We start from the raw sequence: 48,318 nt of genomic DNA, 5'->3' as shown, positions 1-48,318 counted from the left end.
GCCGACGGCACTCCTGGTGCAATCTTTCAGCTCCTGACGTCTTTGAAGCCGAGAATTCAGCTACACTGACTAGAGCAGCATAGCTAACCCCCGACGTGTCCACTTTCCGGGGGTCAGGCCCTGTCTAAGATCAGGTATTTTTAGATTCTGACCTGTAGGGTTTCGCAGGATATATGCTTCGCGGGCGTATATCTGAGCTTCAGATGCGAAATCCACGATGCGGTAGCCAACCCGTGGTAATAGGCGGTGGTCTGGTGGCCCAATGCCAAAGGATCGACCACGTTGCCACTGCGGCGGCGATACCAAATGCAAAGGAACTACCCGAAGGCGGTGTAAGGCCTGCGGAGTTTCAGTCAATAAAAGCCGACCAGATGTCACCAAAGCTGCCGCATTGAGCCAGTTCATCGAACATTGCATCTCCACAACTTCACTGGAAGCTTTGGCTACACAAAATGGTGTCAGTGCTTCAACAACGAAACGACGCTTTAGCTGGTGCTGGCTTGTAGATGTTCCCGACCTCATCGTCGGTCATACCGGGCGGATCTATGACCAAGTCTTTATCGACGGCACCTACACCGCCAGCAGATGCTTAATCGTGGCCGGCACCCTAGACCACGTCATTGCCTGCCACTGGTCCAAGCGCGAAACCACCCATGCCTACATACAGTTATTGGAACGAATATCAGCGCCTTCAATCGCCGTCATTGACGGCGAGCAAGGAGCTGCTAGCGCCATCAAACAGTGCTGGCCTACCACTGTCATCCAACGCTGCCTGGTGCATGCTCAGCGTGTGATACGCCGCTATACCACCTCACGTCCACGTACTGATGCTGGGTGCCCCATCTACCAACTGGCACCCAAACTCACACGCATTACCACTATCGACCAAGCCAGCCAATGGGGCGCACAACTGAATGGATTCGCCTCGGTCTACCGCACCTGGTTAGAGGAAAAGACCCTCGTCAAAGACCCCAAACAGTCCATTGAACGCATACGTTGGCCCATGCAAACGTGCGCAAGGCCTACAACAGCCTGGCGTAGCGACCTGCTGCTTGTCTACCTCACCCCGCCTGAAGGAGTCGTTGATACTCACGAATATAAGCCACCACCAATAGTCTCGAAGGCGGAATCAACCCCCAGTTGAAATTACTAGCGAGAACAAACCGCGGACGACGCGGAGAACGCCAACGCCGAATGCTCGAGTGGTGGCTCTATCTAAAAGCAGAACTGCCCGACGAGCCACTACGCATCGCCAAGCAGTCCCACTGGGGCCAAGACCAACTCGCCAAAGTATCCATCCTGACCCACACCGAGAACCAAGCCGACCACGAAACAGGACGACCAGCCCTCTACGACAACGGTATCGACACCGAGTACACCCACTCAATCGGCATCCAAAAAGGCCAAATCCAATCCCAGCGACACGCCGAGCCAGACACACATTTTGACCCTTAAGCCAAGTTCTCCTCAAAACATCTCGTATCCCACAGGAAATTTTTATCTGGTACGCACGCTACAAGGCGAAACGGCGGAACTCGTGGTGCTATTACTGCTCCATCAATTTGATGGCTATGACCGCAAATAAAATCGGACTAGTCGCGTAGAACCATACCCGTGTCCACTCAATCAGATGTGGCAAGAGGCGACCCCCGTAGGGCCATTCAGATTCATACCAATTCAATATAGCGAGACCATGATTGTACTGCGATCTTCAACTCTAGCTGTCGGCCTTTAGTTATAAGGACACTGTTCAAACAACCAACTCTAGTAAATGAACTACTGCGCTACCACGCGTTCATCACGTTCAGAACTTGAGGTTTAGAGCGATTAAGCTGATAACCAAATTGTTCCCAGTTGTGCAGGCCTTGGGCTGGGTAGCTTACAGTCGGATTTAGACCTTGCAGCCGCGCAGCACCTTCCCACACGTGAGTAGTCACGTTAGACCCGACCTCTAAGGCTGCCCCAGCGGCTTGATGCTCTGGCAGATAATGGCTGTCCCCAGGACCAGGAATACCAGAGGCCGAAGAAATATATAGATTAGTGTTACGCAATTGAGGGATCAGCAACAGCGGATCGTTTTGGAAACGCTTCGGATTAAACAGCGATCCGTACATTGCATTGATATTGAAGCCACCAGCATCCAACATAGCCAGACGCATGAACGTCTGTGCCCCCGGAACAGTGGTAGTCAAGAAACCGGAAAAAGACAGCGCTTGCCGGAATTGATTCGGGTGCTTCGCTGCCAGGGTTAGCGCGGCACCAGCGCCCATCGACAAACCCGCAATAGAGTTATTGTTACGTGCAACGCCGAAGTTTCGCTCCAGATAGCCTGGGAGTTCGCTGGTCAGAAACGTCTCCCATTTATAATTAACGGGGTTTGATAGATCGTAGGTCGCAGGCCCCTGCCAATCAGCATAGAAGGAAGCGGCACCGCCAACCGGCATAGCCAAGGTAATGTTGTGCGGCTCGTAGGTCCTTGCAGCATTGACGTCGTTTACCCACGCGTTGGTGCGATCGGTGGCACGGAGACCATCAAGCAAATAGAGGGCAGCATTGCCGCCGCGCTTTGCGGGCTGGATCTGTACCGGGATGGTGCGGCCCATGGCCTGGGACCAAACGTCACAGCGCTGGACCCACCAGGCAACCTTGTCCCACTCGCACGTACCAGTGGCGTCACGGCGCAGCCAGTCGCGGTTGGCTGCTTCTGCCGGCTGGGACCCCGCCACGACGGCTAGGCCCAAAGCTACGGCAACTGCCATGATGACTGATAGGACGCGACCCTTGATGGAAGCAGTCATCTTTCTCCTCCAAACTACTCGGTGATTGTCACTAAGCTCTATCGTCCGAACCCTGTATATCGTTAACGTCACGGATCGATAACAATGTCACAGGTTAGTGTAACTTAGGTTGGCCCTAAAGTCTGCATTTGAAGGAATTAGTGCAGGTAGTCCGAGGGATCCGAGGAGAAGGCTAGGGTCCGCCCGTCTGTCAGGGAGAATTTAATATTTTTCCAGAAACGGTCCCAAGTTAAAGGATCCCTGTAGGTAGCGAAGAGTTTCTGAAAATCGGCGTCGTCAAGAGCGGCGCGAGCCTTGGCAACCTCGTACTTATCAATCCACGCCGGAACGTCGTCAATATCGACGGCAGAGTCTGCCACCTGCCATGACATGTCCAAGCTCTTGTCGTGCCCAATGCGCCCACCCTCGATGCGTGGCTGGCGCGCCGCCAAAGGATTGCTGAGTCCAATATTGTCCAGCACGCGAATATCCAGCGGTGCATTCATGGAAGAAAGGCCCAAATTGAGCAGGTAAACGGTGGGTGGGTCGGTGCGCGAGGGATCTGCGGGGGCGGCCATCCACGAAAACCTATCTTCACCCTTGATATAGCGGAAGGTCATGGCGTCGCCGGCCTCCAGCTCGTCGATACCTTCCTGGTAGTCCTCCATAAACTTGGCACCGAGGAATTCTTCGGCTCGCCTGGGAGGATTCTCACGCTGGGTCGCGTAGGTCCAGAAATCGCGCTCATCCACGATGGAGATCTCGCCCTCGTAGATGCTGCGGTCCACCGGATGTCCGCGCAGAACGATAACTAGCGCCCATACCGCACAGAAAACGGAGGCTATCCATACTCGAACGCTGACCACAAAAATGGGAAGCAGTGCCGCAAAAAGTGGGAGCAAAAGCATGCGGCCGTGCATGAAATCTCCTCCCACGCGCAGCACGTAGAGCGTGTGAATGAGCGCAGTGCCTTCAAAGAGATAAATAGCGGTGGCAGTAGAACGCACCGCGGTGGGGCGCAGATTTGCCTTCCATAGACCTGCCACGGCGAGCACGATAAGCGGCAGGAAGAGCCAGTATGGGCCGACAAAATCCGCCAGGTAGGTAAACCCCTTGCCCCATTCGGCCCCAGCCGCAGACTTAGCCACGGCCGTGTGCGGGGTTAGTAGACCGTAGTAGCCCATGCGGAAAATCTCATAGGCCAACGGCAGCGGCACCGCGGCGGCAAGAATCTTCCACGAGCGGTGGGATACAAGAAGCACGATTCCCACCAGACCGCCGTATAAAGCGAGCTCTGGGCGCACCAGCCAGGACAATCCGGCCCAGAAGGCGAGCCAATAGGCATCGCTATTGCTCCCAGAGTGGCGGCGCGGGCGCGTCCAACGCAGCAAAAGCCGCCACAGCATAGCGAGATAGAAGATGCACAAGCCCCATTCCAGGCCAGAGGTAAAAAAGTCTCGGGCCGGCGGCAGGGCCAGATACACTAGCGCGCCGGCCGGAAGAACGGCGCCAGTGCGCATGCTTGCCGCAGCGCCCGTACCGACTACCATTGCCGCGACCGCCAGAATGAGCCCCAAGTAAATGGCGATGCCTTCTAGGTTTGCGTGGGTCACCCAGCGCACCAGGAAAATGAGGTACTGCCACAGCGTGGAGGTATTGGCCTCTACGCGTTCGCCCATATTGAACACGGGCCCATTTCCGGCTTCGAGGTTGCGCACGGTGCGCAGGACAATGAGTCCGTCATCGGAAATCCAGCGGCGCGCAAAACCGCCCCACAAAGATAAAACACCGATCACAAGAACGACCGCCGGGGTACTCCAGCGGGCGATACTCTTGTGGTCGGTGTTAAGCACGGGAAGAAAGTTTATCAGCCCCGCGGAAAATTTCTATATCGATTCAGCTGTGTCTAGAACAACGGCATGATATACACCGCCATGGCGATGCAAGCGAGCCAAGCCAAAGCGAGAACCTGCAAAGTGCGGTCCTCCAGTGCAATCTCATCCGGAGCGCCACCCTGGCCGCGGTCCACATCGGCCGCATAGCGCAAGATGGCGATGGTAAACGGCACCATGGAGACTTGGTACCACACGCCACCGGTCTGGGCATCGTTAGCAAGCTCGAAGCCCCAGAGGGTGTAGCAGATAACCACCGCGGTGGCGGCTAGCGTCCACACGAAGCGCAGGTAGGTAGGCGTATAACCTTCCAGGGACTTGCGGATTTTCGCGCCGGTTTGCTCCACAAGAAGGATCTCCGAGTAGCGCTTGCCTGAGGCCATAAATAGCGAGCCAAAGGCCGCCACCAGCAGGAACCACTGCGAAAGCTCGATGCCTGCAGCCACGCCACCGGCCATGGTGCGCAGCATGAAGCCGGAGGAAACCAGGGCGATATCAATCACCGGCATGTGCTTCCAACCGAAGCAATAGCCCAATTGCAACGCGATATAAATCGCCATCACAATTGCCAGCTGCGGGCCAGCGGTAGCAAGGAAGGATAGCCCGATGGACAAGCAGATGAGCACCACGGCCATGACATAGGCGAGCTTGATGGGCAGCACGCCGGAGGCAATCGGGCGGAAGCGTTTGGTCGGATGCTCCTGATCCTCGCGCCAGTCCTTCGCATCATTGATCAGGTAGATGGAGGAAGCGCCGAGGCAGAAGACGACGAAGGCCAAGAGGACATCGACAAACACGCGGCCGTGAAATAGGGCATCGGCGCCGGCCGCGGCGGGGGCCGCCAGCACGAGGACGTTTTTGACCCACTGCTTGGGACGCAGGGCCTTAATCATGCCATCGACAAGATTCTTCGGCGGCTTGCGCTTGCGGCCGGTATCTACGCCAGAGGTGTGCGGTTCCGAATGGAAAAAGTGCTGGTTTCCATCATCACTCATGCTTCATTCCTTTCATCACGACCTCTGCGGTAGCAGCGCCGATGGCCGCACCCACTGCCGTATCTGTTGGGTAGTGCACTCCGAGGACCATACGCGATGCCATCATGACTGGCACGCCGAGAAGCGGCGCCTTGCAGCCGGTAAGGCGGCTCGCCGCCACCAGGAATGCAGTAGTCGAGGTCGCGTGCGAACTGGGAAAAGATAGCTTGGAGGGAGTCTTTACCCCCACGCGCACGTACGGATAATCGGGGCGCTTGCGGCGCACGATGCGCTTGAGCACCACGCTAGCGGCGTGCGCGAGAAAAGCAGCAGCGCCCACCCGGATCCAGCCCTCGCGGCGGCGCTTGTCGACGCCCGCCCCTACCGCAGCGCTGCCCATCCAGCCCAGGGCATGCTCGCCCCAGTGGCTCAGCCCGCGGGCGGTAGGAAGCACGCCGGGCACGTCAAAGGCCGCACCCTGGATGGATTCGAGGACGCGCGATTCTGCTACGGAAAGTTTATTGGGCATCAAAGACCTTCTTCCAGGACTCGCGCGAGGTCAGTTCCGGCTGCGCCGCACGGTATTCAGCGCGCAGGTCATCGAAGTTTTCCTCGATCTCCTTCAGTAGCTCGCGGGTCTGCGATACGAGGTCTTTGGCCAAGTCGCGGTCGCGCTTACGGAAGGCCACACCGGTGCCACCTGCGGTAGAGACGGTGGCAGAGTCCACGCGGGAAAGGGTAAACCACCGGGCCTCGTCCGGAGTGAGGTTAAGCTGAGGCGCCTCGTGGTGCGCAGCGTCTTCCTTGCTCACGAGGTGCTTGAGGCCCTTGATGGCCCACGGGATCTTCTTAATCTTGGCTAGGCGGCCGCCGATATTGCGCGTAGGCACACCCGGCGCGCCGGTGGGAGAGGGCAGCTCATCTGCGGATTCCAAAATAACAGCATCGGAATAGTTCTTGCGGATTTCCGCGATGCGCGGCAGCGAGGACTCCAGGATGTCAAAGAGATGGTCCGGCCCCGCTAGGAAGTCGCGCATAGCTTCAATCTGGATGGCCATGGTGGAGTATTCCATGCACATGGTGTGCTTGAGGGTGGACTTAAAGATGGACTTGGTAATGCCCTTGGCCGGTCCCTCGTGGTACATCGCGGCCACGATGAGGCGGTTGCGTAGGTGGAAGTAGGCCTGCCAGTCAATGGCATCGTCCTTATCAGCCCAGGCCATGTGCCAGATGGCGGCACCCGGCCAGGTCACCGTGGGGAATCCGTTGCGCGCTGCCCGCAGGGAGTACTCGGTATCGTCCCACTTGATAAACAGTGGCAACGGCTGGCCGTTGGTTTCGGCCACGATGCGCGGGAAGAGGCACATCCACCAGCCGTTGTATTCCACGTCAACGCGGCGGTGCAGCGCGCGGGAATCGTACTTCTTGGGATCCAGGTGAGTCTCGCGGGTGCCGATGGCGCGCAGCGGGTACTTGGCAAAGTCGTGATCGTAGACGGCGTGCGGCGCCGCGCCCCACATGAAATCGGCACGGTTAACCTGCTCGCCGGTAGTGCGCAGCTGGGAGCGCTCCTGCAGGTTGAGCATCTGGCCACCGACGATAATGGGCTTGGCGGCGTAACGGGCCGCCTGAACCGCACGCAGCACGGAGTCCGGTTCGATGGCGATGTCATCGTCCATATAAAGGATGAAGGGCGAATCGGTATTTTCCAGCGCCTCGTACATAATGCGGGAGTAGCCACCGGAGCCGCCTAGGTTGCCCTGGCGGAACTCGCGGAAGCGCTCGCCAAAGTGAGCGACTGCCTCGTCATAGCCTGGCTCATCGGCAGGGTGCTGGTTTCCTTGGTCCGGCATGAGGACGAAGTCGATGATTTCATCGACTACTGGGTCCTCGGCCAATGCCTTAAGGGCTGCTACGGCATCGGTCGGGCGGTTGAAAGTGGGAATGCCTACCGCCACGCGCTTGTCTTGGGCCGGCTGCTCGGAGCCGTCCGGCAGCACCTGCGGGCCGGGGGCGTGGGGGGAGCACCAGGCGGCGTCGGCAAGCGTGGTGTCCTGCTCGGCGGTGATATCGAACCACAGCCAGCCGCCGTCCTCGAAGTTTTTGAGTGGCAGCTCGAACTCATGGTGGCCGGTGCCTACCAGGTGGTTGGCCACGGAAATGCGCTGGCCATCCTGCTTGGAGCGGTAGAGGGAAATATTTGCCTGCCCCTCAATGTCCAGGCTGAGGATCACGGAGCGCAGCTGGGACCAGCGGCGCCAGTAGGAGGCTGGGAAGGCGTTGAAGTATGTTTCAAAAGATGCTTCCTCGCCGGCCGGAATGGTGACGGAGGTGCGGTTAAACCAGCTGAGGCGTTCGCGGTTTTGCTCGGCCTCGATGAGGTAGAGCATCCGCACATCAAAGGGCTCGCCGCGCTTAGGCAGCAGGATGCGCTGCAGGGGCTCATGGGCCTGAGTGTTGTTGGCAGTCACGATAGCTTCGATTCTCCAAACGGTATAAACAGTAGTCAGCGATTTAGCGTAGTTGCTTTTGCATAAGTACTACGGTTTACACGCGGAGCCCGTAAGATGGAACATCATGAGATGGGTTCCTTGCGCGGCAGCAGTAGGTCTTCTCGCTGTAGCCAGCGCGCCCGCCGCTATCGCAGAGGAAAAGCCCGCGGTGGAGTTTCTGGACCACGCCCAAATCCTCAGCAATTCGGACGAAGATGCCATCAAATCGCAAGCGCAGTCCATACATTTTCCGGATTCCGTGCACGAGGTCGTCTACGCTACGTATCCGAACTCGGGCGAAGAATTTTCCCGGACTCTGTCCCATGACTTGGCCCGCGAGCATCCACATTTCATTAGCGGAAGTGGGTTACAGAAAAATGTGCTCGTCATCGCGGTAGGTTTTGAGCCCAATAGTATGGCTGTGCACTGCGGCACAGAGGTGTGCCAGGACATCAAGATTTATGACGAGGGCCGCGTGGATGGCATCTTGGACCAGATGCGGCCGGCGCTGGCGGACGATGACTATACCGTCGGCATGATCCTGGCGACGCGCGCCGCCGCGGATACCACCGTGCGCCGGCAATATACGCAGGATGTGCCCACGTGGTCCGTGTTCATCGCAGCCACTATGGTGCTCGTGGTTCTGGGCGCGGCCGGCCTCATTACCTACTTGTTCATCCGCCGCGCCCGCGTGCGCAAGCGCTTCGATTATATTAAGGGCGCTCGCGACGGGGCTGAGGAACTCATCAAGCGCACGGAGGCACGGATTGACGCCCTGCATTCCCCCTTGGCGGGCGACTACCTGAAGGTACAGTGGCGCTCTCTGGTCAATCAGTACACTGATGCGCGACCGACGCTCAAGGCGCTGGAGAACATCCAAGACTATTCCCTGCACGCTGTCTCCATTAAGGAGGCATACAAAGCGCTCAAGCAAATCAATACGGCCGCAGCGCAGATAGATTCCTTGGAAAATTTCTGCGCCGGCGATACTGCAGTGCGCGCGGGCGAGGTGCAATGGCTGCTTGGCGACGCCCAAGCGGCCCTCTCTCGCCAGCCCGACAACGCCAGCTTGCGCCAGATAACGCAGCGCATTAATGAGCTGTCCCAGGATTTGTCGCGGGAAGACTTCGACTCCGCCTTCGCTCGCGTCCTCGAGGATTACCACCCCATGGTGGGCGCGCTGCCAGAAAGGCTATATCCGCAGCGCGACCGTAAAACTCCCCCGCTTTTGGGCACGCCGGAATGGCGCCCCGGCATGGGCACGCATTACATGCCCTATAGGTTTGCGGGCTTCTGGGTGGCCAATAATAACGTCTCCTCCCAGCTGCCCGACCCATATCGCTTCTAGGCGTTGACCGGTTCGGCTACCGGATCAATGCCCAGCTTATTGAGCATGTAGAGTACGCGGGCTTCGAGGTCATCAGCCAATTCGCGCGCCTCCTCCACGGTATCCGCGGCAGGAATATCCCAAATTTTGATGTCCTTGCCTGCCTCATCGCGTTCTACCTCGCGGCCCAAGAACACGATGTAATCCGGCATCGCTACCGTGCGCACCTCATCGAGGTACTTATTCGGGGCCTCGCCCATGCCGCGCTCGTTCATGACGTGGGCAAGGTGGCCTTCCGCTTCGTTTTCTGGGTGAGCAACGGCGGTATCTACAAAGAGGGCTTCGCCGGCGTGCTTGCGGGTCAGTTCCGCCGCGGCTTGGGCCAGCGCATTATTAGTACCGGCTGCAAAGCGAACGTGCAGGCGGTGAGCACCGAAGTAGTCGCGCACCTCACGCTCCACCAAAAGCGGCACGAATTCATCGAGCTCCGCCTTTTTGGTGTGCTTGGCAATAACCTCATCGAGCTTGGCATCGATTTCCGCGGCCGTGTACTCGTGGCCGTAGTTCTCGTGCAGATCTTGGCGCAGGGTTTCAAACTGGTTCATTGTTATCCCCTTTCTCGGATTATTGTCCCGTTTGCTAACTGTTAACCTGGCGTTAACTTTAATAGTTAACGATGGGTTAAGTCAAACGGTTGGGAATAACCCAATAGTTTTCTGCACCAAGAAAGCGGAAAGGCCCGCCGGGAGTTCCGGCAGGCCTTCTTGGACTGTTCCTTCTTTTTATCGGGAATGCGCGCTGCGCGGCTACGCAATTTCAGGTGCTCCTGCAGCCGTTCCGGCGACATTTTCCACATGCGGCGGTCAGCCATGCCGTCACCTCCTTTCTTCAGAGGTGATCAAGCATAGCGCTTAGTGGCCACGCTCCTGCTCTATAGCCTTGCCTTCGTTCCAGAAGGGCGCGAGCTTATTATCAAACATGGACAGCGCTGAACCGATAGCCATGTGCATATCCAGGTACTGGTAGGTACCCAGGCGGCCACCGAAGAGAACTTTATTATCCTTCGACTCCTGGGCGGCGAGCTTACGGTAGGCCTCCAGCTTGGTGCGATCCTCTGGGGTATTGATTGGGTAGTACGGCTCATCGCCCTTATCGGCAAAGCGCGAATACTCCTTCATGATGACCGTCTTATCCTTCGGGTACTTATCCTTACGCTCCGGGTGGAAGTGGCGGAACTCATGGATGCGGGTGTAGTCCACGTCCGCATCGTTGTAGTTCATCACCGGGGTGCCTTGGAAGTCGCCGGTATCCAGCACCTCCAAGTCAAAGTCGAGGGTGCGCCACCCCAGCTCGCCCTCGGCAAAATCAAAGTAGCGATCCAATGGGCCGGTGTAGACCACGGGCGCATCTGGGGACTCGGCACGCAACTCATCGCGCACCTCGAACCAATCGGTATCCAGGCGGACCTCAATATTGTCGTGGTCAGCCATGTTTTCTAGCCATGCCGCGTAGCCGTCGACCGGCAGGCCCTCATAGGTGTCGTTGAAGTAGCGATTGTTGAAGGTATAGCGCACCGGCAAGCGAGTGATATTCGCGGCCGGCAGCTCCTTCGGGTCGGTCTGCCACTGCTTCGCGGTGTAATCGCGGATAAAGGCCTCATATAGCGGGCGGCCGATGAGCGAGATGGCCTTCTCCTCCAGGTTTTGCGCTTCTTCCGGGGAGAATTCGCCGGCCTGATCTTTGATGAGCTGGCGGGCCTCATCTGGGGAGTAGTAGCGGCCGAAGAACTGGTTGATAAGACCCAGACCCATCGGGAATTGGTAGGCGGTGCCATCGTGCATGGCAAAGACGCGGTGCTGGTAGTCGGTGAAATCGGTGAACTTATTGCAGTAATCCCACACGCGCTTATTAGAGGTGTGGAAGAGGTGCGCGCCGTACTTGTGCACCTCGATTCCGGTGGTGGGTTCGGCCTCGGAGTAGGCATTGCCGCCGAGGTGATTGCGGCGCTCCACAATGAGCACCTTCTTATCCAGCTGGCTAGCGGCGCGCTCGGCAACCGTTAGACCAAAAAATCCAGAGCCAACAACGATGAGGTCATAAGAAGTCATGGCCTCCACTTTATTGCACTACGGCAGCTGACACGGCGCATCGGCGTGTCGCAACAGATTTCACAGAAGCCACAAACGTACCATCACTATCAACTCTTAACTTTTGGCAACCGTTTTTACAGCTGCACAACCCTAGGGAGATAACAGTGCAACAACGACGTCGACTAGTACCCACCAGGTCAAAATGGTCCACCCCCGTCATCGCGGCGGTCACCTCCATCGCACTCGCCGTGACGGCCGCATTCGGCGGACAGCAAGTTCTCAAGACCCAAGACTCCGCCAACGGCGGTCCCATTGAGGTCAAAAATTCCTCCTCTAGCTTCAGTGACGGCGAATCCATCGTCGTCGATGACCCAGCCGTAGCCGCTCAGGGCGACGGCGAAAGCCGCCGCGCGGTCAAGCAGTTCCACCGCGACGAAACCTTCAACATGTTCGCCGTCACCTGGGAGGGCAAGCGAGATATCAACTCCTTCGTCCGCTCCAAGCAGCAGGACGGTTCCTGGAGCGAGTGGCTGCCCATGGATGCAATGAATTACACCGAGGGCAAGAACGGCACCGAACTCATCTTCGTGGGCGATACCAACGATGTGCAGGTTTCCATGGCCAACGTTGACCTCGTGACCGGTTCCAACCTCGACAAGAAGGAAGACTCCCTCCTGGACAAGGCCGCCAAGGGCGCTGATGCCAACCGCCCCGCGCCGCTTGCGTACAACGTCGGCGATATCTCCCCCGTGGCCGATGAGCGCACCCAGGTAGCGGATCTCGACGCCGTGTTTATCGACGGCAACGCCCAAGAAGGCGAAGCCATCGAGCCCACCGCAGAAACCGCGGGCATGCCTAAGGTAGTCACCCGCGCCGGCTGGGGAGCAGACGAATCTAAGCGCTGCCAGGAGCCAACCTACGACAATGACCTCAAGGCCATGACCCTGCACCACACCGCGGGTACCAATAACTACACCCGCGCACAGGCAGCGGCACAGGTACGCGGTGCCTACGACTACCATGCGCAGACCCTGGGTTGGTGCGATATCGGCTATAACGTGCTGGTGGATAAATTCGGCACCATCTACGAAGGCCGCTACGGCGGCTTGGACAAGGCCGTACAGGGTGCCCACGTGGGTGGCTTCAACTCTAATAACTGGGGCATTTCCATGATTGGCAACTACGAGGAAACCGAGCCTTCCCGCGAGATGCTCAACTCCGTGGCGGAGATTGCCGGCTGGAAAGCCGCTATTTCTGGCATCGATCCAATGGGCAAGGCCAGCTTGTACTCCGGCGGATTCAACGGCTCCAAGTTCCCTGCAGGAACCACGGCCACCGTGCCGGCCTTCGCGGGCCACAACGATTTCCACTACACGGCTTGCCCGGGCCAGTACACCACGCGCCACTGGGACGAGATTCGAAAGAATACCAAGCGCAAGGCGGATGCCATCAAGTCCGGCAAGAACAGCACGGACCTGAACTGGCAAGAGTCTCCACAGCCAAATACCCCCAAGACCCCGCAACCAAATACCCCCAAGACCCCGCAACAGGTGGGCGGAGAAATCATGTCCTCGCTTGGCGAGGTCGAGGTACCGGTCTCCACTATCTCCGCCCTTGCCGGCATCGCTGCCGCCGTCTTCGGCGTGCTCATCGCCAATGAGCGCCTGCAGAAGCCTGATACCGATCAGAAGGTGGCGGGCAACCTGACCACCGGCGATATCCCGGAGATTGTCAATAAGGTTGTCCAGGTCTCCAACAACGAGGGATTGAAGGAATCCTGGACCTCCGTCCTCAACGCTTTCGGTCCGGTCCTAGGCCTGGCAGTCGGCGGCCCGGATACTACCGACGGCGGCAAGATCCTCTACCAGCTCTTCCAAAATGGCGTGGTGCTCTCCTCCAAGGAATCCGGCACCAAGGCGTTGACGGGTGAGATTGCCAAGAAGTGGTCCGAGGGCGATAATGCCTCCAAGCTCGGCCTGCCTACCTCCAACGAGGAAAAGAATGGCAAGGAAATCCGTGTGAAGTTCCAGGGTGGCGAGATTGTCTACAACACCGAAACGGAAAAGGTAGACATCTTCACCGACTAGAACCAGCGCTCTAGCACCTTTGCGACGCCCGCCTGGTGGTTAGCCACGGTGACCGTATCCGCGGCCGCCTTAACCTCCGGGTGGGCGTTTTCCATAGCCACACCACAGCCTGCCCACTGCAGCATTTCTATATCGTTGGGCATATCCCCAAAGGCGATGACCCCGGCCTGATCCACGCCTGCATGATCTGCGAGCCATTCCACGCCGCGACGCTTGGTAACCTTCGGTGCGGCAACTTCCAACATGCCTTCATTAATCGAGTAGGTCACATGGGCCAATTCTGGATCAATGTGCGGGGAAATAAGGTCGTAGAGTTCCGGCGCGGAATAATCGGTATTGCGGATAAGAAACTTCACCGCCGGCTGCCCCACAAGCTCGCCCATGCTGACCACCCCGAAGCCCTCAAAGAGGGCGTTTTCGGAGTAGTGCCGCTCGACTACGAAGAGGTCCTCGACGGCGTCGGCAAGCGAGCCCCCTGCCCGCTCCGCGCCGAAGCCCACGGTGCCCAACACCGTCTGGGCCACATCCACCACTTCTGCCAACGCTGCGGGTGAAAGCTCGTGGGCGGACATCACGCGGTCCTCCGCGGAATCATAGAGCACCGCCCCATTCGAAGTCACACACACCGGGCGGACGGGAAGCTGCTCCAACACGGGAGCTATCCACCGGAACGGCCGGCCAGTGGAAAGCGCAAAATAGGCACCCTGTTGGACCGCCCGCGCCACGGCGTCACGGTTGCGACGCGGGACACGGTGGTTGCGGTCCAGCAGGGTGCCATCAATATCGCTCGCGATGAGGCGAGGAGCGCGGGCAGGGAAATTCTCCATACCCGCGAGTTTACTTCAGGACTTAGAAGTCCAGATCCTCTTCCTTATCATCCTCCCAGTCCAAGGAACGCTTAATAGCGCGCTTCCAGTCGCGGTAGAGAGCCTCTACCTCTTCCTTCTCGCGCTTCGGCTTAAACACCTTCATGTCTCCTGTCTGGCTACCCAAAACGCTCAGGTCATCCCAGAAGCCATGGTCCAAACCTGCCGCGAAGGCCGCGCCGGTCGCGGTGGTCTCGATATTCTTCGGACGGTGTACCTCCACGCCGAGCATGTCCGCTTGGAACTGCATCAGCAGTTCATTCATGGTCATGCCACCATCCACGCGCAGCTCGGTGATCTCCACGCCGGAGTCCGCCACCATCGCATCAGCCACGTCGCGGGTCTGGTAGGCGGTGGACTCGAGCACGGCGCGGGCCAAGTGCTTGCGGTTGGCAAAGCGGGTCAGACCCACGATGACGCCACGAGCATCCGCGCGCCAATACGGGGCGAAGAGGCCAGAGAAGGCAGGCACAATGTAGACGCCGCCGTTGTCTTTAACCTCGCGAGCTAGGTTCTCGATGGAGGCAGCATTCGGGATGATCTGCAGGTTATCGCGCAGCCACTGCACTAGGGAACCGCCCATGGACACGGAGCCTTCCAGAGCGTAGACGGGGCGCTCGCCCTCACGCTGGAAGCACACGGTGGTCAGCAGGCCATTCTCAGAGAACTTCGGGGTGGTACCCGTGTTCAGCAGGAGGAACAATCCGGTTCCGTATGTATTCTTTGCGGAGCCGGCACGGAAGCAGCCTTGGCCAAACATCGCAGACTGCTGGTCACCCAGGATGGCGCGGATAGGCACACCGGAAAGCGAACCGCGCTCACGCACGGTACGGAAATCACCGAGGGATGGGCGAATCTCCGGCAGCATGGACATGGGGATGCCCATCTCCTTGCACAGTTCCTCATCCCACTCCAGCTTTTCGATGTCCATGAGCAGGGTGCGGGAGGCATTGGTGACGTCGGTAGCATGCAGAGCCTCACGGCCGGCATCGCCCTCGGCACCGCCGGTGAGGTTCCACAACAGCCAGCTATCAATGGTGCCGAAGAGCAGATCACCGGACTCGGCGCGCTCGCGTGCGCCCTCGACGTTATCGAGGATCCACTTCACCTTCGGACCGGCCGGGTAGGAGTTGATGAAAAGACCGGTGCGGCGGCGCCACTTTTCCGGGCCTTCCTCTCCCGAGAGCTCCTTACAGATGGAGGTGGTGCGGGTATCTTGCCAGACAATAGCGTTGTAGACCGGCTTGCCGGTGTGCTTATCCCACACCACGGTGGTCTCTCGCTGGTTGGTGATACCTACCGAGTCAATGTCTTCCACGGTGATATCGCCATTGGCAAGAGCCTCACCGACGGCGCGACGGGTATTGCTCCAGATTTCTTCCGGATCGTGTTCTACCCAGCCTTTTTCCGGGAAGATCTGCTCGTGCTCGAGCTGACCAACGGCAGCCTGCTCGCCGTTGTGGTCAAAGATGATGCAGCGCGTCGACGTGGTTCCCTGGTCGATAGCGGCGACGTATTTCTTGTTAGTCATGTGTCTAGTCTCCTATACGAAGATGGAATTAGAGCGCAACGGACAACAGGCCAACGGCTACGGCCGCGACCAATGGGGCCACGATGGGGACCCAAGCATAGCCCCAGTTCGCGCTGCCTTTGTCTTGGATGGGCAAGATGAATGCATAAGCAATTCGCGGGCCCAGATCACGGACCGGATTGATGGCATAACCCGTAGGGGTACCCAGGGACAGGCCGATCGCCACCACAACGAAAGCAACGGCAAAGTAGCTCATTGGGCCAAGCTCGCCGCCGGTGGGGCCGAAGGCAATGAACATCAACAGCACGCAGGTGGCGATGAACTCCGTCACCGCATTCCAGCCGTTCTTAGGATGTGCCGGCTTGGTAAAGAAGATACCGTTCGTGTCCTTATTGGCGCCGGTGACGTTTCCGGCGTCGTCGTAATTATTGGCGTCGAAAAGCTGCTTGAAGGCAGCCCATGCCAGGATGGCACCGAGGATAGCGCCGAGGATCTGGCCCAGGAAGTAGTACGGCACCAGAGACCACTCGAGCGAGCCATTGACGGCCAACATTACGGTGACGGCGGGGTTAAGGTGCCCGCCCGTGGGATCGGCCACACTGGCACCGACGAAGACACCCATACCCCAACCCAGGGCGATAACGACCCAATCGGAGCCGCGCGCGCCAGAGGTGCGCAGGTTTACCAGCGCACATACGCCGTTTCCTAGAAGGAGCAGCAACGCAGTGCCGATAAACTCCCACAGGAATGCATCAAATCCGGTCATAACTTATACCTCGTTTTGGGTGGGTCGGGCGGATCCTGCGCGTACCAAAATGTCATTGGCCTCACGGTCAGTTACCGCAGCTTCTGCTTCAAGTTCGGCCTGGGTGTGGGCCTTGAATTGGGATACCTCGCGCTCCTTGTCGGCGTCGCTCCAGCCCAGCAGCGGTGCTACAAAATCAGCAACGGCCGGGGCGGCATTTACGCCGCGGTCACCAAACTCGATGGCGATACGCAGACGGCGGGACAGGATGTCCTCCAAGTGCAATGCACCCTCGTGGGTGACGGCGTAGCGGACCTCGGCCCACAGGTAGGACTCTGCACCTGGCACTGGCTCGAGCAGGGAGGCGTCCTCAGTAGCTGGCGCTAGGACCTCGCCCAGCAAAGAGCCATAGCGGCCGAGCAGGTGCTCAATGAACTTCTCGCTCAGGTTGTAGCGACGGGCCAGAGATGGGACTTGGTTAGCTAGAGCATGGTAGCCAGCGGCACCCAGGATCGGGGTTTGCTCGGTGATGGACTCTGGGACCTTGGTACCCAGTTCCTTCACCGCCAGGTCCACGGCATCCTTACCGATGACGCGGTACGTGGTGTACTTACCGCCGGCGACAGAGACCATGCCTGGGGCCACGCGTGCGACGGCGTGGTTGCGGGAAAGGTTGGTGGTGGAATCGGACTTGCCGGACAGCAGCGGGCGCAGGCCGGAGTAGACACCCACGATGTCATCGCGGGTGATCTGGCGGCGTACGCGCTGGTTTACCTGGTCCAGAATGTAGTCAATATCGGACTTGGTTGGTGCCGGATCTGGCAAGGAGAGACCCTTTTCCCAATCGGTATCGGTGGTACCGATAATCCAGTACTCGCCCCACGGGATAACGAAGAGGACGGACTTTTCGGTGACGAAGCACAGGGCTGCCTCTGCATCGAGCGCATCCTTCGGTACGACGATGTGCACGCCCTTCGAGGCGTGCACGGTGAACTTGCCCTCCACGCCGGCCATCTCTTGAATCTTGTCATTCCACACACCGGTGGCATTGATAAAGACCTTGCCGCGCACGGTGGTCTCGCGGCCGGTGGCGGTATCGCGAACCTTCGCGCCTACGATGCGGCCGCCGCGGTCCTTGTCAAAGCCAATGACCTCGGTATTGGTACGTACATCGGCACCATACTCGGCGGCGGTACGCAGCACGGTCATGGTATGGCGGGCGTCATCCACGAGGGTGTCGTAGTAGCGCACGCCGCCCACAATGGCATCATCCTTCAGGCCCGGGGTCACCTTCAGCACGCCCTTACGGGTCAAGTGCTTCTGCATTGGCACGCTCTTCGATCCGCCCATGAGGTCATAGAGCGTAAATCCACCGAACATCATGACGCGCTCCCATACATGGTGGGTCAGCGGGAAGATGAACTTCAACGGCTTCACCAGGTGAGGTGCCAGGGTAGACATGTTGAGCTCGCGCTCCTTGAGGGACTCTGCCACGAGGCGGAAGTCAAACATTGCCAGGTAGCGCAGGCCACCGTGGAACATCTTGGAGGAGCGGGAAGAGGTACCTGCGGCGAAGTCGCGTGCCTCAATGACGGCGGTCTTCAGACCGCGGGTGGCGGCATCCGCTGCCGCACCGGCGCCTACGGAACCGCCACCAATAATGACTACGTCGTAGTCCTCATCTGCGTACCCGTTCCATAGATTTTCAAAGTATTCAGGGTTAAAGGATTGATTGCTTTGCTGGATCATTACTGACCGCATCTCCTTCCTTGGTGCTTGCATGTGCCTGGGCCATTGGTCCGTGAATGAGATGGCATAAGCACAGCTAAAAGCAGGTAATTATGGGTTCGGTGGAAAGTATCGCACCGGGGCTACAGAGACTTCATCTCCTAAAATATATGTTAGGGGTCACCGACTTGAGTTACACATGTGGTTACTCACACGTAAGTTTCAGGCCCGTAAGCAGTCAGTTTCCTTAAAATACTTAGACTTCCAAAAAGAAAACCACCCCCTCGCGGGGGTGTAAAGCGGACGAAAAACTGTCGCTATTTCTTCGCTAAACGTGCCATCGCCTCGAGTACCTCTGACATTCCGGCCTTTTCTGCCGAGTAGGTTACCGCTTGAGCACCCTTAACCACCTCTATCGGGGCAGTTTCCAAAGCCACCACCGGCATCCACTCAAGGAAGTCCTCATCCCCCGGCTCATTTGCAAAGACTAGAGTCTCTTCCGGCTCATCCTGCAGATCCTCTAGGATGCGCTCCACGCCTTGTGCCGCACTGGCGGCAGTAACGGACATTGCTGCAGCATCGAGGCGTGGCTGTGCAACATCCTCATCAATGACAATGGTCCACACGGCTTGCGGGACATCCACATCGCCCGCGGGCGATACCACTATGAGAACTTCGGCCGCCGGGTAGATATCCGCAAAAGCCTTGCGCAACCGCGGGGTCAGTGCCCCATCCTCCCAATTCAGCGCACTACTGTGCGCTACCACCACACGCGGGATGGAGGAGAATTGAGCCTTCATGCGGTGCGGCAGGCGCGAGACGATAAGCCGGGATTGGGTAGCTGCTGCCAAAAGGCCCTGCTCAGCTTTAGAACCGGCCCAAATCTCTTTGCTGCTGGCGGTAATGGAAGCCTGGGTTTGCGCCACATCAGATTTCAGTTGCGCCATAACATCCGCGACCTTATCGCGGCCTTCATCCAAACCACGTGTTGCCTCTTCCACCACGGCGTTCAGATTGGCTTTGATCCAATCCAAAGTCTCTGGGGCGGTGCGCGCCTTAGTCTTGGGCGCATCCTCTTCATCCCCCTTGGCGGCGGCCATGCGGTTGCGCACTAGGTCAACCGTGGTGACGGATACGCGTTCTTTAAGCCCCACCAGATCATCACGTAGCCGGCGTACGCGGTGGCGCTCAGTTTCTACTTCAGCATCCCGCTCCTCCGCTTCTTCGAGGGTGGGAGCGCCGCCGCCCTTGCGGGCGGGCACCCAATAATCGCCCGCTGGCATGGGGCCAAATTCAGCTTCGTACTGTTCCCATAGCCCTTCCAAAGCCTCTTGCATTCGGCGCCTAATCTCCGCGGTATCGGCTTCCGCATCACCAGTGGGATAGTACGGTTCTAGGGCAGTGATAAAGACTGGAGTCTTCGGCCGTCCCAGATTCTTTTTATGCCCCTTGGTCCACAGGCGCTGGGAGCCGAAGATGACCTGCGGGATTACCGGCACCCCAGCCTCATAGGCGATACGGGAGGCACCACTTTTCATGCTGCGGATTTCGAAGCTGCGGGAAATCGTGCCTTCAGAAAACACCCCGACAAGTTCGCCCTCTTTAGCGAGCCGAACCGCCTGCCGCATTGAGGCATTGCCATCGATGCGATCAACTGGCACATGGTGCATGGCCTTGAGCAAGGGACCCGCTAGTGGGGCTTTAAAGATGCCAGCCTTTGCCAAGAAGCGCACGAGGCGCTTTTTGCGGTAAGCCAAAAAGGCCCCGAAGAGGAAGTCCATGTAGCCGGTGTGGTTACAGACCAACACCGCGCCGCCTTCATCGGGGATATTTTCTTCACCCGAAAGGCGCATTTTTAATCCCTGCGCCAGAGTCACCCCCCTACCAATGTGAGTGATCTGGCGATACAGGAAATTCGTCGCAGCGTTCATAACTCTCCAGGACGACGGCGGACTTACTGCGGGGTGAGGACATCCTTGCCCACGAAGGGGCGCAGGGCCTCAGGGACAACGACAGAGCCGTCGGCCTGCTGGTGGTTTTCCAAGATAGCAACTAGCCAGCGAGTAGTCGCCAGGGTGCCGTTCAAGGTAGCTGCGGTCTGGGTCTTGCCATTCTCGTCACGGTAACGGGTGGACAGGCGGCGAGCCTGGAAGGTGGTGCAGTTCGAGGTGGAAGTCAGCTCGCGGTAGGTGCCTTGGGTAGGAACCCAAGCCTCATTGTCGAACTTGCGGGCCGCCGAAGAACCGAGATCGCCACCGGCAATGTCGATGGTGCGGTAGGGCAGCTCCATGGCTTCAAGCATGTCCTTTTCCATGGATAGAAGGCGCTGGTGCATTTCCTCCGCATCTTCAGGCTTGCAGTAAACGAACATCTCCAGCTTGTCGAATTGGTGGACGCGCAGGATGCCGCGAGTGTCCTTACCGTGGGAGCCGGCCTCGCGGCGGAAGCAGGAGGACCAGCCAGCGTACTGCAGCGGACCGTTAGAAAGGTCGATAATCTCATCCTTGTGGTAGCCGGCAAGGGCCACCTCAGAGGTACCGACTAGGTACATATCATCGGCTGGGAGGTAGTACACCTCATCGGAGTGCTGTCCCAGGAACCCGGTGCCGGACATAATGTCTGGGCGAACTAGAACTGGCGGAATCATTAGCTTGAAACCAGCTTCGCGCGCCTTCTGTGCTGCAAGCATAAGCATTCCCAACTGGAGGAAGGCACCGTCACCAGTGAGGTAGTAGAAGCGAGCTCCACCTACCTTAGCGCCACGCTTGACATCGATAAGGCCCAGGGACTCGCCCAGCTCAAGGTGATCTTTCGGTTCGAAGTCGAACTCAGGAATCTGGCCGACCTCTTCCATCACCACGAAGTCATCTTCGCCGCCGGCTGGGGCGCCTTCAACCACGTTATCCAGCTTGTACTGCAGCTCTTCCACCTTGGCCTCAGCGGCAGACTGTGCCTCTTCCGCTTCCTTGACCTTGGCCTTCAGCTCATTGGAGCCCTCTAGCAAAGCCGGGCGCTCTTCCGGGGAGGCCTGGCCGATCTTCTTGCCAAAAGCCTTCTGCTCGGAGCGCAGTTCGTCGGCCTTTTGAATAGCAGCACGGCGCTGCTCATCAGCTTCCAAGAGCTGGTCTACGAGGGAGGGATCCTCACCTCGATTCACCTGGGAAGCACGGACAACGTCAGGGTTTTCGCGGAGTAGCTTGAGATCAATCACGAATGTAAGTTTAGCGTATTGACAACACCTTGCGGTGGTAATAACCAGCGAATTACCATGGAGTTATGTCCGCCGTTCAGCTCCCCGCCCGCACTATTACGGACGGCCCCGTTCCAAAACACGCCCAATTGCACGATATCCTCGAAGAATTGTGCCGCACGACCCTCAAACCCGGCGATACCCTCCCCGGCGAAAGGCTCCTTGAAGAGACCTACGGGGTGTCACGTATCACAGTACGCCGCGCCATCGGTGATCTCGTCGCGGCCGGAAAATTGCGCCGCATCCGCGGTAAGGGCACCTTCGTGGCCCCCAATCCCCTAGTCTCCCGGCTCCACCTGGCCTCATTTTCAGATGAGATGGGCGCCCAAGACGTCACCGCCTCTTCTAAAATCCTTACTAGCGGCCGCAGTAGCGCCCCAGAGGATGCCGCCATCTTTTTTGATACGCCCGCTAACGCCGAACATATTCACCTGCGCCGCCTGCGCTTGGGCGATGGCGAACCGTACTCCATCGACGATGGCTGGTATAACTCCACGTTCGCGCCCAGCCTTTTGGAAAATGACATCTACAACTCGGTCTACGCCATCCTCGATTCTGTCTTTGATGTCCCCATCACCGATGCGGATCAGACGGTCTCTGCAATATCGGCCGATGCGGACACTGCCCCGCTTCTCGACGTCCCCGTGGGCACCCCGCTGCTCCACATTGTGCGCTACTCCCGCTCGGGCGATAGGCCGGTGGAGTGGTGCTCCTCAGTTTATCGCACCGACCGCTATCGCCTGACTACCCGGGTGGCTAGGGAGAACAGTCTCTAGCCAGCATCCAGGTTAAAAGGTAAGATTAGGGGCCTTATGAAGAAATCACCTGCGTGGCGTTCCGCTGTGGCCGTCCAGATTGTCTTGATTGCGGCAATCGCGGCGGCCGTTTTCATGGGCATCTACGGCGTTATCAGCTCCCAGAAATCGGGCAGCGATGAGACCACCGCTGCCCAGCAGCACGATAGCGGGGATAATTCAGAAACCGCTGCCCCTAAACCGGAACCTTTCACCGCCGCGGCCGCTGGTGCCTGCTTGACGTGGGATATCGCGAAAGATGGCTCCGCCACAGGGTTCAAGGAAGTACCTTGTTCCGAACAGCACCGCTTCGAGGTTTCCAAGACCGAAGACTTAAGTGTGTACCCCACCAGCGAATTCGGACCAGATGCTACTCGCCCGGCACTTACCCGCCAACACCAATTGCGCGATGAGCTGTGCGAATCCGCCACCGTGAACTACCTGCACGGCAAGTGGGATCCCAACGGCAAGTACGACGTAGCATCCATTCTCCCGCCGCAGTCTGCCTGGGATCGCGGCGACCGCACCCTACTCTGTGGCCTGCAAACCACCGATGACCACGGCGTACCGCAGCTTAATCACGGCAACGTAGAAGCCTCCGAGCAGGCCAACCTCACCAAGCCGGGCGAATGCTTGGCCATCGATGACAAGCAGGTTCCACACGTCGTTGAATGCGCTAAGCCGCACCAGATGGAAACCGTATCCGTCATTGATGTGGGCAAGCAGTTCCCTGATGGCTACCCGGATGGCAAGGATATGGACAAATTCCTTTCCGATACCTGCACCGCCGCTACCGAGGACTACCTCGGCGGCGAAGAACAGCTCTATCAATCCACGCTGCAACCGTTCTGGGGTTCTATCACCGAGGCCTCATGGAATGGTGGCACCAAGTCCGTCAATTGCTTCCTCGTGCATGCCCGCGCAGGCGGCGGCTTCTCTGCCATCACCGGTTCCGCTACCGGTGGCCGTCAGGCCCTGACTATCGATGGCAAGCCGCCGGAGGAGCGACCTGAGCGCAATCCGCTGCGCGAGGATAAGGACAATAAGCCAGCGCCCGAATCCGCCGCCCCTGCACCAGCCCCAGCACCCTAATGGTGGAGGTTTCGGAAGAGCGCTTCGATGAAATGGTCAACGAGGCGCTGGATCAGGTCCCCGAGGAATTTGTACGTCGCATGCGCAACCTCGTCATCTTGGTCGAAGATGAAAACCCCGATAACCCGATGCTGCTCGGGCTCTATGAAGGCGTGGCACTGCCCCGCCGCACCTTCGACCACACCGGTTTCTTGCCCGATGCGATCTTCATTTACCGGAAGACGCTGCAGCGCTGGTCCGGCAGCGAGGAAGACCTAGCAGAGCAGGTCAAGGTGACGGTATTTCACGAGCTCGGCCACTATTTTGGCCTCGAGGAAGAGGAGCTGCACAGCCTAGGCTGGGGCTAGAGCTCCGTATCTGCCCAACGGGTCAATGTCCACTGCCCAAAGTCCTTGCCGCGGGGCTCCATCACCATGAAGCGACAATTGGGCAGGTAGCCGGTATAGGCAAAGTCGGCATCAACCCCCGTGGCATGCTTGGTGACCACGCGGATGGCCGCGCCGTGGCTAACAAGGATGACATCGTGGTCGTCGGCAAGCTGCGCTGCAATGCCCTCCAGCACCGGCTGGTAGCGCGCCAGCACATCATCCAAGGTCTCGCCGCCTTCCATCCCGGCGCCGCGCTCGCCATCGCACCAGCCACGCATAGCCACCATGTGCGACCGATGGGCATCTTCGCTACCGTCCATCTCCCAGTCACCGGCGAAAATTTCGTGCACGCCGGAGATTACGTCAACGCGCTGAGAAAATTCCGGCATACCGCGCTCCTGCTCAAAGGCGCGTGCCGCCAGCATCGCGGTCTGCTGAGCGCGCAGGGCAATGGAGCATTTAAATTCCACCTCGCGCTCGCCCACCAACTGCGCTAGCTCCCGGCCTACCTCCGTAGCTTGGTCGCGCCCGCGCTCGGTAAGCTCTGCCCCGGGTGGGCGGGTATCGAGGAAGCGGGAAATATTGGAATAGGTCTGGCCGTGGCGCAGCAGGATAATTCTTCCGGACATGCTTCTAGATTATTGGCCCCTGCGCGCCCGCGCTACCCAATCATCCGCCGCTGCCAGATCGCGCGGTGGCTCGCCCGCAGGGGTTGCCGCCGGCCAGGAGCCGAGGAAAAGCAAGTCCTCTGCCCGCAACCACAAGGCCCGCAGCGCCTCTGCCACCGGCTGATCATCAATGTGCCCGATGAGATCCACGTAGAAGCGGTACGTGCCAAAGGCCTCCCGCGTGGGGCGCGACTCAATCCGGGACAGGTCCACCCCGCGGTGCGCAAAGTCCTGCAACGCCCCCACCAGGCTGCCCGGTTCATTTGGCAGGGTGAAGATGACGCTAGTGCGGTCCTGGCCAGTCCTTGCAGTGGGTTTTCCCGGACGCCCCACCAGGACAAAGCGCGTTGCGGCGCCCTCAACATCTGCCACGCCCTGGGCGATGGTCTCCAGCCCAAAGATCTCGGCGGCCCGCGCCGGCGCTGCGGCCGCATCCGCTTCCCCACGGGCTACAGCCTCGGCCGCGGCGGCATTGGAGCTGGCCGGCACGAACTCTACCTTCGGCAGATTGTCTTTTACCCAGCCGCGAATTTGCTGGAACGCCACCGGGTGGGTGCTCAGCCGCGCAATGTCGCCCGCGCCTTGCCGGGTCATGATGCTAAAGGCCACGGGGATATCCACCTCGCGGTAAATCTGCACTGGTTCGGCTTCAACCAGCGCATCAAAGGTGGTGGTGACCGCGCCGTCGACGGAATTTTCAATGGCTACGCAGGCGTACTCGGCTTGCCCGGCGCGCACGGCGGCCACGGCCTCCGAAGGCGAGCCAACCGGCATGGTCTCTACCTGCGGCAGGTGCGCGGCAAACTTATGCACGGCCGCTTCCGTAAAGGTTCCGGCCGGCCCCAGGCAGGCGATGGTGGTAGTCATGCACGTCACCTTAGCCCACTAGACTGGTGCCCTATGGACTTTTCCGTAGAACAACTCCGCGCGGATCTGCACGGCCTTACCCCCGAGGAGCACGGTTTCACCTACCTGGATGTGGACCGCGAGCCCTCCGGCCGCGGCCGGCTGAACGGCTGGGTCCTCTCCGCCAAGGACCTCTGCGATGTCCGCGGCATGCCTACTACTTTGGGAAATGTCGATCGCACTTACTACCCCGAGCACAGCGATGCCTTCATTGAGGCCTTGGAGAAGCAAGGTGCGCGCATCATCGGTAAGTCCTCCACCCCGGAGTTGGGCCTGCGCGTGGATACGGAACCGGTGGGCCTGCCCCATCCCGATAATCCCCTTTATCCCGGCTGCACACCGGGTGGTTCCTCGGGCGGTGCGGCGGTACAGGTCGCGCGGGGGTTGCTGCGCGCGGCGCACGCCAGCGATGGCGGCGGTTCCATCCGAGTGCCGGCCGCGGCCTGCGGTGTGGTGGGCTTTAAACCGGCAGGAAAAGAACTGGGTGTGCAGGGCTTTATCACCCGGACCGTGGCCGATAATGCCTTTCTGCATGGCCACCGCATGATCACCCCGCGCGCCCGCATCGGCCTGCTGGTAGAGCCGCTGTTTTGTGATGCCAACGTCGATGCCCACCATCTGCGCGCCGCCCGCGAGGCCGCCCAACGCCTACAGGAAGCCGGCTTCACCGTGGTGCCCATCTCCCCGTATCCGCAGGCCCGGGCCACTTTTGCGCATTTCCGCACGACCTTTACCTCCCGCTTGGCGGGGCTCAACCCGGCGGCAGGCTACGCCGAGTGGATTGCTCAGCAGGGCCGGCGCGTAAGCTCCGCTGAGCTGGCCGCGGCGCGGGCGCATGTCCGGCGACTACCCGGCTTGCTGGCCGAGGAATGGGGCGTCGATGCCATCCTCACCCCAATGCTGACCACGGACCCGCCGCGTATTGGTTCTTTCCTGTCCCTGCCCCATGCGGAGAATTTCGCGGCCCAGACCCGGTGGTCGCCGTGGGCTTCCCTGTTCAACATGGCCCGTCTGCCAGCCATTTCCGTACCGTGGGCCGTACCCAATCACCCGCCGGTGGGCGTACACCTGGGAGGCATTACGCTTTCCGACGCCGCCCTCCTCGGCCTCGCCCACATCCTGCACCCATGACCAAGTCCCTACGCGCCGAGCTGCTCATCGTCCTCACCCTCACCTTTGGCATTTCCGGGGTGCGGGCGGTATTGAACCTCATCAATTCCCTGGCCTCCCCGCAGCGGCTCGACGAGCAATCGGTCACGCTCAATTCCAGCCAGTCCTCCCTTGCCTGGGTGGATATGGGCCTACAGCTGTGCTCCGCCGCTGTTCTCTTTTCCTATGGAGCCTTAGCGCTTTTCCTGCTGGCCAAGGATCACGTAGTGCCCCGGCCCCACCGCGCCCGCGACTGGCTCGAAGGCGCAGGGCTTGCCGCCCTCATTGGCGTCCCGGGACTCGCCCTGTATTTCGCGGCGGTGCATTTTGGGTGGAGCAAGGAGGTCATTCCCGGCGACTTCGCCAATGCCTGGGTGGAAATCCCCGTTTCCCTCCTCAAGGCCGCTGCCAACGCCTTCGCGGAGGAAACCGTGGTGGTGATGTGGCTTATGACGCGCTTGCGCCAGGCCCGCTGGTCGCTGCCAGCCACGCTGGCCGCAAGCTCCATTCTCCGCGGTTCTTACCACCTCTACCAGGGTATCTCCGCTGGATGTGGCAATATCATCATGGGGTTAATCTACGGCTATTACTACCACCGCACGGGGCGGGTATGGCCTTTGGTCATGGCGCATTTTCTTATCGACGCCGTCGCCTTCGTGGGTTATTCCTTCCTGTGAAAATGCCCTTAAGGGGACGTCGCGAAGCAGGCGTTGCTCCCTGCTCCTTGTAAGGTATAGCGCATGACTGAATCAGGACGAGATCCGCATAGGGAGGCCCGCCGCGCCGGCGACGACTCCTCCACTGAATTCGTCCTTGGGGCCGATGGACGTCCCCTCAAGGATCGATACGGCCGCCCCATTCGACGCCGTTCCCCCGCCCGCCCGGCGCCGCGGCGCGTGGAACCCGAGCAACAATCCTTCCGCGCTCCGCAGCCACAGCAACAGCCCCCACGCCGCACTCCGCCGCCAACACCGAGCCGCTACCCCAGCCAGTACCGCGCGCAGCAGCGCCCGCCTCGTCGCACCACGCCGCGCCCCGCACCCCGGCAGCGCCCGCACAGCCGGCGCAAAAAGGTCAATCCGGCCAAGCGCGCCCTCGGGTGCGTTGGCTTGGCGCTCGTCGTCCTGCTGGTATTCAACCTCGTCTTCATGTTCTGGACCGATGCCCGCCTCACCCGCGTGGAGGCGCTACCAGAAGAACAAGTGTCTAATACCGCCGGCACCAATTGGTTGCTCGTCGGTTCTGACTCCCGCCAAGGCCTCAGCGAGGAACAGCAGGCGGAACTGGGCACCGGTGGTGATGTGGGCGAGGGCCGCACCGATACCATCATGCTGCTGCACATCCCTCGTACCGGCAAGGCCAAGCTCGTTTCCATCCCGCGTGATAGCTACGTGGAAGTCCCCGGTTTTGGCATGGACAAGATCAATGCCGCCTTTACCTACGGTGGACCGCAGCTCCTTGCCCAAACCGTCGAGGGCGCGACCGGTTTGCGCATCGACCACTACGCCGAGATCGGCATGGGTGGCCTAGCCAATGTGGTCGACTCCGTGGGCGGCGTAGACGTGTGCGTGAAGGAACCCATCAATGACCCGCTGGCCGGCATTGATCTCCAAGATGGCTGCCAGAAGCTCAAGGGCCGCGACGCCCTCGGGTACGTGCGCACCCGCGCCACCGCTATGGGTGACCTCGACCGCGTGCAGCGCCAGCGCGAATTCTTCTCCGCTTTGCTGGATAAGGTGGCTTCCCCGGCCACCATTATCAACCCATTCCGCGCCTTTCCCTTGGTCAACCACACCGCCTCCTCGTTCATCGTGGGTGAGGGCGACCACGTCTGGCACCTCGCCCGTGTGGCACTTGCCATGGGCTCGGGTGTGGAAACAGAGACCGTCCCCATCGGCGGTTTCCAAGACACCGAGGTAGGAAACGTTGTCCTCTGGGACGATGAAGCAGCCACCGGGCTGTGGGATTCCCTCAAATAGGGATCAAAAATGGCCCTTCCTCTACTGGGAAGGGCCATATTCTTGTCTTTAGCGCAGGGTCACCTGGCGGGACTTAATGTTTTCTAGCTGCTTGCGCTCATCGGCGCTCAGCTGAGCATCATTAGAGATTTCTTCCTCCAAGGCCTTGTCCACGCGGGTGAGGTGCTCCTCATAAGAAGCGTAGTCAACCTCTGGATCCAAGTCGAAGACCGGAGCGATGAGACCGTGGGTGCGGAAGACACCAGCAAACTTGGTGCCCTCGCCCAAGTTCAGCTCGCCGCGGGCAGCGACGCGCGCCAGTGCGTTCAGGAATGCGGATTCATCGTCATTCGGGCGGACCCAACGAATGTGGGCCTTGCCGCCGCCGGCATTTGCCCAGAAGGCCGCACCAGTGATGTTCTCGCCTACCTGGTGAGACTCGATAACGGAATCATTTGCGGCGCGTAGCGACTGCGCAATCTGCGGGGTGACCTGTGCTCCCTCCGGAATCCACCATTCGAAGTCCTGGTGAACCTGCACGTCGAGGGTAGCGGAGGCATCGATAAGCTCCTCCAGCTTCGGCTCCGAGCCATCAGCCGCAGTGGATTCCAGGGTGGCGCCAGGCTCATTATTCTTCACCCAGTTGAGGGCAAAGGCGAGGTCGCGGCCCGGGTTATGGGTATGCGACTGTACCTGCAAGCCCACGAAGGCATCGCCGCCAAATTCGGCATCACGAATTAGCGCAGCAGAAGCACCCGGCAAGACGGTGGCTACATATACGTTCTTGTCGCAGCCCTTGACCTCAAGCTTGGCAAAAGCGGAGGGGACGAACTCCTGCATGGCGACCAGGCTGGCCTCTGCAGCAAGTCCACCGTAGGGGCGGGGATCCTTTTCTAGGGCAGCGCGCTCCTTGGCGCGGGCGGCGAGCTTTGCCTGGCGGCGGGACATGCCATCAGGCAGCTGTTCCTTGTTCTTTTTCTTCTTGGCCATGCTTCCAAGATACCTGGTTACTAGAGCTCAATGGCATGCAGGGCCACTTCGGGTTGGTTGGTAGCGAGCATATCCACCCCATTGGCCCACGCCCACTTCATATCCTCCGGCTTATCTACGGTCCACAGGTAAGTAGGCAATCCCTGGGCACCGATAATTGCTGGCTGTAGCTTCGCACGCAGCAAGGATACGCCCAGCGCGGTGGGCTTGGACAACATCACATCGGGCCGGTTGACGTGGCGTTCCCAATCGCGGCGGAGATAAATCCGGTCCATATGCGGCGCCAAGTTTTGCATCCGCCGAATGGCATGGTGGGAAAAGGAAATGATGTGGATCCGGGGATCGTCGAAAAGCCCCGCATAACGCAGGCGCAGCACCGTTTGCTCCTCCAGGATGTCGCCCTGCCCGGAGGGGTGCTTGGTCTCGATGTATAGGTGGTGCGGTTTGCCCTCGAGTAGCTCCAAGAGTTCATCGAGAAGCATCATGCGTTGGCCCGAACCGATGTCAACGCCGCGCAAATCTTCCCAGTCCATCTTGGAAATGCGGCCGGGGCGCCCCGCGGTGCGGTCCAACGTGGGATCGTGCTGAACCACTACTTTTCCATCGCGCGTCAAGCGCACATCGCACTCGACGCCGTGAATTGGCAAATCTAGGGCTTTTTCAAAAGCTAGAGGGGATAGCTCTGGATATTTTCCGGAGTATCCCCTGTGAGCGACAATCTTCACTAGCCGAAGAACTCTTCCTTGATGTCATTCAGGGTCTTGGCAGAAGCATCGAAGCGCTCCTTTTCGTGCTCACTGAGCTGCAGCTCAATCGCGCGCACGATGCCGGAACGGTTGATGATGGCAGCGGTGCCGATGTAGAGATCCTCTACGCCGTATTCACCCTGCAGGTAAGCAGATACTGGCAATGCCACGTCCTGGTTCTGGATGACGGCGGCGGTGATGCGGGCCAGGCCCATGCCGATGCCAAAGGAAGTAGAGCCCTTAGCGTCAATGATGGAGTAGGCGGCATCACGGGTATCTTCGAAGATCTTCTCGATGCGCTCTGCATACTCCGGATCCGAGTCCAGCTTCTTGGACATCGGGACACCAGCGATATTCGCGGTGGAGACGGCCGGCAGCTCGGAATCGCCGTGTTCGCCCACGATGTAGGCGTGTACGGACTTCGGTGCAACATCTTCCAGCTCGCCCAGCATGTAGCGGAAACGAGCGGAGTCCAACACGGTGCCCGAGCCGATGACGCGCTTATGGTCCAGGCCGGAAGCCTTCCATACGGCGTAGGTCAGGATATCCACTGGGTTGGAGGCAACCAGGAAGATGCCATCAAAGTCATTGGCCATGACATCGGAGACGATGCTGTTCATGATCTTGACATTCTTGCCCACCAGGTCGAGGCGGGTTTCGCCCGGCTTCTGTGCGGCACCGGCGCAGATGACGACCATATCGGCGTCTGCGCAATCGGCGTAGGTGCCCTTGGTGACGCGGGTGCGGGTAGGGGCCCAGACAACACCGTGGTTGAGGTCCATGACGTTGCCTTCTAGCTTCTTTTCATCGATGTCGATGATTGCCAGGTGGTCAACGATGCTTTGGTTGATAAGAGCGAAAGCGTAAGCGACTCCTACGTCGCCGGCGCCGATGAGAACTACCTTGTTTCCTACATGATTTGCCATAACCCCATTGTGCAACTATTTGGAGATCTTTGCACGGGCTAGATCTCACTCTGAAATTCCCACCGAAATCTGGGACAATCGGGCATTATGAAACGCGCTCTCCGCCGCGCTGCACTAATCGCTCTTGGCGTAGCCGCGGATCTCACGCCCATCGTCCGTATGACCAGCCGGCAAACCTTACCGCCCAATATGTCGGCTGGAATTTTGGGTGCGGAATTAGCCACGTGGGCGGCTATTTCGCCCTCTCTCCTTCCTCGCCCGTGGTGGGTCACTGCCGCCAATGTAGCCATTGGTCAGGGCATTGGGCATCTTGGGGCGGCGTCGACAAGCTTTGTCCTCAATAGCATTGGCAAGCGCCCGCAGGACCGCCTTGGCCCTCAACATCGACAAATTGTGCACCTTGCTATTGGCGCCGGGACTGCATTTAATGCCGTGCTTTCGCTGCGCAACCAGAAAAAGCAGGCGGAGTTGGTCAATAAGCAACTCGTGCGTGGGCCCGCCACGGCGGCCATCGGCTTGGCCGCGGGCACCGCGGGCTACGGCACTCTCCTACTCATCGGGGAAGCCACGCAGCTTGCCGTCACTAAACTGTCACGCCAGCTAGGCCGCTGGGTGCCTGCACTCATTGCTTGGCCGGTGGTTACCGCCGGACTGAGCCTCACGGCATTTGCGCTTTCTGATCGCGTGGTCTTTCGACGCTGGCTGCGCTCACTATCACACCAAGCGCAGCGAATTAATAAACAGATTTTTCCCGGCACTTCTATGCCGTGGGAGCCGGAGCGCTCCGGCAGCCCGTGGTCGCTCGAGCCGTGGTCGGCGTTGGGACAGCAGGGACGCCGGTTTGTCTCCAATGGCCCCCGCGCCCGCGATATCCGCACAGCGACGGGAATCGATGCCAAGGAACCCATCCGCATCTACGCCGGATACATTCCAGGGCGTTCCTTCCAGCAATCCGCGGAGAAGATCCGCGCCGAACTCGAGCGCACTGGTGCCCTAAGGCGCGAAACTATTGTTATCCAGATGCCTGCGGGTTCGGGATGGATAAATAATTGGGGCGCGTGCTCCTATGAGTTTTTAACCGGCGGTGATTGCGTCACCGTCACCATGCAATATTCCTATCTGCCTTCGGTCTTTGCTTACCTTGTAGATAAAAACGCCCCGAAGCAGGCAGCCCGCGAATTGATTCGGGTGATACAAGAAGAAATAGATAAGCTACCGGAGGAAAACCGCCCTCGGCTCTATTTTGCAGGTGAATCGCTTGGAGCCTACGCCATTATGGATAACTACCATAATGTGGAGGACCTACTTTCTGCCTGCAATGGCGCCGTCTTTTCCGGCCCTCCACGCATGACGCATTTTACCCAGCGTTTGCGCCGAGACATTGGCTCTTTGGAACGTCTGCCCGTTATCGATGGCGGTAAACATGTGCGCTACGCAGCGGCCCCGGACCACACGCTGCACGACGCCTTTGGCAACGACTTCGCCCATACCTGGCGCCGGCCCCGCATGCTCATTGCCCAACACGCTTCCGACGCCATCGTGTGGTGGGACCTGAATCTCCTTGTGCGCAGGCCCACATGGATCCATGAACCGCAGCCGGAGGCCCTGCACGCGGATACCTTCCGGCAGCTGCACTGGGTGCCATTTATTACCTGGTGGCAAATTGGCTTGGACCAAATCAATTCCCTCAACGTCCCCGGCGGGCACGGACACAACTATTTTGAGGAAATGCTCTGGTATTGGGACGAGGTTTTAGGATCCCAATCGCGCCAATCGCTCACCCCAAAGTTGGCTAAGAAGATTGCCCGCTTCATCCGGCGCGACGCTTAATCGCACTTCACCCCGGTGCTGTGGTGCGGGCAGTATCCATTGGGCACCTTATGTAAATACTGCTGATGCTCGTCCTCAGCTAGGTAGTACTCCCCGGAATCTGTATCGGAGAGAAGTTTAACCTCCGTGGTGGTATCTCCGAATCCGAATTCCTTGAGCTTGTTTGCATAGGAATCCACGATGTCCTGGATTTCTGCCCGCTCATCCTCCGTGCGTGGATAGAAGGCAGAGCGATATTGCGTGCCTACATCATTGCCCTGACGGAAGCCCTGGGTGGGATCATGCGCCTCAAGGGCCTGCACCACAAGATCACGCAGGCTGATGCGTTGCGGGTCATAAACCACCTGAACCACCTCGGCATGGTTGGTCAGTCCGCGGCATACCTCGTAATACGTAGGATTCGGGGTAGTGCCACCCGCATAGCCCACCGAGGTGGACTCCACTCCTTCTGTCTCCCAGAACATCTTCTCCGCACCCCAGAAACATCCCAGTGCAATGAGGATGGAGCGCTGCCCTTCTTTCCACGGTCCGGTAATCGGCGTTCCTAAAACAGCATGCGGGGCAGGGGCCAGAATCGGTTCGGCTCGCCCTGACAGGGCTTGGTCTGCGGCAACGAGCTTGGGCTCTGGTTTAAACATCCACATGAGGCATAGCTCCTTCCTTATTCCTTCTTCCCAACGTTGTACTGCGAAAAGCTATTCCACAGCCAGTTAATTTTCGCGCTGGTTCCACAATTCGAATTAATCATGGCGAAATCTTTCAACCGTGCCTATCATCGGGACACGTACCCGAAGAAAGGATTAAATTAATGGCTGTTTACGAACTTCCTGACCTCCCATACGCATTCGACGCACTGGAGCCACACATCTCCGCAGAGATCATGGAGCTCCACCACGATAAGCACCACGCAACCTACGTTGCTGGCGCTAACGCTGCACTCGAGGCGCTCGAGGAAGAGCGCAACGGCGAGGCTAACCCGGATCGTATCCGTGCCCTGTCCAAGAACTTGGCATTTAACCTGGGTGGCCACACCAACCACTCCATCTTCTGGAAGAACCTATCCCCGAATGGTGGCGGCGAGCCAACCGGCGAGCTGGCAGAAGCTATCAACCGCGACTTCGGCTCCTTTGAGAAGTTCAAGGCTCACTTCTCCGCTGCCGCTACCTCCCTGCAGGGCTCTGGCTGGGCAGTTCTGGGCTACGACCACATTGCTGGCCGCCTGATCATCGAGCAGCTGACTGATCAGCAGGGTAATACCTCCATCAACTTCACCCCGCTGCTGATGCTGGATATGTGGGAGCACGCTTTCTACCTGCAGTACAAGAACGTTAAGGCTGATTACGTAAAGGCCGTATGGAACGTCTTCAACTGGGATGACGTTGCTGAGCGCTTCGCTGCAGCCACCAAGTAACTCCTTTTAGTTACACAGGCCGCCCCCTCTGGGGCGGCCTTTTCTATGCCCGGATAAACTCCCGGAATTGCTGCACCGGAGGCGCATCGTCCCCGGCGCGCCACACCAAACCGAGTTCGCGGTACGCCGGCGGCGTAAGGGGAACTAGGCTTCCCACCTGTAGATAAGGATCATCCAGCGGCAAGAGCGCCACCCCAAGGCCGGCCGCTACCAGCCCCGCAACGGTGGTAAGCTCCATCGATTCGAAAACAAGGTGGGGACTAAAGCCGGCCTCTTCCGCCAGGGCATCAAGGAGCATGCGCGTGCCATAGCCGGGAAGCATGCCGATGAACGGCTCGGCCGCACATTCCGCAAGATCTACCTCTTGCCGGTGTGCTGCCCAGTGGCCTTCCGGTACCGCAAGACCTAGGCGCTGCACCTTTATCTGGTGCCAGCCCAATGCGGCATTCGGCCGCGGGCCTACCAGCGCGAGGTCGGATTCGCCATTTTCTACTCTGCTCAACAGCTCTTGCGCCGCCCCTTGGTGCAGGCGAATATCCACGTGGGGGTGCAGCTCGCGATAACTTTTGATCAGATCCGGAACCAGCCAGGTGCCGAGCGAGTGCATGAAATCAAGGCGCACGGTACCTCGTTCGGGGTCCATGAGGCGGGCTACATCGTCCCGGCCTGACTCATAGGCGCGGAGCATTTCCCGTCCTGTCGCAGCGAAGACGGTTCCGCGCGAGTTTACATGCAGGGTGTGCCCAGTGCGCTCAAAAAGACGGGCACCGAGGCTTGCTTCTACGCGCTGTACGCGGCGGGTCAGTGCAGATTGGGAAATCCCCAGCTCATCGGCCGCAGCGCCAACCCGACCGTAATCCACCACGGCGAGGAAGCCGCGGATATCTTCAACATTCATGCATGCTCCGCATCGCTTTTTGTAATTTTCCACATTTTACACATGCAGTGCCACAAGGCAGGCTAAATGACATGACTAGAACGCGGCGTGCAACGGTAGCCATGCTCCTAGTGGGCTTGGCCATCTTCTCCAGCCTTTATTCCACCCAAGCTATTCTTCCCACGCTGGTACAAAACATGGGTCTTTCCTCCACCGAGGCGGCCATGACCGTATCGGCCGCCACGGGTGCGCTGGCCCTGTGCGTCGTCCCCGCTTCCATCCTCTCCGAACGCTTCGGCCGCGGCCGTATCCTGCTTATTTCGGCCGTTTCCGCCACCAGCGTGGGGCTCATTGTGCCGCTCGCTGCCGAAGGATGGCATCTTATTTTGCTGCGCGGCCTGCAGGGCGCTCTCCTCTCCGGTGCCCCTGCTACCGCGATGGCATGGCTTTCTGAAGAACTCGATGATAAAGCGCTGCCGCGCGCCATGGGGCTTTACATTGCAGGCACCTCCGTCGGCGGCCTTACCGGCCGTCTCATTCCTACCGGGCTGGTAGAGATTTCCACGTGGCGCTGGGCCCTTTTTGGTTCAGCGCTAGTTTCGCTCGCCTTTGCCATCACGTCGTGGCTCCTGCTTCCCGCGCAACGCAATTTCCGGCCGAAATCCATCCATCTCACCAGCGAAAGTCGGGCGCTTTTCGGCCACTGGGCTAACCGGGATTTGGCATTGCTCTTTCTCACCGCGTTCCTCTCTATGGGCACATTTGTCTCCATGTACAACTTCCTGACCTTCCGGCTCATCGATGATTTTGGGTTGGCCCCTTCACTCGCCGGTTTGGCCTTCCTCTTCTATCTTTCCGGCACGTGGTCCTCTGCGCGGGCGGGCTCTCTCGTGGCACGGATCGGGCATGGGAAAACCCTCTGTGCTTCGGCCGCACTTTTTACCCTTGGCATCGCATTATGCGCCGGTAACCTTCCCATGACGCTCCTGGGCATGATCGCCTTTACCGTGGGCTTTTTCGCCGTCCACTCCACTGCCTCCGGGTGGGTAGGCCAGATTGCCACCCATGACCGTGCGGAGGCGTCCTCGATGTACGTATTCTGCTATTATTTCGGCTCTTCTGTGGTGGGAGCGTGTGCAGGCATGCTTTTCGACGCCCTTTCTTGGCCCCTCTTCATTGCCTTCTTCACCGCGGTGGCCCTTAGCCTTAGCGCACTGACTTGGACCAGGATTAAATCCGACTAATATCGGTTTTATGCCTGAGAATAAGTGGTCGGCGCGGACGTGGCACCGAAGGGCCTCTCGGCCCGTATCTCTGTGGATGATGGTCTTCATCCTCGTGGGTGCCACGCATACCCTGGTGCCGAACTACCGATGGGTGCTCATTCACCTGTTCACCCTCGGACTAGTGAGCAATAGCATCATGGTCTGGTCACAGCACCTGACGGAAAAATTCACCCAACAGCGCCTCCCCGATTCCGCCCGGCCCACCCAATTGGGTCGCATCTATGGCCTCAATGCCGGCATCATCATCACGCTACTCGGCCAAGTCCTTATGGAATTCTGGTCCCATCACTGGATAGTCACCCAGGTGGGAGCCACGCTCATTACTCTCATGATGCTTTGGCATGCGGCATCGCTCTTCCGGCAATGGCGCGGCGCCAAAGAAAAGCGCTTCCGGCCGGTGGTGGGCGCCTATGCACTTTCCGCCCTCTGCCTGCCGGTAGGCGCCATGTTTGGCGCACTGCTAGCGGTCCACCCCGGCCACCCTACGCTGCTGCTCGCCCATATCGCCGCCAATATCGGCGGTTTCATCGGCTTGGCAGCGGCCGGCTCCCTCACCATCCTTTTCCCCTCCATTTGGCGCACCCAAGGTATCAATCGCCACATGCGTTCCTCCTTTGCCCTGCTCGCCGTCGGCGTGGCCGCCACCATCATTGGGGCCTTCCTCGGATTCCCCCAGTTGGGCCTAATCATGTACTGCTGCGGTTGGGTACTGAGTCTGCAGCAGTGGCTCGACAACGTGCTCACAGTGGCTAAAGACCCGCGCGATCGCATTACTTTCGCCTCGGTCTCCGTCCTTATGGCCTCGTTATGGCTGGTGCTGTCTTTGGCGTATTACACCGTCCAGCACTTTTTCACCCCTGAACCGGCACTGCCTTCCCTCGCCTTGCTGGGGGGGTTTGCCGGTCAGCTCCTCATCGGCGTCATGAGTTACCTCTTGCCCACCACCATGGGTGGCGGCCCCTCTGCCGTCCGAGCGGGCCTACAGCAGCTAGACAAACTCGGCTTATTGCGTGCCACATTCGTCAATGGCGGGCTACTCATCTGGATCGGTACCGATATTTCCCTGCTCAAGGTGGCCGCCTCCCTTCTGTGCATCCTTTCTCTGGCTGTCTACCCCGTGCTCATCGCCCGAGCGGTCAAAGCCCAGAAACAGGTCTTAATGAAAAAGGCGGAGGGCCCAGATCCCAAGCCGGGACCTGAATGGAACCAGGTATATATGGGCATAGCGATCCTCGCGGTCGTGTACGCCCTATTTACAGCGCTTTAACCCCCGGTGCTCCGGCATCCATCCACTCGCGTACCGCGCGGGTGGCCTGTACATCGCCGGAGTTATAGTCCAGCAAACGCTGCCGCGCCACGAGGTCCCCGGCTAGCGCCTCGCGCCGCGCATTCACGGATTCTTCGCCGTCGAAATCCTCTTCTGGCCACGTAAACCCAGCCTCAGGCGCAACAACCTTCAGGCCCAGGCCAAAGGGGCCGGCGAAGGATCTTTTAACGTGGGCAAACATATCCACCCACTCGGGCGAGGAGATGAACTCTTCTACCTCCCGCTCATCCACCTCGTGGAAACGCCGCGCGGACATACGCATCCAGTGATTCTCGCCATGGGCAGAGTAGCAATAAGCAGCAAAGGTTTTACCCTGCGCATGCGCCTGCGCCCGCAGATCCATCAGCCAGCGCCAGAAGGCCGCAAAATTTTCCGCCTCGGCGCGCCCTCCCAACGGCTCCCAGGTCACGAAAGGGACATACTCGCCGTCGTACCACGCTCCCCATAGATACGCGCCCTGGTCCAGGTAGGCTTCCATATCCACGTCTACTTCCACGTCCGCCCGCGGAACGTTCACGTCACCGCGGCGCAACAATACTTCCCCGGCGCGCCAGGCGGCTGCGAGGCGGGAGGGTTCGCCCAGGTCGGCTTCGATAAGCGCCTGCACGGAAGTAATACCTCGCTCGCGGTAAGGCTTAGCGCGGTCGCCGGATAAAAAGAGCGAAATATCATCCGCCGCCACCAACTCTGGTTCACACAAAGACCAGAAGCGGCAGCTAGCGCACTCTTTAACCCGTACCGGCGCAGTAGGCAGCGGCTGATTCCACGCGCGTTCCAGATCAAACCTGGCCGTGTCAGTAAAAAATGCTCGCGTGCGATCCTGTCCAATGGCTCCGCCCCGGCCCGAATCAAGCCCTAGATCCTGCAAAGCACGAGCGGCAAAAGCTAAGCGGTAGCCATCCACCGCATGGTGGCTTAGCTTATACGGGGCTTCGAGCGGCTCGCTCAGCCCCAACCTGTGGGTGGGCACCGCCAGCGTCGTCTTCGTGTCATTCTTGCGGGCCACACGATGATTGGAGACGATGATCGGGGTGTATTTATCGCCCTCACGCAGCAGCACATCCACGTGCACCATCCACTCCTCGGTAGCAAAGACCGCATTGGTGATGTGCGTATATCCGGAAACCACAGCCTCAAGGGTGCGCATGGAGCGCTCCCACTCATCGCCTTCTAAATCGATGCGGCGGAAACGACCGGAACCCCTGCGCGGAAGCATCTGCATGACCGCCTCCACGGCGGCGGCGTGGCGCTCCGCCCGGGCAATCGAGGCATGGGTACGCGGCATCTCGGGGTGCGCACGCCGCTGCACTAAGCGGTAACGGCATCCCACAAGGTCCGAAGCAACAACCACATCCTCCACACCGGGTGAGCTTAATAGAATGGCAAGGTAAAGTTGAATCCAGACTCGATCAAACGTGAGGGAAATTAAATGAGCATTCTGAAGAAAATTAAAAAGGCCCGCCAAGAAGCACGCGCACAGGCAAAGGCTGCCAAGACCCGCGCTAAGGCAGAGGTAAAGGCCCAGTCTAAAGACCGCCGTCGCCAGCAAAAGCTCCTGGCCAAGCAGGAAAAGCACCTCATCAAGTCTGAGGAAAAGGGGCTAAAGAAGCGCCGCAAGCACGAGGAGAAGATGGCCAAGAATGAACTGGCCAAGCTCAAGGCCGGCCGTTTTAATTCCGATAACGTCAAGCGCTACGCCGGTGCACTGCGCACCGCCGCTCCCCTGCTGCTGCCACTTCTCTACCGCGGCTATGTAGGCTTGAAAACCGAAGGCGAAAAGCGAAAGGCCGCCAAAGCCGGCGTAACTTCAGACCAGATGGCTTCCTTTTCCGGCTACGGTGCCCCGCTCAAGGCCCGCACCGCAGGTATCCGCAATTCCCTCGATAACACGGATATCCCGGCCGGATTCAAGCGCGATGTGCGCGACCGCCTCCAGGAAGTAGACTCCGCCATCGACAATGCTGAGTTTATGACTAAGCAGCAGCGCCGCCGCGCACACAAGACCATTAGCTCGGAGATTGACTCCATTACTGCGGAAATCCAGCAGCGTCTGGCCCAGTAAAATCATTTATGCCACCACCGAATAGGGGGCGGTGGTGGCATATATTTATTTTCCATAAAGTTCCGGAATTTTTCGGGGAAAGTCTTTTCAGCCAGAAAAAGATGCGGATAATCTTCTAATCGCCCTATCCCTGAAACACCATTAATGCTCTCTTTGCTTGGTGTGCATTTAGAAAATTGGAGGCAAAATGTCCCGCCGTGAAGTGACCCAATTTTACGACGACTTGGACCACACCCTAATTCCCGAAGACCAGCTAGAAGTCATTCACTTCAGCGTGAACGGTCAAAACTACCTTATCGATCTCTCCACGGATAACGCGCGTCGCTTCCATAATCTTCTCGCCCCCTACGTGGATGCCGCCCGCGTTGCCCCGGACATCAATGCACAGCGCGCCAATCCGAGTCAGATCCGCGCATGGGCACGCACCCAAGGGCTGCCAGTGGCGCACCGGGGCAAGATCCCGCAGGACGTCATCGAGGCCTATAACGCTGCCAACTAGAGCACGCCCTGCTCGCGCGCAGCCGCCACGGCGGAGGTGCGCGAACGCACACCCAACTTGTCATAAATGTGCACAAGGTGGGACTTCACGGTGGCCTCAGACAACATAAGATCTTGTCCAATCTGGCGGTTTGAAGCACCGGCTGCCACCAGCTGCAATACTTCTAACTCGCGCGGTGTAAGGGAAGTACGCGGCGTGCGTACGCGAGTCATTAGCCTATCGGCCACGATAGGAGAAAGCGCCGAATCGCCCTCCGCAGTCGAGCGTACCGCCGCGAGCAACTCCTGCGGTGGTGCATCCTTGAGGAGATAGCCCACGGCGCCGGCCTCAATCGCGCCGAGAATATCCGCATCGGTGTCATAGTTAGTGACCACCAGAACCTTGGGCGGGGTGGCCATGGCGGATCGAATCTGCGCGGTAGCCTCCGCACCACCCATAACGCGGGTCCCTTCCACGCCGGCGCCAAAGCGCAGGTCCATCAGGATGACATCGATGCCGCCCGCCTGCGCAGCCGAAACCGCAGCTTCGGCCGTAGCGACCTCCCCTACGACGTCGATATCTTCTGCGCCCTCCAGCACGGAGCGCAAGCCTAGCCGGACGATTTCGTGGTCATCTGCTAATAGGACCCGAATCACGACATTCCTCCTATCGATGTCATTGTCAACCAAAAGTTTAATCTACTCGGCTGTTTAAGGGCATACTAGCTGACACAGCAGTGCCCTCCCCCGGCGCGGATTCAATAATGACCTCCCCGCCTAGCTCCTGCGCGCGGCGCCTGATTGCGGCCAGCCCAATATGTCCCAGCCCTGCAGGGGTACTCTCCACCGCGGCCGGATCAAAGCCCTTGCCATTATCCACCACGTCCAGGCGCACCTCATCACCCTCATAGGTCACCGTAATCCGGGCGCGGCTCGCCCCTGCATGCTTGACGACGTTCCCCACCGCCCCCTGCGCAATCCGCAATAACGCCGCCTCTACCTTCATGGGCAACTGTTGTACTTCACCTTCGGATTCCACCTCTACGTGGATGTCTCCAGTAGCACCAAAGTTCTCCGCCATGCGGGTCAACGCCGCCTCAAGGGAAGCCTCATTGAGCGTTGGCGGCTGCAAGGCCGCAATCATCGCCCGAGCCTCATGCAGATTATCCGCGGCCGTCCTTCGGGCCAGTTCGATACGCTCTCGCGCCTTGTCCGTATCCTGCTTATCCAGATCGCGGTCCGCCGAATGCAAGAGCATCTGAATGGAGGAAAGCCCTTGGGCGAGGGTGTCATGAATTTCATGGGCAATACGCTGACGCTCGGCGACCATGCCCGCATCGCGCTCTGTGGCCGCCAGTTGCGAACGGGTTGCGACCAACTCTTTATTCATCCGGGACAGCGTCCGGAAGGCATAAGTGATCGCTATCGTCACCAGCGCCGAGACTGCCGGCCCCATCACCCCACCAAAGGTCAGCCCCTGCGGAATCTGCACCACCACCGTGATGATTGAGGCGCCAATGACGCACACGATGCCCGCTGCCATATCCAGTACCGTGAGGTATAAGAAGAACATGGCGAAGACCAAATAGATTGCCGCTGGGGCCACGAATAAGTCCGCCACCCACAGCACCGATAGGATGCATAACCACAAGTAGCGCACCGGCCTAGCCCAGTTCTCCCCGTACACCGAGCCCGCGAAATATACCGCCGCAAAACCCACCAAGAGCAGCAGGTTAATAATCGCTTGCGAAAGCGGCATCCGCGCGGAGGTAAAAATGCCTACCACCAGCAGGCCAGCGGTCAAGATGTGGATACCGCTACGCAGCGCATCGGTATCCCGGTCTATTGTGGAGCTCATGCGCAAAAGCCTACTGTCCCTTCTCGCTCTAGCCACCTTTGGGATCGCCGGCTGCGATTCATCGGCACCCACCCCCGCGCCAACCAGCACAGTAGCTCCGGGATCCGCGGAAGCCCCGGAGGTTAACGTCTCTCAGACCGCGGAGGTCAATGACTGGAGCGATTGCCCCTACATCGACCCCGGCTGGCTCGAAGAAACCAATGGCCAGCGCCTGACCAAGCAGGGCGTCGACACGCGCTTTCCTACCCCGGCCTGTGTGTTCTGGTCCTACCAGGACGACCCGCAAGCCACCGTCATCGTGCGGGATATGCCCACGGCCGAAGACGCTCGCGCCGCAGTGGATTGGGCCGCACCTATCGACGCCACCGAACCCGCCTCTTTTGACGGTTGGGAAGGCGGCCGGGGCGTGGTCGATGAACACGCCGTATACGCCGTGCAGAAGGACACGCACGCGGTGCTGGTCTGGAGCAACCAGCAACAAACGGTTAAATCAGAGCAGATCGCCCACGAGGCGATTGCGAACTTAGGCCTTTAGACCGCGACATCGTTATACGGCATCATTGGCGACAGCCACGGGAATACAACCTCCATCAGCAGGAAGAAAACTCCCACCGCAATGGCGATGGCCAAGATGACTTTCACCGGTGTCGGCCCCGGCAAAAAATTCCATAAAGCGCGATACATTATTTCTCCTCTTTTTCTACTTCCATAGCGTGCACAATCATGCGCTCCGCATTGGAAAATTGCGGGTGGCACGTGGTCAGGGTAAGGATCTCGCGATTCGGCGCGGCGTCAGACTCTGGTACTGGGTTGGTCACTGAGACATCGCCAGGCGTTGTAATATGCCGGCCAACCACGTGGGAATACTCCGGCGGTATTCCGTTAAAGCAATCCGCCTGCTCTCCATCAATGGGCAGTACGCGATAGGTGATTCGCTCCGTTTGCGTCTCCACCACGATGTCATCGCAGGTCTCCAGCTTGCCTAGATCATTAAAGGGAGCCCCCTTGCCCACGCGGTGGCCGGCAACGGCAAAGTTTCCCATCTCCCCCGGCATCTGGGAATCTACGTAGCGACCAGGACCGCGGAGCAGATCATCTTCATTGGTGCCCTCAATGATGGCGAAGTGATAGTCAGAACCAAAGGTGGGAATGTAGAGCTGGGCGAATGCCTCGCCCAATTCCGGCTCCATCTTCTGGCGTGGGTTCCTCCATTGCTCTTCAAGATCGGCACTCGCCTCTTCTTGCAACTGCCCGGATTCTACATTTGTCCAATAGGCTTCATAGAATGCAAAGAGTAAAAGAACCACGCCAATGGTTAGCATGAGTTCCCCAAGAACTTTAGTCATGCCTTAGACCATACTGCCCATGAAAGGTTAAGTATGTACGAAGTCTTCATGTACCCGGTTTCTGGAATCATGAAATTCTGGCACTGGATCGTCAGCAGCTTCGTCAGTGAATCCACAGCTTGGCTGATCTCGATCATTCTGCTCGTTATCACCGTGCGTGGCGTCGTTGTCCCCCTGAACTGGATTTCCGTACGTTCCGCCCGTATCGGCGCACTCATCCGCCCAGAAAACAACCGCATCAAAAAGCAGATGAACAACGCCACCACTACCGAGGAAATGGTGGAGCTCATGCAAGAGGAAAAGAACCTCATGAAGAGCTACAACTATAACCCTGCAGCGGGCTGTTTTCCCCCACTCATCATGATCCCGGCCTTCATCGGCCTCTACCAGGTGCTCCTGCGCATGTCTAATATCGAGCGCGGCTCCACCACCGTGGGAATGCTGAATGCCTCCGATGTGTCGGCCTTCCGCCAAACTACCTTCTACGGCGCCCCGTTGACGGATTTCGCCCGCGAACACGGCGACCTCATCAACCCCATCTTGATAGCCGCTATTACCTTTACCATGGCTAATTCTGTTATTTCTCTGGTGCGCAGCTTCCGCACCACTCAGTTTGATCAAAAGGTCAACCGTCGCGTCTTCATCATCATGGGCTTTTTGCTCTTAGTCATCCCATTCTTCCTATGGCACTTGGCCCAAACCGGACCAATCCCGGTAGCAATCATTCTCTACTGGGGCTGCGCGTATCTCTTCACGCTGATCCAAACCGCCATGTTTGAGATCATTTTGCACCGCGACTACCCACTTACTGAGGACGTTCATACTATGCGCCGAGACAGCATCCGCCGCTGGCGCAAGCGCGAAAAAGAACCCGCCCTCTCCAAGGAAGAGAAAAAGCGGGTCAACCAGCTACGTATAGAGGCGCGAAAGTATCTTAAATCGAATAGTCAGCAGGGGGAGCAGAAAGCATCTGAGTAGCCAGATCGCGGGCCGTCTGCAGCGGCCCAATCTCCTTGGTCAACCGAGCACCGGCACGTCCGCCATCCAAGAAGATCAACAGCTGGCTCGCCTGCGAGGACGATGGGTACCCATTGCGCTCAGTCAGCAGTGCCGTCAAGGTGGAATGCACCCAGTTGCGGTGTTCGACGCAGGCGGCCACGATGCCATGTTCCGCCTCAGTTTCCGGACGAGGATACTCTCCGGCAGCGTTCAAAAAGTGGGATCCGCGGAAATCCTGCTTGGGTTCTTCCTCAATCGCTTTATCAAAAAAGGCCAGGATCTTTTGATCCGGATCCGTCATCTCCGCAGTGCGCTGCTCCCAATCCTGGCGGAACTTCTCGTCCAAAGCTTCCACATAGGCGATTACGAGCGCATCCTTGGAACCAAATAAGGAGTACAAAGAAGCCTTAGCTACGTCCGCCTCACGCAGGATGCGGTCAATTCCGATGACACGAATGCCCTCGGTAGTAAAAAGCTTGGTCGCCGATTCCAGCAGCCGACTACGCGGGCTGGGCCGATTACGGCGCGACTTCTTTTCTGCCATGGTTTCCTCTCTAAAACGACAAAGCCGGTTCATCTATACTTTATAGACAAACCGGTTTGTACGCGAATTAAATGCGGGCTACTTCTTAATGAGCCCCACGATCCACAACAGGATACAAGCACCACCAGTAGCGGCAATCAAGGAGAAGATCCATCCGCCTTCCTCAATGTTCAGGAAGTGGATAATCATTCCGCCGATAATGCCGCCCAGCACACCAACAATAAGGTTGGTCAACAAGCCGTGGTCGCGCTTCATAATCTTTTCTGCCAACCAGCCGGCAATGATACCAATAACAATCGAGCTAATAAGCCCCAAACCCAAATTCATGCAATCCTCCTAAATTAGCGGGTACACCCCAATGTACACGAGCGAACCTACCCAAGGGGGTACGCAACAACAAAGGCGCTCCGCCCATATGAGCGGAGCGCCTTATACTCAGTAGCTTTTAGTTGTCCTCATCCGGGCGAACAACCATCATCGGGCATGGTGCGGACTGCAACAGTGCGCGGGAGGTCGAGCCCAAGAGCATACCCTTAAAGCCGCCGCGGCCATGGGAGCCCACAACCAGAAGCTGCGCACCTTCTGCGGCTTCGGTCAAAGCGCTCACTGGACGATCTCGGGCGATAAGCTGCTTGACCTCTACGTCTGGGTACTCCTCGCGCGGCTCCTTGAGGTTTTCAGCCAGCAGCTCGCTCTGCTCCTTCTCGATATCAGCCCACTCAGACTGGGCGGCCGAAAGACCGGCCAAGGAAGCCTGTACCTGCATATCCATCCAGGTGTGAACCGCAATCAAAGCGGCGCCACGAGCCTGCGCCTCACGGAATGCATAAGCAGTGGCCTTCTGCGAAACCTCAGAGCCATCCACACCGACCACGACAGGACCGTACTTGGTGGAGTCCGTAACGTGATTATCTTCGCGAACGACGACCACTGGGCAAGAAGCGTGGGAGACAACCGAAGCGGAGACAGAGCCCATCACCATGCCAGACAATCCACCCATGCCGCGGGAGCCCATAACGATCATGGTGACATCATGCGACATTTCCAGCAGCATATCGATCGGGGAGCCCTCAGCCACCGTGTGACCAATCTTCAGCTCTGGGGCAACCTCATGAGCGATAGCGCGGGCCTCTTCGATTTTTTCCAGCGTCTCGGCCTGCAAGTCATCGAAAAGTTCCTTCGGCGGTACCATGCCCTCTGCGTACAAGAACTGCGGCATGGTGTAGCTCGATGCAATTCGAAGAGGAATCTCGCGCTTCATAGCCGTATTTGCGGCCCAGCGGACTGCATTCTTGGATGCTTCCGAACCGTCAACGGCAACGACTACAATGTCTTCCTTGGCCATGATGTGTCCTTTCCGTGGTTATACCTTAATTATAGTACGGATTAGGCTTGAGGGTTGATGGTTGCGGCCTCAGAATTCGACGGGAACATAACGGTGTAAACAAATTCCAAGACGGTGCGAATTACGGCGCCGATACCTTCAGAGAAAAAGGCAACAACCGGTTCAATGAGAGAGTTAAAATCCATGGACAAAACCTTAATACATCGCAGAAAGGGTTTCACGCCTTTACCGATTAAAGACGGCCTAAACCCAACCCGCGTGCGCACCCCTGAGGCAAACATAACCGCCTGGGATTTTCTTAGTGCAGTAATCTCGGCACAACGCCACCGGCATCCTCACGATGACGCCGCCGCGCTCCAAGCGCGCTTTGACTCCGGCGAGGTGGTCCTACGCAACCAAACCCAGCTCCGCCCGGAATCCGTCTTGCGCCAAGATGAGGACGTCTTTTTCTACCGCATGCCGGGACCCGAGATACCGGTGCCTTATGACATCCCCGTTCTCTATGAAGATGAACACATTCTCATCGCCGATAAGCCACCGTTCATGGCCACCATGCCACGGGCCCGACATATCGTCCAGACCGCTACAGTCCAGCTGCGGCGAATGACCGGAAACAACGAACTTGCACCAGCACACCGCCTAGACAGACTTACATCCGGAATCTTGCTATTTACCAAACACCGTGAGGTGCGCGGGGCCTACCAAACGCTTTTCGCTGAAAAGAAAGTCTCAAAAACCTATCAAGCGATCGCCAAATACCAGCGCTTTCCGACGCCCCTCCAATGGTCCTCGCACCTTACCAAGACCCCCGGCGAAATCCAGGGCCGAATCGGCGACGGTCCCCCTAACGCATTCACCACACTCACTTCAGTCGAGCAAATAGACAACACCCCTTATGAAAAAATCCACGGCTACCTGCCACAATTGGGAAAGTACACGCTACAACCAACCACGGGTAAGACCCATCAATTGCGTCTCCATATGTGGCAAGCAGGCGTACCCATCCTGGGCGACCCAGTCTACCCAGAGATTTTTCCCGAAGACGCAGAGGACATGCGTATTCCTATGCACCTAACGGCAACGCGCATCGAATTCACCGATCCCCTTAGTGAAAAGCCGCGCGAGTTTGAGTCCGCCCTGCCCCTATATACACACCGTCTCATCAATTTTCAGTAGCACAAGCCCGGTACGCCGAGCCTCGTGCTACCGGCTTCTCGGTGGCCTTGGTTGAAACCGTTGGCTGCTACAGGATAGGCAGTGCGGTGATAGTAAAAATAGTTCAATAGCCCGCGAATACATAGACAGCTCGGGGCGCGCTTGCCACGTTGGGGGCCGGAGACAAGATGTGAGTCCGCCCCGACTCTCCCCTCCGTAGCCTTCAGCCATACTCCTGGCTTTGCAGATGAGGCCTTCCACCGGCCGGGAGGGCTGGTAAAACGCAAAAAGAAGAGGACGGTGGTATGCCGTCCTCTTCTTTGTTTGTATTTTGTTGTGTTTGTTGTTTGGTGTCGGCGGTGACTTACTCTCCCACAACCTCCCGGTTGCAGTACCATCAGCGTGTGCAGGCTTAGCTTCCGGGTTCGGAATGGGACCGGGCGTT

47 protein-coding genes, 1 rRNA gene and 1 pseudogene are annotated in these 48,318 nt (G+C 58.7%); 18 read left to right on the top strand and 31 right to left on the bottom strand.

The genetic code is table 11. From position 1 onward, the window contains the following. Positions 1 to 262 precede the first annotated feature (262 nt). Positions 263 to 1,455: pseudogene (locus RAE07_RS11225) on the top strand (IS1249 family transposase). 329 nt (positions 1,456 to 1,784) lie between these two features. Here the strand turns inward: RAE07_RS11225 and RAE07_RS11220 are convergent. The 5 genes from RAE07_RS11220 to RAE07_RS11200 form a co-directional block, all read right to left on the bottom strand. Beyond that, positions 1,785 to 2,798: an alpha/beta hydrolase gene (locus RAE07_RS11220; protein WP_023020077.1), complete on the bottom strand. Its 1,014-nt coding sequence runs from the start codon at positions 2,796 to 2,798 to the stop codon at positions 1,785 to 1,787. A gap of 137 nt (positions 2,799 to 2,935) precedes the next feature. After that, on the bottom strand, positions 2,936 to 4,630 hold the full coding sequence (locus RAE07_RS11215) for an arabinofuranosyltransferase AftB family protein (protein ID WP_248099967.1): 1,695 nt from the start codon (positions 4,628 to 4,630) through the stop codon (positions 2,936 to 2,938). Between the two features lie 53 nt (positions 4,631 to 4,683). Then, on the bottom strand, positions 4,684 to 5,664 hold the full coding sequence (locus RAE07_RS11210) for a decaprenyl-phosphate phosphoribosyltransferase (RefSeq protein ID WP_317001829.1): 981 nt from the start codon (positions 5,662 to 5,664) through the stop codon (positions 4,684 to 4,686). Beyond that, positions 5,657 to 6,172 (bottom strand): phosphatase PAP2 family protein, encoded by a 516-nt coding sequence (locus tag RAE07_RS11205; protein ID WP_023020080.1) that lies wholly within the window; start codon positions 6,170 to 6,172, stop codon positions 5,657 to 5,659. The genes RAE07_RS11210 and RAE07_RS11205 overlap by 8 nt, the downstream gene beginning before the upstream one ends. Then, entirely contained in the window at positions 6,162 to 8,114 is a 1,953-nt protein-coding gene (locus RAE07_RS11200; protein ID WP_317001828.1) for a glycosyltransferase, read from the bottom strand. The genes RAE07_RS11205 and RAE07_RS11200 overlap by 11 nt, the downstream gene beginning before the upstream one ends. Before the next feature lie 106 nt (positions 8,115 to 8,220). On the opposite strand from RAE07_RS11200, the gene RAE07_RS11195 reads away from it, so the two are divergent. Continuing rightward, entirely contained in the window at positions 8,221 to 9,483 is a 1,263-nt protein-coding gene (locus RAE07_RS11195; RefSeq protein WP_317001827.1) for a DUF5129 domain-containing protein, read from the top strand. Here RAE07_RS11195 and RAE07_RS11190 read toward each other — a convergent pair. The 3 genes from RAE07_RS11190 to glf form a co-directional block, all read right to left on the bottom strand. Next, on the bottom strand, positions 9,480 to 10,067 hold the full coding sequence (locus tag RAE07_RS11190; protein ID WP_317001826.1) for a three-helix bundle dimerization domain-containing protein: 588 nt from the start codon (positions 10,065 to 10,067) through the stop codon (positions 9,480 to 9,482). The genes RAE07_RS11195 and RAE07_RS11190 overlap by 4 nt on opposite strands. A gap of 65 nt (positions 10,068 to 10,132) precedes the next feature. Continuing rightward, complete coding sequence (locus RAE07_RS11185; protein ID WP_317001825.1) at positions 10,133 to 10,333, bottom strand: DEAD/DEAH box helicase; 201 nt, start codon at positions 10,331 to 10,333, stop codon at positions 10,133 to 10,135. Positions 10,334 to 10,373: 40 nt separating this feature from the next. Continuing rightward, on the bottom strand, positions 10,374 to 11,570 hold the full coding sequence (gene glf / locus RAE07_RS11180) for a UDP-galactopyranose mutase (protein ID WP_179387097.1): 1,197 nt from the start codon (positions 11,568 to 11,570) through the stop codon (positions 10,374 to 10,376). Positions 11,571 to 11,716: 146 nt separating this feature from the next. Here glf and RAE07_RS11175 point away from each other — a divergent pair, with 146 nt between their 5' ends. Further along, on the top strand, positions 11,717 to 13,639 hold the full coding sequence (locus tag RAE07_RS11175; RefSeq protein ID WP_317001824.1) for an N-acetylmuramoyl-L-alanine amidase: 1,923 nt from the start codon (positions 11,717 to 11,719) through the stop codon (positions 13,637 to 13,639). Here the strand turns inward: RAE07_RS11175 and RAE07_RS11170 are convergent. The 6 genes from RAE07_RS11170 to serS form a co-directional block, all read right to left on the bottom strand. After that, the gene (locus RAE07_RS11170; protein ID WP_317001823.1) at positions 13,636 to 14,466 is read right to left on the bottom strand and encodes an HAD family hydrolase; all 831 of its coding nucleotides are present in this window, start codon (positions 14,464 to 14,466) and stop codon (positions 13,636 to 13,638) included. The genes RAE07_RS11175 and RAE07_RS11170 overlap by 4 nt on opposite strands. A 22-nt stretch (positions 14,467 to 14,488) precedes the next feature. Then, the gene (gene glpK / locus RAE07_RS11165) at positions 14,489 to 16,036 is read right to left on the bottom strand and encodes a glycerol kinase GlpK (RefSeq protein ID WP_317001822.1); all 1,548 of its coding nucleotides are present in this window, start codon (positions 16,034 to 16,036) and stop codon (positions 14,489 to 14,491) included. A 28-nt stretch (positions 16,037 to 16,064) separates the two neighbouring features. After that, positions 16,065 to 16,802 (bottom strand): MIP/aquaporin family protein, encoded by a 738-nt coding sequence (locus RAE07_RS11160; RefSeq protein ID WP_023020089.1) that lies wholly within the window; start codon positions 16,800 to 16,802, stop codon positions 16,065 to 16,067. Positions 16,803 to 16,805: 3 nt separating this feature from the next. Further along, positions 16,806 to 18,530, bottom strand: a complete 1,725-nt coding sequence (locus RAE07_RS11155) for a glycerol-3-phosphate dehydrogenase/oxidase (RefSeq protein ID WP_034655573.1) — start codon at positions 18,528 to 18,530, stop codon at positions 16,806 to 16,808. 296 nt (positions 18,531 to 18,826) lie between these two features. Further along, positions 18,827 to 20,362, bottom strand: a complete 1,536-nt coding sequence (locus RAE07_RS11150) for a lysophospholipid acyltransferase family protein (RefSeq protein WP_317001821.1) — start codon at positions 20,360 to 20,362, stop codon at positions 18,827 to 18,829. A gap of 101 nt (positions 20,363 to 20,463) precedes the next feature. Beyond that, the gene (gene serS, locus RAE07_RS11145; RefSeq protein WP_023020092.1) at positions 20,464 to 21,720 is read right to left on the bottom strand and encodes a serine--tRNA ligase; all 1,257 of its coding nucleotides are present in this window, start codon (positions 21,718 to 21,720) and stop codon (positions 20,464 to 20,466) included. Positions 21,721 to 21,785: 65 nt separating this feature from the next. On the opposite strand from serS, the gene RAE07_RS11140 reads away from it, so the two are divergent. Genes RAE07_RS11140 through RAE07_RS11130 form a run of 3 tightly spaced genes read left to right on the top strand, consistent with a single transcriptional unit; the run spans position 21,786 to position 23,992 of the window. Further along, positions 21,786 to 22,535 (top strand): GntR family transcriptional regulator, encoded by a 750-nt coding sequence (locus tag RAE07_RS11140; RefSeq protein ID WP_023020093.1) that lies wholly within the window; start codon positions 21,786 to 21,788, stop codon positions 22,533 to 22,535. A 36-nt stretch (positions 22,536 to 22,571) separates the two neighbouring features. Continuing rightward, the gene (locus RAE07_RS11135; RefSeq protein ID WP_023020094.1) at positions 22,572 to 23,645 is read left to right on the top strand and encodes a septum formation family protein; all 1,074 of its coding nucleotides are present in this window, start codon (positions 22,572 to 22,574) and stop codon (positions 23,643 to 23,645) included. After that, positions 23,645 to 23,992, top strand: a complete 348-nt coding sequence (locus tag RAE07_RS11130) for a metallopeptidase family protein (protein ID WP_317001820.1) — start codon at positions 23,645 to 23,647, stop codon at positions 23,990 to 23,992. The genes RAE07_RS11135 and RAE07_RS11130 overlap by 1 nt, the downstream gene beginning before the upstream one ends. On the opposite strand, the gene RAE07_RS11125 is transcribed toward RAE07_RS11130, so the two are convergent. Together RAE07_RS11125 and pheA are read right to left on the bottom strand one after the other, a co-directional pair. Beyond that, on the bottom strand, positions 23,989 to 24,642 hold the full coding sequence (locus tag RAE07_RS11125; protein ID WP_317001819.1) for a histidine phosphatase family protein: 654 nt from the start codon (positions 24,640 to 24,642) through the stop codon (positions 23,989 to 23,991). The two genes, RAE07_RS11130 and RAE07_RS11125, sit on opposite strands and share 4 nt — an antisense overlap. A 9-nt stretch (positions 24,643 to 24,651) precedes the next feature. Next, on the bottom strand, positions 24,652 to 25,548 hold the full coding sequence (gene pheA / locus RAE07_RS11120; RefSeq protein WP_317001818.1) for a prephenate dehydratase: 897 nt from the start codon (positions 25,546 to 25,548) through the stop codon (positions 24,652 to 24,654). A gap of 33 nt (positions 25,549 to 25,581) precedes the next feature. Here pheA and RAE07_RS11115 point away from each other — a divergent pair, with 33 nt between their 5' ends. The 3 genes from RAE07_RS11115 to RAE07_RS11105 all read left to right on the top strand — a co-directional run bounded on the left by RAE07_RS11115 (position 25,582) and on the right by RAE07_RS11105 (position 28,715). Continuing rightward, on the top strand, positions 25,582 to 26,718 hold the full coding sequence (locus RAE07_RS11115; protein WP_317001817.1) for an amidase: 1,137 nt from the start codon (positions 25,582 to 25,584) through the stop codon (positions 26,716 to 26,718). Then, positions 26,715 to 27,413, top strand: coding sequence for a CPBP family intramembrane glutamic endopeptidase (locus tag RAE07_RS11110; RefSeq protein WP_317001816.1), 699 nt, complete (start codon positions 26,715 to 26,717; stop codon positions 27,411 to 27,413). Before RAE07_RS11115 ends, RAE07_RS11110 begins: the two co-directional genes overlap by 4 nt. Positions 27,414 to 27,476: 63 nt before the next feature. After that, positions 27,477 to 28,715: an LCP family protein gene (locus tag RAE07_RS11105; RefSeq protein WP_317001815.1), complete on the top strand. Its 1,239-nt coding sequence runs from the start codon at positions 27,477 to 27,479 to the stop codon at positions 28,713 to 28,715. 48 nt (positions 28,716 to 28,763) lie between these two features. Here RAE07_RS11105 and RAE07_RS11100 read toward each other — a convergent pair whose 3' ends face one another. The 3 genes from RAE07_RS11100 to RAE07_RS11090 are packed head-to-tail and all read right to left on the bottom strand — an operon-like array spanning position 28,764 to position 31,356. Next, positions 28,764 to 29,684, bottom strand: a complete 921-nt coding sequence (locus tag RAE07_RS11100) for a DUF5926 family protein (RefSeq protein ID WP_317001814.1) — start codon at positions 29,682 to 29,684, stop codon at positions 28,764 to 28,766. A gap of 20 nt (positions 29,685 to 29,704) precedes the next feature. Further along, complete coding sequence (locus tag RAE07_RS11095) at positions 29,705 to 30,409, bottom strand: glycerophosphodiester phosphodiesterase family protein (protein WP_301733075.1); 705 nt, start codon at positions 30,407 to 30,409, stop codon at positions 29,705 to 29,707. Then, positions 30,409 to 31,356, bottom strand: a complete 948-nt coding sequence (locus RAE07_RS11090) for an L-lactate dehydrogenase (protein ID WP_179387159.1) — start codon at positions 31,354 to 31,356, stop codon at positions 30,409 to 30,411. Before RAE07_RS11090 ends, RAE07_RS11095 begins: the two co-directional genes overlap by 1 nt. Positions 31,357 to 31,443: 87 nt before the next feature. Between RAE07_RS11090 and RAE07_RS11085 the strand changes: the two genes are divergently transcribed. Continuing rightward, positions 31,444 to 33,186 (top strand): alpha/beta-hydrolase family protein, encoded by a 1,743-nt coding sequence (locus RAE07_RS11085; RefSeq protein WP_317001813.1) that lies wholly within the window; start codon positions 31,444 to 31,446, stop codon positions 33,184 to 33,186. On the opposite strand, the gene msrA is transcribed toward RAE07_RS11085, so the two are convergent. Then, positions 33,183 to 33,830, bottom strand: a complete 648-nt coding sequence (gene msrA / locus RAE07_RS11080) for a peptide-methionine (S)-S-oxide reductase MsrA (RefSeq protein WP_023020105.1) — start codon at positions 33,828 to 33,830, stop codon at positions 33,183 to 33,185. The genes RAE07_RS11085 and msrA overlap by 4 nt on opposite strands. 164 nt (positions 33,831 to 33,994) lie before the next feature. On the opposite strand from msrA, the gene RAE07_RS11075 reads away from it, so the two are divergent. Continuing rightward, a complete protein-coding gene (locus tag RAE07_RS11075) occupies positions 33,995 to 34,597 on the top strand; it encodes a superoxide dismutase (protein ID WP_005325362.1) in 603 nt (200 codons plus the stop codon). A 43-nt stretch (positions 34,598 to 34,640) separates the two neighbouring features. Here RAE07_RS11075 and RAE07_RS11070 read toward each other — a convergent pair whose 3' ends face one another. Beyond that, on the bottom strand, positions 34,641 to 35,495 hold the full coding sequence (locus tag RAE07_RS11070) for a LysR family transcriptional regulator (protein ID WP_317001812.1): 855 nt from the start codon (positions 35,493 to 35,495) through the stop codon (positions 34,641 to 34,643). A 71-nt stretch (positions 35,496 to 35,566) separates the two neighbouring features. Between RAE07_RS11070 and RAE07_RS11065 the strand changes: the two genes are divergently transcribed. Together RAE07_RS11065 and RAE07_RS11060 are read left to right on the top strand one after the other, a co-directional pair. Beyond that, the gene (locus tag RAE07_RS11065; protein ID WP_023020107.1) at positions 35,567 to 36,718 is read left to right on the top strand and encodes an MFS transporter; all 1,152 of its coding nucleotides are present in this window, start codon (positions 35,567 to 35,569) and stop codon (positions 36,716 to 36,718) included. Positions 36,719 to 36,728: 10 nt separating this feature from the next. Beyond that, positions 36,729 to 38,027, top strand: coding sequence for a copper oxidase (locus RAE07_RS11060; RefSeq protein WP_317001811.1), 1,299 nt, complete (start codon positions 36,729 to 36,731; stop codon positions 38,025 to 38,027). On the opposite strand, the gene RAE07_RS11055 is transcribed toward RAE07_RS11060, so the two are convergent. Further along, positions 38,014 to 39,447, bottom strand: a complete 1,434-nt coding sequence (locus tag RAE07_RS11055; protein WP_317001810.1) for a TM0106 family RecB-like putative nuclease — start codon at positions 39,445 to 39,447, stop codon at positions 38,014 to 38,016. The two genes, RAE07_RS11060 and RAE07_RS11055, sit on opposite strands and share 14 nt — an antisense overlap. 69 nt (positions 39,448 to 39,516) lie before the next feature. On the opposite strand from RAE07_RS11055, the gene RAE07_RS11050 reads away from it, so the two are divergent. Together RAE07_RS11050 and RAE07_RS11045 are read left to right on the top strand one after the other, a co-directional pair. Continuing rightward, positions 39,517 to 40,149, top strand: a complete 633-nt coding sequence (locus tag RAE07_RS11050; RefSeq protein ID WP_023020110.1) for a DUF6474 family protein — start codon at positions 39,517 to 39,519, stop codon at positions 40,147 to 40,149. Between the two features lie 187 nt (positions 40,150 to 40,336). Next, positions 40,337 to 40,648 carry a histone-like nucleoid-structuring protein Lsr2 gene (locus RAE07_RS11045; protein ID WP_023020111.1) on the top strand — a complete coding sequence of 104 codons (312 nt, stop codon included), beginning with the start codon at positions 40,337 to 40,339 and terminating at the stop codon, positions 40,646 to 40,648. Here the strand turns inward: RAE07_RS11045 and RAE07_RS11040 are convergent. Then, on the bottom strand, positions 40,645 to 41,283 hold the full coding sequence (locus RAE07_RS11040; RefSeq protein WP_023020112.1) for a LuxR C-terminal-related transcriptional regulator: 639 nt from the start codon (positions 41,281 to 41,283) through the stop codon (positions 40,645 to 40,647). The genes RAE07_RS11045 and RAE07_RS11040 overlap by 4 nt on opposite strands. 37 nt (positions 41,284 to 41,320) lie before the next feature. Continuing rightward, positions 41,321 to 42,484 carry a sensor histidine kinase gene (locus RAE07_RS11035; RefSeq protein ID WP_316331182.1) on the bottom strand — a complete coding sequence of 388 codons (1,164 nt, stop codon included), beginning with the start codon at positions 42,482 to 42,484 and terminating at the stop codon, positions 41,321 to 41,323. Here RAE07_RS11035 and RAE07_RS11030 point away from each other — a divergent pair. Next, a complete protein-coding gene (locus RAE07_RS11030) occupies positions 42,483 to 43,019 on the top strand; it encodes a DUF2020 domain-containing protein (RefSeq protein WP_317001809.1) in 537 nt (178 codons plus the stop codon). The genes RAE07_RS11035 and RAE07_RS11030 overlap by 2 nt on opposite strands. On the opposite strand, the gene RAE07_RS11025 is transcribed toward RAE07_RS11030, so the two are convergent. Together RAE07_RS11025 and RAE07_RS11020 are read right to left on the bottom strand one after the other, a co-directional pair. Beyond that, positions 43,016 to 43,168, bottom strand: coding sequence for a hypothetical protein (locus RAE07_RS11025; protein WP_023020115.1), 153 nt, complete (start codon positions 43,166 to 43,168; stop codon positions 43,016 to 43,018). The two genes, RAE07_RS11030 and RAE07_RS11025, sit on opposite strands and share 4 nt — an antisense overlap. Further along, positions 43,168 to 43,830: a class E sortase gene (locus RAE07_RS11020; RefSeq protein ID WP_200288526.1), complete on the bottom strand. Its 663-nt coding sequence runs from the start codon at positions 43,828 to 43,830 to the stop codon at positions 43,168 to 43,170. The genes RAE07_RS11025 and RAE07_RS11020 overlap by 1 nt, the downstream gene beginning before the upstream one ends. A 33-nt stretch (positions 43,831 to 43,863) precedes the next feature. On the opposite strand from RAE07_RS11020, the gene RAE07_RS11015 reads away from it, so the two are divergent. After that, positions 43,864 to 44,808, top strand: a complete 945-nt coding sequence (locus RAE07_RS11015; protein ID WP_316349603.1) for a membrane protein insertase YidC — start codon at positions 43,864 to 43,866, stop codon at positions 44,806 to 44,808. Here the strand turns inward: RAE07_RS11015 and RAE07_RS11010 are convergent. From RAE07_RS11010 to RAE07_RS10995, 4 genes are all read right to left on the bottom strand, one after another. After that, complete coding sequence (locus RAE07_RS11010; protein ID WP_086588579.1) at positions 44,765 to 45,373, bottom strand: TetR/AcrR family transcriptional regulator; 609 nt, start codon at positions 45,371 to 45,373, stop codon at positions 44,765 to 44,767. The genes RAE07_RS11015 and RAE07_RS11010 overlap by 44 nt on opposite strands. Positions 45,374 to 45,451: 78 nt before the next feature. After that, entirely contained in the window at positions 45,452 to 45,700 is a 249-nt protein-coding gene (locus RAE07_RS11005) for a GlsB/YeaQ/YmgE family stress response membrane protein (RefSeq protein ID WP_005327014.1), read from the bottom strand. A 118-nt stretch (positions 45,701 to 45,818) separates the two neighbouring features. After that, positions 45,819 to 46,718, bottom strand: coding sequence for a universal stress protein (locus tag RAE07_RS11000; protein WP_200288525.1), 900 nt, complete (start codon positions 46,716 to 46,718; stop codon positions 45,819 to 45,821). A gap of 41 nt (positions 46,719 to 46,759) precedes the next feature. Next, positions 46,760 to 46,903, bottom strand: a complete 144-nt coding sequence (locus RAE07_RS10995) for a hypothetical protein (RefSeq protein WP_023020120.1) — start codon at positions 46,901 to 46,903, stop codon at positions 46,760 to 46,762. Here RAE07_RS10995 and RAE07_RS10990 point away from each other — a divergent pair. Next, a complete protein-coding gene (locus RAE07_RS10990; protein WP_524535624.1) occupies positions 46,884 to 47,894 on the top strand; it encodes a pseudouridine synthase in 1,011 nt (336 codons plus the stop codon). The genes RAE07_RS10995 and RAE07_RS10990 overlap by 20 nt on opposite strands. 330 nt (positions 47,895 to 48,224) lie before the next feature. Here the strand turns inward: RAE07_RS10990 and rrf are convergent. Further along, positions 48,225 to 48,318 (bottom strand): 5S ribosomal RNA (gene rrf / locus RAE07_RS10985); the annotation flags it as partial.

Source organism: Corynebacterium nasorum, assembly GCF_032821635.1.
Taxonomy (GTDB): Bacteria; Actinomycetota; Actinomycetes; order Mycobacteriales; family Mycobacteriaceae; genus Corynebacterium; species Corynebacterium kefirresidentii.
The sequence above is the reverse complement of the archived record's forward strand: the minus strand, read 5'-3'. Positions and strand labels throughout refer to the sequence as shown.

Coding starts and splice junctions, on each gene's coding strand:
- RAE07_RS11220 (WP_023020077.1), bottom strand. CDS start 2,798: ATGACTGCTTCCATCAAGGGTCGCGTCCTATCAGTCATCATGGCAGTT.
- RAE07_RS11210 (WP_317001829.1), bottom strand. CDS start 5,664: ATGAGTGATGATGGAAACCAGCACTTTTTCCATTCGGAACCGCACACC.
- RAE07_RS11205 (WP_023020080.1), bottom strand. CDS start 6,172: ATGCCCAATAAACTTTCCGTAGCAGAATCGCGCGTCCTCGAATCCATC.
- RAE07_RS11195 (WP_317001827.1), top strand. CDS start 8,221: ATGAGATGGGTTCCTTGCGCGGCAGCAGTAGGTCTTCTCGCTGTAGCC.
- RAE07_RS11190 (WP_317001826.1), bottom strand. CDS start 10,067: ATGAACCAGTTTGAAACCCTGCGCCAAGATCTGCACGAGAACTACGGC.
- RAE07_RS11185 (WP_317001825.1), bottom strand. CDS start 10,333: ATGGCTGACCGCCGCATGTGGAAAATGTCGCCGGAACGGCTGCAGGAG.
- glf (WP_179387097.1), bottom strand. CDS start 11,570: ATGACTTCTTATGACCTCATCGTTGTTGGCTCTGGATTTTTTGGTCTA.
- RAE07_RS11170 (WP_317001823.1), bottom strand. CDS start 14,466: ATGGAGAATTTCCCTGCCCGCGCTCCTCGCCTCATCGCGAGCGATATT.
- glpK (WP_317001822.1), bottom strand. CDS start 16,036: ATGACTAACAAGAAATACGTCGCCGCTATCGACCAGGGAACCACGTCG.
- RAE07_RS11160 (WP_023020089.1), bottom strand. CDS start 16,802: ATGACCGGATTTGATGCATTCCTGTGGGAGTTTATCGGCACTGCGTTG.
- RAE07_RS11155 (WP_034655573.1), bottom strand. CDS start 18,530: ATGATCCAGCAAAGCAATCAATCCTTTAACCCTGAATACTTTGAAAAT.
- RAE07_RS11150 (WP_317001821.1), bottom strand. CDS start 20,362: ATGCGCCTTTCGGGTGAAGAAAATATCCCCGATGAAGGCGGCGCGGTG.
- RAE07_RS11140 (WP_023020093.1), top strand. CDS start 21,786: ATGTCCGCCGTTCAGCTCCCCGCCCGCACTATTACGGACGGCCCCGTT.
- RAE07_RS11135 (WP_023020094.1), top strand. CDS start 22,572: ATGAAGAAATCACCTGCGTGGCGTTCCGCTGTGGCCGTCCAGATTGTC.
- RAE07_RS11130 (WP_317001820.1), top strand. CDS start 23,645: ATGGTGGAGGTTTCGGAAGAGCGCTTCGATGAAATGGTCAACGAGGCG.
- RAE07_RS11125 (WP_317001819.1), bottom strand. CDS start 24,642: ATGTCCGGAAGAATTATCCTGCTGCGCCACGGCCAGACCTATTCCAAT.
- pheA (WP_317001818.1), bottom strand. CDS start 25,548: ATGACTACCACCATCGCCTGCCTGGGGCCGGCCGGAACCTTTACGGAA.
- RAE07_RS11115 (WP_317001817.1), top strand. CDS start 25,582: ATGGACTTTTCCGTAGAACAACTCCGCGCGGATCTGCACGGCCTTACC.
- RAE07_RS11110 (WP_317001816.1), top strand. CDS start 26,715: ATGACCAAGTCCCTACGCGCCGAGCTGCTCATCGTCCTCACCCTCACC.
- RAE07_RS11105 (WP_317001815.1), top strand. CDS start 27,477: ATGACTGAATCAGGACGAGATCCGCATAGGGAGGCCCGCCGCGCCGGC.
- RAE07_RS11100 (WP_317001814.1), bottom strand. CDS start 29,684: ATGGCCAAGAAGAAAAAGAACAAGGAACAGCTGCCTGATGGCATGTCC.
- RAE07_RS11090 (WP_179387159.1), bottom strand. CDS start 31,356: ATGGCAAATCATGTAGGAAACAAGGTAGTTCTCATCGGCGCCGGCGAC.
- RAE07_RS11085 (WP_317001813.1), top strand. CDS start 31,444: ATGAAACGCGCTCTCCGCCGCGCTGCACTAATCGCTCTTGGCGTAGCC.
- msrA (WP_023020105.1), bottom strand. CDS start 33,830: ATGTGGATGTTTAAACCAGAGCCCAAGCTCGTTGCCGCAGACCAAGCC.
- RAE07_RS11075 (WP_005325362.1), top strand. CDS start 33,995: ATGGCTGTTTACGAACTTCCTGACCTCCCATACGCATTCGACGCACTG.
- RAE07_RS11070 (WP_317001812.1), bottom strand. CDS start 35,495: ATGAATGTTGAAGATATCCGCGGCTTCCTCGCCGTGGTGGATTACGGT.
- RAE07_RS11065 (WP_023020107.1), top strand. CDS start 35,567: ATGACTAGAACGCGGCGTGCAACGGTAGCCATGCTCCTAGTGGGCTTG.
- RAE07_RS11060 (WP_317001811.1), top strand. CDS start 36,729: ATGCCTGAGAATAAGTGGTCGGCGCGGACGTGGCACCGAAGGGCCTCT.
- RAE07_RS11050 (WP_023020110.1), top strand. CDS start 39,517: ATGAGCATTCTGAAGAAAATTAAAAAGGCCCGCCAAGAAGCACGCGCA.
- RAE07_RS11045 (WP_023020111.1), top strand. CDS start 40,337: ATGTCCCGCCGTGAAGTGACCCAATTTTACGACGACTTGGACCACACC.
- RAE07_RS11030 (WP_317001809.1), top strand. CDS start 42,483: ATGCGCAAAAGCCTACTGTCCCTTCTCGCTCTAGCCACCTTTGGGATC.
- RAE07_RS11035 (WP_316331182.1), bottom strand. CDS start 42,484: ATGAGCTCCACAATAGACCGGGATACCGATGCGCTGCGTAGCGGTATC.
- RAE07_RS11025 (WP_023020115.1), bottom strand. CDS start 43,168: ATGTATCGCGCTTTATGGAATTTTTTGCCGGGGCCGACACCGGTGAAA.
- RAE07_RS11020 (WP_200288526.1), bottom strand. CDS start 43,830: ATGACTAAAGTTCTTGGGGAACTCATGCTAACCATTGGCGTGGTTCTT.
- RAE07_RS11015 (WP_316349603.1), top strand. CDS start 43,864: ATGTACGAAGTCTTCATGTACCCGGTTTCTGGAATCATGAAATTCTGG.
- RAE07_RS11010 (WP_086588579.1), bottom strand. CDS start 45,373: ATGGCAGAAAAGAAGTCGCGCCGTAATCGGCCCAGCCCGCGTAGTCGG.
- RAE07_RS11005 (WP_005327014.1), bottom strand. CDS start 45,700: ATGAATTTGGGTTTGGGGCTTATTAGCTCGATTGTTATTGGTATCATT.
- RAE07_RS11000 (WP_200288525.1), bottom strand. CDS start 46,718: ATGGCCAAGGAAGACATTGTAGTCGTTGCCGTTGACGGTTCGGAAGCA.
- RAE07_RS10990 (WP_524535624.1), top strand. CDS start 46,884: ATGAGAGAGTTAAAATCCATGGACAAAACCTTAATACATCGCAGAAAG.
- RAE07_RS10995 (WP_023020120.1), bottom strand. CDS start 46,903: ATGGATTTTAACTCTCTCATTGAACCGGTTGTTGCCTTTTTCTCTGAA.